The sequence below is a fragment of the Pseudarthrobacter sp. lyk4-40-TYG-27 genome (assembly GCF_030209295.1).
In the GTDB taxonomy this organism is placed as follows: domain Bacteria; phylum Actinomycetota; class Actinomycetes; order Actinomycetales; family Micrococcaceae; genus Arthrobacter.
Map to the genome: position 1 here is coordinate 1 of NZ_JARVSH010000002.1, position 57,671 is coordinate 57,671.

A 57,671-nucleotide genomic window follows, 5' to 3' on the forward strand; every position below is an offset into this window, starting at 1 on the left:
AGGCCCCAACCAACACGGTTGGGGCCTCCCACATTTAAAAACACCACCACCCACCACACGACCACGCCCGCTCACACCCGACACGTAACCCCGCAACCCCCGCTCACACCTTGCAGAAAATCGATCAGCGTCCGCCCACCCCGGCCATCCAAAGATGCAGCCCGCGCTAATACCGATCGATAACGATCGGGTGCCCGCGGGTAGAGTTGTTGCCCATGAGCAGCATCTTCAGCCATGCCCAGGACCCCTTCGAGGCGGATGGAAAGCCCGGTGCCGATTCCCTGGACCCGGTGGTCAATGCGGTGGTGGTGCCCGGACCCGTCGCCCGGGCATTCGCCGGTTTCACAGACCACACCCACCTCTGGTGGCCGCTGGAGCCGTACGGAGTCTACGGGGCAGGGTCCTATGTCGAATTCGAAGAGAACCTGATTCTCGAGACGTCAGACGACGGACGGACCAGCATCTGGGGAACCCTTGATGACTGGCAGTCGCCGCTCTCCTTCCACGCCACATGGCACCCCGGTACCACTGCAATGTGGTCCACCGAGCTTCTGGTGGCCTTCCGCGCGGTTGACGGGGGCACGGAGGTCCGGGTCGTCCATGACGGCTGGGAGGGCGCTGAGGACCCTGCTGCCGTCAGGGGACATTACCTGCAGGCCTGGCCCGTAATCCTCGACAAGTACGCCCGCTTCATGGGCGCCGCAGACCCAGCAAACTAGTTCAGGGCTGGCGGTACCGCCGTGCTGGTTCGGATCAGGAACTCGGTCGGGTACTCCTGGTCCTGGACCGGTGAAGGCGGCTGGCCGCCGTCGGAATCCTTGCCTGCGTTCAGCAACGCCAGGGCGGTTGTGGCCGCCAGGTTACCTTGCCCGCGCGGATCCTGCTTGATGGTGGTGAGTCCAAACGTCTCGCTGAGTTCGTGACCGTCCATACCCACGACCGAGAGATCTTGCGGGATCTGCAGGCCGAAGTCGCGCGCCGCAAGCATAATCCCGATGGCCATCTCGTCGGACGCGGCGAACACAGCGGTGGGTCGTTCCGCCGCTGTCCCCAGGAGCCGGCGTCCCACGGCGTACGCGCCCTGGATGGTGAAGTCCGCATTGACCACCCACTCGTCCCGGACAGGCAGGCGTGCCCCGGCCATGGCTGCGGCAAAGCCTTTCTGCCGGAGTTTGGGAAGCTTGAAGTCCCGGTTCAGCCCCGCGTCCCCGGTGATGTGCGCAATCCGGGTATGGCCAAGCCGGATCAGGTGGCCGGCCGCGTCCCTGGCAAGGCCTTCGTCGTCGATGCGGATGGTGGAGGCGCCCCGCAAGACGCCGCCGATGCCCACAATGGGACGATGCACCGCCAGCAGCTGGCCTATTTCATCCTCGCGAAGGACCAACGCCACTGCGATGACGGCGTCCAGGCGCTTGCGGAGCAGGAAGTCGTTCAGGATGCTGCTGCGTCGCTCAGGTTGCTCCCCCACGTTGTACAGGGTGAGGTCGTACCCGGCGTCCAGCAGGGTCTCCGAAACCCCTTCCAGCACGGAAGAGAAATACCAGCGCTGTACGTTGGGCACCACCAGGCCAATATTGCGGTTGCGGCCCGACGCCAGGCTTGATGCGTGGTACGACGGAACGAACCCCAGCTCCTTGGCCGCCTCCTGCGCCAGCCGGCGGCTCCTTGAGGACACATTGGACTTGCCACTCAGCGCCCTCGAAACGGTGGCCACGGACAGGCCGGCACGGCTGGCAACTTCTTTGATGCCTGCCAACGTCAGTCTGCCGTGGTGGCAGGTCCAAGCTGCAACCAGGCAGTCTCGCCGGATGCGAGGGCATGGCCCGTGGACCCCGGCAGGCTGCGAAGGAGGACGTGGCCGGACGGCATCTCCAGCGGCTCATGGTTCAGGTTCATAAGCACCAGCGTAGTGCCGTTCACATAGCCGAGGGAGGATCCGGTGCACCAGTCTTCCGCCCAGGACAGGGATCCCCGGCCCATGTCGAGCTCCCGGCGCCGCGCCAGGGCTTCACGGTACAGGGCCAGGTGCGACGACGGTGACTCCGCCTGCACGTCACGGGCAAGTTCCGCGAAGGACGACGGAATCGGCAGCCAGGGATCGCTCCCGGAGCCGAATCCCAGGTGCCGGTCTTCGGCCCGCCAGGGCAGCGGAACGCGGCAGCCGTCGCGGCCAAGGCGCTGGCCGTTGGTCCGGGCGAAGGTCGGATCCTGCCGCAGATGGCCGGGGATGTCGATGCCGTCAGGCAGCCCCAACTCTTCTCCCTGGTAGAGGTAGGCGGCCCCGGGAAGCCCCAGCATGAAGAGTGAAGCGGCCGCTGCTCGACGCCGTCCGAGGTCCTCGTCCGGCTGGGGATCGCCGGTACCGATGCCGTCGCCGTCGCGCGGGCCGTGGCCGTTGTAGCCAAACCGGCTGGCATGCCGGACTACGTCGTGGTTTGAGAGGACCCACGTGCTCGGGGCGCCGACGCCGTCCAGGACGGTCAGTGAGTCCGTGATAACCGACCGCAGCCGGTAGACATCCAGTCCGGCGTGGAGGTAGGGAAAGTTGAACGCCTGGTGCATCTCGTCCGGCCGGACCCAGTGGGCCAGCCGGTGGAGGTCAACACTCGCCTCGGCGCACAGAATCCGGTCCGGGCCGTATTGGTCCAGGATCTGCCGCCATCTCCGGTAGATGTCGTGGACGGCGGGTTGACCGAACATGGGTGCCTCATGGCCCGGGTAGCCGTCGCTGCTGCCGCCGTCGGCACGTCCGCCCCATGCCGGCAGGCCCGGTGCTTTGACCAGCGCGTGGGCCACGTCCACCCGGAAGCCGGAGACGCCGCGGTCCAGCCAGAACCGGAGCACCCGTTCGAATTCTGCATGGACCGCCGGGTTGTCCCAGTTGAAGTCCGGCTGGGAGGAGTCGAAGAGGTGCAGGTACCACTGGCCGGGCTCGCCGTCAGGTTCCACCACGCGCGTCCAGGCCGAACCGCCGAAGTGGGACTGCCAGTTGTTCGGAGGCTCCTGGCCTTCCGGGCCGGTCCCGTCCCGGAAGATGAACATGTCCCGCTCGGGGCTTCCGGCCGGCGCTGCAAGGGCTGCCTGGAAAGCCGGGTGCTGGTCCGAGCAGTGGTTGGGTACCAGGTCAACGATGACCCGCAGCCCGAGCCGGTGCGATTCTGCCATCATGACGTCGAAGTCGCCCAGGGTGCCGAAGATCGGGTCCACGTCGCAGTAGTCGCTGACGTCGTAGCCAGCATCGCGCTGCGGTGACCGGTAGAAGGGCGAGAGCCAGACGGCGTCCACGCCCAGGCTTGCCAGATGCGGCAGTTCCTCGGTGATCCCGGCCAGGTCGCCCACGCCGTCGCCGTTCAAGTCACGGAACGAACGGGGATAGACCTGGTAGATCACGGCGGACCGCCACCAGCCGGGAATGGCGTCAGCGGCGTGGATAAGCGTCAATGGACCGGCAACGCTTGCAGTGTCCTGGGTCACAGTTTCGACAGACATGACAGTCAGCATAACGGCTGGAAGCGATTTAAATGAAAACGCTTCCATAACGTCCAGGCGCGCAGTTTAGGGGCTGAAGAGCGCGTAACACGCCATAGTCTGGAAGCGATTTCAAAGCCCGGAATACCGGACCGGTCCGGCGGACGGCGCCTAGACTTGGTGGATGTGTCCGACGACGGGTGGAGGGTTTGTGGGAAGCATTGTTGAGGATCTGGAAGCCGTCTTGGCGCCCGGGCAGCTGGATCGCGGCGAGGCTGCGCTCCACCGCTACGCCATTGACCAGGCACCGGTCTTGGACTTCCAGCTACCCCTGGCCGTCGTGTTCCCCGAGTCAGTGGCCGATGTCCAGGCGGTAGTGCGGGCGTGCGCGGCCGGGGGAGTGGCGATCGTACCGCGCGGTGCCGGTACAGGAGTGTCCGGCGGGGCGCACGCCACCAGGAACTGCATTGTCCTCTCGCTGGAGCGGATGAACCGGATCCTTGCCCTGAGCCCGGACGACGAAACGGCCGTGGTGGAGCCCGGCGTCGTAAATGCCGTCCTCAACGAGGCCGCCGCGGTGCACGGCCTCATGTACGCCCCGGACCCCGCAAGTTTCCGCAGCTCCACCATTGGCGGCAACGTAGCCACCAATGCCGGCGGCCTTCGCTGCGCCAAGTACGGGGTCACCAGGGACTCGGTCCTGGCCTTGGACGTCGTGCTGGCTGACGGCTCCCTGATCCACACCGGCCACCAGACCTTCAAGGGCGTGGCGGGCTACGACCTCACAGGCCTCTTCGTGGGGTCCGAAGGAACACTTGGCATCGTCGTCGGTGTCACGGTGCGATTGAAGTACCTGCCCCGGGAAGTCCACACCGTTGCTGCGTTCTACCCGGACTTCCGGCTTGCCGCCGCAGGGGTCCTGGCCGTGGGCAAGGCGCGCGTCCAGCCCGCCATCATGGAATTGCTCGACGGCGGCACCCTGGCCCAGCTCGATGACATCCACGGATCGGACCTCACGGCACGCGGAAAGTCCCTGCTCCTGGTTCAGACAGACGGGTTTGGAGCTGCCGCCGAAGCAGACGTTGTGCGCCAGGTCCTTAAGGCAGGCGGTGCCACGGTCACCACCGAGGCCAGCGCCGAAGCGGAACGGCTGGTGGAGCTCCGGCGTCACAGCCGGGGCACCGAGGTGGACGATGAATTCCGGGTGGGTGAAGACGTTGCCGTGCCGCGGTCCCGGCTGGTGGACTACGTGGCGGCGCTCGAGGCCCTCGCAGCCACCCAGCGGGTGCACCTCAAAGTGGTGGCGCATGCCGGTGACGGCAACCTGCACCCCACCTTCTGGATCGACCGGCAGGGGGACACTGTTGACGCCGATGCGATGAAACGCCTCCAGGCTGCCTTGGATGAGTCGATCACGGCGGCGTTGGCCATGGGCGGCACCATCACCGGGGAGCATGGCATAGGCCAGTACAAGCTGCGCTGGCTGGGCCAGGAGCAGCCCGAGCCGGTCCGGGAACTGCAGCGCCGGATCAAGGACTTGTTCGATCCTGCGGGAATCCTCAATCCGGGGAAGGCGATCTAGGGTCAGTCGTCCGAGTCCGGGTATTCCTCGTCGGACTCATCGGCGCCGTACCGGGATTCCTCGCTTTCCACCTCAAGGATCTTCAACATCTCGGTGTCGGGGTTCAGCATGATGGCGGCCTCGTCCCGCCGGTGCCGGAGGATCGAGTCGATGTAGGACTGTACGGCCTCGGCCAGCGGGATGTGGCGTTCCTGCTTTTCCGACATGTACCAGCGGTGTTCCAGTACTTCGTGGACCACCTCGGCGTGCTCCAGCTTGCCGGAAAGATCGCGCGGGATGGAGCGGACAATGGGCTCGAAGATCTGGCTCACCCACAGGTGGGCGCTGTATTCCTCGTCCATCTCCGGATTGTTGTCCGCCCGGAAGGAATCCATGTCGTTGAGGAGCCGGCGGGCCTGGTTTTCCTGCGCGTCCAGGCCGGTAAGCCGCAACAGCCGGCGCTGGTGATGCCCGGCATCAACCACCTTGGGCTGCAGTTGGATGGTCGAGCCGTTCTGCGTGGTCTTGATGGCGTATTCCTCGACGTCGAAGCCGAGTTCGTTCAGGCGCCGGATCCGGGCTCCCACCCGCCAGCGTTCGCCGAGTTCGAAGGATTCCTTCTCCGTCAGTTCCGCCCACAGCCGCCGGTAGCTGTCCATGATCAGCTCACTGGTGGCGACCGGGTCCACTTTCTCCTCGATCAACCCGCCATCGAGCAGGTCCATGAGCTCACCAGCGATGTTCACCCGGGCAATCTCAAGGTCGTATTCGCGCTGGCCCGTGGACAGGTCCGGGTAGAGCTCGCCCGTTTCAGCGTCCACCAGGTAGGCGGCGAAAGCGCCGGCGTCACGGCGGAACAGGGTATTGGAAAGGGAGACATCGCCCCAATAGAAGCCGATGAGGTGCAGCCGGACCAGCAGGAGGGCCTGGGCGTCGATGAGGCGGGTCAGTGTGTCCTTGCGCAGCATCTGGGAAAACAGTGCCCGGTAGGGCATGGAGAACTTCAAGTGACGGGTCACCAGCACCGGATTGAGCGGGCGCCCGTCCGGGGTGGTGCGACCGGTGATCACGGCCACGGGCTCCACGCAGGGGACATCCAGCCGGGCCAGCTTGCGGAGCATGTGGTACTCGTGGCGGGCCACGTGCTCGGATGTTTCCTTAATGGCGATGACCGAGCCGCCCAGGTGGGCGAACCGCACGATATGCCTGGAAATACCGCGGGGGAGTGCAGCCAGGTACTGCGCGGGCCACTCCTCCAGGGCAATGTGCCACGGCAGGTCCAGCAGTTCCGGATCGGCCGCTGCGGCCGTGATGTTCAGCGACGACGCTACCGAGGACACTTTGTTGTCGTCGGCACTGGCCGCCACGAACCGCGGCAGCTTGCCGATCTGCGCGTAGTCGGTGGGTTCGTCGTGCCACTGGGCGCTGTTTTCCTCGGTCATGGGTCAATTCTTCCGTACGCAGGGCAGGGACGATAAATCTTCGTTAAAGGCCGACGGCGGCCCGCACCTTGATGAAAGGGTGCGGGCCGCCGTCGGTTCCGTGGCTAAGGCCGCTGAGTGCCGGTGGGTGGGCCCACGCCGGCAGGGTTCCCTGGCCGAAGCGAAGCTAAGGCCGGTGGGTGGGCCCACGCCGGCAGGGTTCCCTGGCCGAAGCGAAGCGAGGCTAGGGTGCCGGTGGGGACTAGTCGCCCAGGCGCAGGCCGGTCTTGGTGTCGAACAGGTGCACGTGGCCGGACTGCGGACGGACGTAGATGACCTCGCCCTTCATCGGAGGACGGCGGCCGTCGACGCGTGCCACGATGTCGTGGTCCTTGCCGTCGAGCGTGGTGTGTCCGTAGACGTAGGCGTCGGCGCCGAGTTCTTCGACGACGTCGACCTCAACCTTCAGGCCCTCACCCTGCGGAGCGGTTTCAAGGTCTTCGGGACGGGAGCCCAAGGTGACCGTGGAGCCGTGCGCCTCTTCGAGGACGTCGCGCGGCACGGGGTACACGGTGCCGCCGAACTGCACGCCGCCGTCGACGACCGGGAGTTCCAGCAGGTTCATGGCGGGGGAGCCGATGAAGCCGGCAACGAAGACGTTCTTGGGACGGTCGTAGAGGTTGCGCGGGGTGTCAACCTGCTGCAGCAGGCCGTCCTTCAGCACTGCCACGCGGTCGCCCATGGTCATGGCCTCGACCTGGTCGTGGGTCACGTAGACGGTGGTGACGCCCAGGCGGCGGGTCAGCGATGCGATCTGGGTACGGGTCTGGACGCGGAGCTTCGCATCCAGGTTGGACAGCGGCTCATCCATGAGGAAGACCTGCGGGTTACGGACGATTGCGCGGCCCATGGCAACGCGCTGGCGCTGGCCACCGGAGAGGGCCTTCGGCTTGCGGTCCAGGTACTGCTCAAGGTCGAGGAGCTTGGCGGCTTCACGGACTCGCTCAGCGCGCTCTTCCTTGGAGACGCCGGCGATCTTGAGGGCGAAGCCCATGTTGTCCGCAACAGTCATGTGCGGGTACAGGGCGTAGTTCTGGAAGACCATGGCGATGTCGCGGTCCTTCGGCGGCACATCGGTGACGTCGCGGTCACCAATGAGAATGCGGCCTGCGTTGACGTCCTCAAGGCCTGCGAGCATGCGCAGCGAGGTGGACTTACCGCAACCGGAGGGTCCAACGAGGACCAGGAATTCGCCATCGGCGATGTCGATGTTGAGCTTGTCGACGGCGGGCTTATCTGTGCCCGGGTACAGACGCGTAGCGTTATCAAAAGTAACTGTAGCCACAGTTATCAATCCCTTCACCGGCAGGTACGTGCCGGACGATCCGTTGTGAATGGTTCATGTTTATTCAGTTGTGTTCCAGCAAAGTGCTCCGGGTCATTGCCCGGAGCACCCAATGACGCCGCACGGTGTTTGTGCGCCACATCACATCAAAGAGTATGCCAGAGTGGGCCGTCTTTTGCGTAAATGTTACGAACGTCACATGCGGCGTTGGTCACTGCCCTAGCCGGAGGCGGCTTCGGGGTCTTCTTCAGCCACGGCGATGCTCCGCTCCTGCAGCAGCACCTCCAGCAGTTCGGCGATGTGCACAGGTGCTTCCACCCGGTACTGGGCCTGGGTGAAATCAAGGCCCACCTTGACCCCCACGTCGCCCGGCTCCAACCGGCCGAAAGCGTCCTCGTCCGTCACGTCGTCGCCGGCGAACAGGACGGCTGTGGCCCCGGTGGCCTGCCGAAGGAAGGCGACGCCTTCGCCCTTGGATGCGTTCACCACCGAGGTTTCCAGGACACGCTTGCCCTCCTTCAGGAACACCCCCTTGCGGTCCTGCAGCGACGCCCGGGCGGCCGCAACGGCGTCCTCGGCGACGTCGTCGTCAGCCTGGCGGGTGTGCAGGACGACGCCGGCGGGCTTGTCCTCCAGGGACGTTCCGGGAGCCTCTGCCACGATCTCGGCCAGCACCGAGCGGACGTCGGCGAGAAGCGCTTTCTGGTCCTCCTCCAGCGCCAGCTCGGTGGAACCGGGTCCCAGCCACGCTTCGGCGCCGTGGCTTCCGATGAGGAGGGTGTCCACCGGCGGCGACGCAACCTGCCGCAGGCTGGCGAGGGCACGGCCCGAGATGAGTGCCGTCGTCGTCCGTGGAAGCACCGCAAGGCCGGCGAAGGCTGCTGCCGAGCGTGGCAGCGGCCGCGCGTCCTGAGCGCTGTCCACGATGGGCGCCATGGTGCCGTCGAAATCCATGGCCACCAGCAGGTGCGCGGTTCCGGCGATCCGACGCAACGCGTCCCTCAACTCGGGGGTCAATGCCAGCTGCCGTTTGGTGGGGCGGCCTTCAGGAGTCATCGCGAACCACCTTTTCGTTCAGCGCGCGCAGGAAGTCCGCGGACCAGTGGTCGACGTCGTGGTCCAGGATCTGGCGGCGCATGGACCGCATGCGGCGCGAGGCTTCCCGGGGCGTCAGTTCCACCGCGTTCATGATCGTGTTCTTGAGCCCTGCGATATCGTGCGGGTTGACCAGGAGTGCCTGCTTGAGCTGGTCCGCTGCACCCGCGAATTCGCTGAGGACCAGGGCGCCGTCGTTATTGTTCCGGGCGGTGACGTACTCCTTGGCCACCAAGTTCATCCCGTCCCGGAGGGCGGTGACGAGCATGACGTCCGCGGCCAGGTAGAGGGCCACCATTTCCTCCACCGGGTAGCTGTGGTGCAGGTAGCGGACCGCGGTGTTCTCAAGGGTGTCGTAGGTGCCGTTGATGTGGCCCACGGTCCCTTCCACCTCCTCGCGGAGCAGCCGGTACTGTTCCACCCGCTCCCGGCTGGGCGATGCCACCTGGATCAGTGTGGCCTCGCCAACGGTGAGCCGGCCGTCCGCCAGGAGCTCTTCGAAGGCCTTAAGCCGGTGGCGGATGCCCTTGGTGTAGTCCAACCGGTCCACACCCAGCAGGATCGTTTTCGGGTTGCCCAGGTCCTGCCGGATCTGCCGGGCCCGTTCGATGATTTCTGGCCTGGCGGCGAGCTCGGTGATCTGCTTGACGTCGATGGAGATCGGGAAGGCCTGCGCCCGCGCAATGTGCGTGATCAGGCCATCCTGGCCCTTGACGTGCACCTGCTGCTGCTTGACGCTGGCACCGAGGAACCGGCGGGCGGACCGCATGAAGTTTCCGGCGTCGCTGACGCGCTGGAAGCCCACCAGGTCGGCACCGAGCAGGCCGTCGATGATGGCCTGCCGCCACGGGAGCTGGGCAAAGATTTCCGGCGGCGGGAACGGGATGTGGTTGAAGAACCCGATCCGGAGATCGGGCCGCGCTTCGCGGAGCATCCGCGGAACCAGCTGCAACTGGTAGTCCTGGACCCAGACGGTGGCGCCGTGGTCCGCGTACCGCACCACGGCGTCGGCGAACCGGCGGTTGACCTTGCGGTAGGCATCCCACCAGGCCCGGTGGAATTCCGGCGGAGCGATGACGTCGTGGTAGAGCGGCCAGAGGGTGGCGTTGGAGAAGCCTTCGTAATACAGCTCCACGTCGTCCGTGCTGAGCTGTACCGGGACGAGGTCCATACCGCCATGGCTGAACGGCTTGACGGTTTCGTCAGGTGCTCCGTGCCAGCCAACCCATGCGCCGTCCGTCTTGGTCATCATCGGTGCGAGGGCAGTCACCAGTCCGCCGGGGGACCGCCGCCAGCCGGATCCGTCGTCACCCCCGTCGGCGGGCGCCACTCGGTCAACCGGCAGCCGGTTCGAGACCACCATGAAGTCGTACTTCGTGTGCGCGGCATGGCTGGAATCCGTACCTGCGGCCTGTGCCGTGCCGGCGGGTTTTTCCTGGACGGGTGTTTGCATTGCGGCCCCCTGGGGTTGCTTGTGCCTCTAAGCCACACTAGCCGGACGGAATCATCGGGGCTATTCGTCCGTTGGTCAACCCGGAGGAATGGTTGAAACCGCAAGCTCCCAGATTTCTCCCCTAAAATGTGGGGGTGCCACCTAGTGGTCCCCCTTCGTCGACCGACCCAAGGAATTCATGAGCCCCGCAAACGAAGTACGTAAGTCCAAGGCTGAGCGAACCGCGGAGGCGCGGGAAAAGGCGCGCCTGATCCGTGAAGCACAGGCAAAAAAGGACAAGCGCAACAAGCTGCTGATCGGCTGGGGCATTGTCGCGGCTGTGGTGGCCATCCTGGTAGTGGTGGCCCTGGTGGTCACCAGCAGTTTGAAGCAGAATGCCCCGATTGCGGATCAGGGGCCCACACCGGCCAACGCCAACATCCATGGCGGCGTGACCCTGCTTGCCAACTCGGATGTGGCCAAGAGCGACCCGGCAACGGTGGACGCCAATTCCGTGGGGGATGCACCGAAGACTCCGCCGGCGGAAGTAGTTGCACCCGGCGCGGAAGCGGAGGCCGGCAAGCCGGTCAAGGTGGTCCTCTACGTCGACTTCATCTGCCCCATCTGCAAGAACTTCGAAACGCAGTACAACGACCAGCTCACGTCCTTGCGCAACGACGGCAAGATCACCGTGGAGTACCGGCCGCTCGGCTTCCTGGACAGCCGGTCCACCACCAACTACTCATCACGTGCGGCGAATGCGGCGGCCTGCGTTGCCAACACGGCTCCGCAGAAGTACGCCGACTACTTCAGTGCCTTGTACGCCCAGCAACCGGCTGAAGGCAGTGCCGGCCTCTCGGACAACGACCTCAAGAAGATGGCCTCAGACATGGGCGTGGACATCGGTTCCTGCGTAGATGACAAGACCTACCGCCCTTACGTGAAGTACGCGACGAAGGAGGCCTCGGCCATCGGTGTCACGGGGACGCCGACCGTCTTCGTTGACGGCAAGCAGTGGGGCAAGGGAGACAGCGCCCAGACGCCGTTCCCGGACTTCCTGCAGGCAGCCATCGCCGCCAAGGGCTAAACGCCGGGAATCCTCGCAAGGGCCCGCTTCGGAACGCATCCGGGGCGGGCCCTTTCGCTGTCCGCTGCCGGTGTGGCGGCGTTTTTACCCCCGGCGGGAGTTGGGCTAACCTTATCTAGCGCCTTGACGGCGCAGGCCCCCAGGGCCACGCCTCCTTAGCTCAGTTGGCCAGAGCACCGCTCTTGTAAAGCGGGGGTCGTCGGTTCGAATCCGACAGGGGGCTCCGGTGCGACGGCCCCGGTTCGAGGTTCCAGGAACTTCGGCCGGGGCCTTGTCTTTCCCGGGGATTATGCTGGACCCATCCCAATAATCAGCCTGCTGACTAAAGGAGGATGGGTGCCATGCCCAAGACCGGAAAGAATGACCACGCCCGCAAGGAAGAACTCCCTTCGACCCTGCAGCGGTCCGGGCGAAAAGCCCAGGACACGTTCGCCAAGACCTACGATTCGGCCCTCGAGTCCTACGACCATGACGAGGAACGGGCAGCCCGCACGGCGTACGCGGCAGTGAAACACAGTTACGAAAAGGTGGGCGACCACTGGGAGCCCAAGGAAAAACGCGGTCCGTCGGACAAGCACGCCGAGGAGGGCCTGCGCTCAACCGAACCCACAGCCGGAGGCGTTGATGCCAACGCGTCCAAGGAACACCTCTACAAACTGGCCAGGGAGCTGAACGTCAAGGGCCGCTCGACGATGGACAAGGCCCAACTGGTGGAGGCACTCCAAAAGGCGAACACCAAGGCAACCCGCAAAGCCCGCAGCAAATAGTCTCTGCTCTTGCCGTCCCGCCGCCCAAGGTGTCGAATCAGAGGATACGTCCAGTCCGGCCGGCAATGATGCCAGGAGGTTCCCATGTCGGTGAAGAGCACCAAGGAGTCAGTGCGGGCGGCCGGCGGCAAAAGCGGCCCCGATGCACGCCGGGCAGATCAAAACGCCGGCATTGCCGCCTCGGACCCCGGCCGGATCCGCAACGTGGCCCTGGTGGGGCACTCCGGCGCCGGAAAGACGATGCTTATCGAGGCCTTGCTCGCCGCAAACGGCATGATCACCCGCAAGGGCTCCATCGTGGACGGAACAACCGTCAGCGACTCCGACCCGGCGGCTGTGCACCAGCAGCGCTCGGTCACGCTGTCCTTGGTGCCGCTGATGGTGGAGGACGTCAAAGTGAACCTGATGGATACCCCGGGCTACCCGGATTTCATCGGGGAGCTGCGGGCCGGGTTGCGTGCCTCCGATGCTGCACTGTTCGTGGTCTCCGCGGTGGACGGAATTGATGCCACCACCACCGCGCTGTGGGGCGAGTGCGAACACGTGAGGCTCCCGCGCGCCGTCGTCATCACCCGGATGGACCATCCGCGCGCAGACTACGGGCGGACCCTGGCCGCCTGCCAACAAGCCTTCGGCGACGGCGTTTTGCCGCTGTGCGTGCCAGTGCAGGGGGAGGGGGCGGATGCCGGTTTGCTGGGCCTGCTGTCCCGCGAGGTCACCGATTACTCGTCGGGTGACGCATCGCCCGCAACCCGCCCGGCTGACCCTGCCGAGCTCGAGGCAGCAGGGCCGGCCCGCGGAACCCTGATCGAGGGAATCATCGCCGAAAGTGAAGACGAGACTCTCATGGACCGCTACCTGGACGGTGAGGACGTCGACCAGGCAGCGCTCGCAAACGACCTGGAAACCGCCGTCGCCCGCGGCTCATTCTTCCCGGTGCTGCCTACCTCCGCCGTCACCGGGCTGGGCACCGCCGAACTGCTGGAACTGCTGGTCCGTGCTTTCCCGCCGCCGGGGGAGCGCAGCCTGCCTGACCTGACCGACCTCGCGGGAGAGCCGGCCGGAACCCTGTCCTGTGACCCGTCCGGTCCTCTGGCCGCGGAGGTGGTACGGACATCCAATGATCCCTTCCTGGGCCGCATCTGCCTGGTGCGGGTCTTCTCCGGGACCCTGCGTGAAGATTCGCCCGTGCACGTGGGCGGCCACGGACTGGCCGACCGGGGCCACCAGGACCACGACACCGACGAACGCGTAACCCACATCTACTCGCCGTTGGGGGCCAGCCTGCGGCCTGTGCCCTACTGCGTGGCGGGGGACCTGTGCGCCCTTGCCAAGCTGGGGAGCGCCGAAACAGGGGACACCATTTCGGCGCGGGACACGCCGCTGCTGCTGGCCACCTGGGAAATGCCCGAGCCGCTGCTGCCGGTTGCCGTGGAAGCGGACTCCCGGAGTGACGAGGACGCGCTGGCCCGCAGCCTGGGCAGGATTGCGGCGGGCGATCCCACCCTGAGGGTGGACCGGAACGCCGAAACGCACCAGCTGGTGCTGTGGTGCATGGGTGAGGCGCATGCGGAGGTAGTGCTCGACAGGTTGCGCGAGCAAGGCGTGAAACTCCACACCGTTGACGTGGTGACGCCGCTGCGGGAAACCTTCGCCGCGCCCGCCACAGGCCATGGCCGCCACGTCAAACAATCCGGCGGCCACGGCCAGTACGCCGTCTGCGACATCGAAGTGGAACCCCTGGACCGGGGTGCTGGGTTCGAATTCGTGGATAAGACCGTGGGTGGCGTCATCCCGGGAACGTTCATCCCGTCGATCGAGAAGGGCGTCCGGGCGCAGATGGAGCGGGGTGTCTCCGCAGGCTTCCCCGTGGTGGACCTGCGCGTGACCGTAGTTGGCGGCAAGGCCCACAGCGTGGATTCATCCGACGCCGCCTTCCAGTCGGCGGGGGCCCTGGCGCTCCGCGAGGCTGCGGCCGCGGGAAAGATCCAGCTCCTCGAACCGGTGTCCGCGGTGGCCATCACGGTGTCGGATGAGCACGTGGGGACGGTCATGAGCGACTTGTCCGGCCGGCGCGGCCGCCTGACCGGCACCACTTCCTCCGGCCAGGGCCTCACCGAAATCAGTGCCGAAGTTCCGGACCAGGAACTCCTGAGGTACGCGGTGGAACTGCGTGCCTTGACCGCCGGCACCGGCAGGTTCCGCCGGCACTACCTGCGCCACGAACCGGTGCCATCGAATTTCAGCCCCTCCTGATCCCGCCCGGGCAGGAACATCGCCAAGGAACGCCGGCCACCCGTGAACGCCGCTGCACGAAAAATCCAGAACATCTACCTGACGTTGACGCTGGGCAACACCCTCGCGGCGTCCTTTATCTGGGGCATCAACACACTGTTCCTGCTCGATGCGGGCTTGAACAACTTTGAGGCCTTCGCCGCGAACGCCTTCTTCACGGCAGGCATGGTGCTCTTCGAAGTACCCACCGGGGTGGTCGCGGACAGTTGGGGGCGGCGGGTGTCGTTCCTGCTGGGCACTGTCACCCTGGCCGGGTCCACCTTCCTTTACTACCTGCTCTGGCAGTTGCACGCGCCGTTCTGGTGGTGGGCGGCCGTTTCGGCGCTGCTGGGGCTCGGTTTTACCTTCTTCTCCGGCGCGGTGGAGGCCTGGCTGGTGGATGCCCTGCACTTCACCGGCTACGAGGGCACCCTCGAAGCGGTCCTGGGCCGCGGCCAGATGGTTTCCGGCATCGCCATGCTGGGCGGTTCGGTGGCAGGCGGGGTGATTGCGCAGGCCACCAACCTGGGGGTGCCGTTCCTGCTGCGCGTCGCGGTCCTGGTGGCCATGTTTGCCGTTGCGTTCTTTCTCATGCACGACGTCGGCTTCACGCCCGAGCGCTCGGCCCACCCGTTGCAAGCCACCCGGGCAGTCCTCCGGGCTTCGCTCGACGGCGGGCTAAGGAATCCGCCCGTGAGGTACATGATGCTGGCCGCGCCCTTTACCGAAGGCGTGGGCTTTTACGTCTTCTATGCCCTCCAGCCCTACCTGCTGCAACTGTTCGGCGATCCGAGGGCCTACGCCATTGCGGGCCTGGCCGCAGCCATTGTGGCCGGGGCCGACATTGTGGGCGGCTGGCTGGCGCCGCAGGTCCGGAAGCTGGTGCACCGGCGCACCACCGTGCTGATCGGCTCCAACATCATCAGCTCGGTGGTTTTGGTGGTGCTGCTGGCAACCAACGTCTTTTGGCTGGCGCTGGTGCTTCTGGCCCTCTGGGCAGTGGTGGCTTCCGCCGGCACCCCGGTCCGCCAGGCCTACCTCAATGACATGATCGCCTCCCAGCAGCGGGCCACCGTCCTCAGCTTCGCTTCGCTCATGGGCTCAAGTGGCGGGGTGGTGGTGCAACCGCTGCTTGGCAGGGCGGCGGACCTTTACGGCTACCCTGCATCCTTGGCCATGAGTGGCGTTGTGCAGTTGCTGGCGGCACCATTCATCCTGCTGAGCCGGCGGCGGCGCTCGCCGGCCGATGCCGGGGCGGGCCTGCCGGCCGCGCCCTGACCAGGTTGGGAGGCACTCACCGGACGACATGCAGCGAAGGCCCCTGGCCGCGGACGGTATGCGTCCGGGGCCAGGGGCCTTCGAAGAACTGCCTGCCGGTGGCAGAAGCCGGTATTACTTGACGACTGCCTCCACCGGTTCGCTGGCCACCGGCGCCAGTTTTTCCGCGGTGGGCGGAGGAGTGGTCTTCAGCCTGAACCGTCTTCCAAGGTCGCTGCCGCCGCCGCTGCGGTTCTTGTTGAAGATGTCGAAACCGACGGCGATCAAGAGCACCAGGCCCTTGATCAGCTGCTGGTAGTCCGTGCCCAGGCCCAGGATGGACATGCCGTTATTGAGCACACCCATGATGAGTCCGCCGATCATGGCCCCGGCAACGGTGCCGATGCCGCCGGTGACGGCCGCACCGCCAATGAACGCCGCCGCGATCGAATCGAGTTCGAATCCGGTTCCGCCTGCCGGTTGGGCCGAGTTGAGCCGGGCCGTGAAGACCAGGCCCGCCAAAGCTGCGAGGACGCCCATGTTCACGAAGAGGCGGAACGTCACGGCCTTGGTCTTGATTCCGGACAGCTCAGCTGCATGCAGGTTGCCGCCGATTGCATAGGTGTGCCGGCCAAACACGCTGTTGTTCATCAGTGCCGTGTAGGCGATCACCAGGAATGCCAGGACCACCAGGACGATCGGCGTGCCCCGGTAGGACGCCAGCAGGAAGGTGATGATGAGCATCAGCAACGCGGTGAAAGCGGTTTTGATGACGAACCAGACCAGAGGCTCGCTTTCGAGATCGAACTTCTTGCGGATGCGGCGTTCCTTTAGGGCCTGGATCAGGAGTGCCACGGTGGCGCCCACGCCAAGGATGACCGTGAGCCATTCCAGTACTGACGTGCCGCCGGAGATGTCCGGGAGGAAGCCTCCGCCCAGGGCCCGCAGCTCCGCAGGGAACGGCGTGATCTGCTGGTTCTTCAGGGTGATGAGCGTCAGGCCACGGAAGATCAGCATGCCTGCGAGCGTGACGATGAAGGCCGGGATTCCCACGTATGCGATCCAGTACCCTTGCCAGGCCCCGACGAGCGCGCCGACCAGCAGGCACGCAGGGATTGCGGCCCACCATGGCCAGCCCCAGTGCACGATCATGACGCCGGCGACGGCACCGATGAATCCCGCCACGGAGCCGACGGACAGGTCGATGTGGCCTGCGATGATCACCATCACCATGCCGATGGCCAGGATGAGGATGTAACTGTTTTGGACCACCAGGTTGGTGACATTCTGCGGCTCGAGCAGGATCCCGCCGGTGAGTCCTTGGAACAGGAGGACGATCAGGATCAGGGCGACGAAGATGCCAACTTGGCGGAGGCGGCTTGTGAGGAATCCGAGCGACTCTCTTAGGGCTGACATTTCGCTATTCCTTCTCTTTGGTCATGTAATGCATCAGTGATTCCTGGGTGGCCTCGGCGATGGGCACTTCACCGGTGACATGGCCGGCGGCGAGGGTGTAGATGCGGTCGCAGATACCCAGAAGCTCGGGAAGTTCCGAGGAAATGACGATGACGGCCTTTCCTTCGGCCGCGAGCCTGGCAATGATCGTGTAGATCTCATACTTGGCGCCGACGTCGATCCCTCGGGTGGGTTCATCAAGGATGAGGACGTCCGGGTCGGAGAACATCCACTTGCTCAGGACCACCTTCTGCTGGTTGCCGCCGGAGAGCTTCCCGGTGATGGCGGCGACGGAGGGTGCCTTGATGTTCATGCTGGTGCGGTAGCCGTTAGCTACCACGGTCTCCTGGTTTTTGTCGACGAATCCGCGCTTCGCGAGCTTGCGCAGCGATGCCAGCGAGATATTACGCTTGATGTCCTCGATCAGGTTCAGGCCGTAGTGCTTGCGGTCCTCCGTGGCGTAGGCAATGCCGTGCCTGATCGCGTCCGAGACGGTGGACGTATTGATCTCCTCGCCGTACTTGTAAACCTTGCCTGAGGTGGCCGTGCCGTAAGTGCGGCCAAACACGCTCATGGCCAGTTCCGTCCGGCCGGCGCCCATGAGCCCGGCAAGGCCCACGACTTCGCCCTTCCTGACGTGCAGGTTGGCGTTGCTGACTACCATGCGGGCGTGGTCCTGCGGGTGGCGGACGGACCAGTCTTCGATCCGGAGGACTTCCGCGCCGATGTTCGGCTCGCGTTCCGGGTAGAGGCTCTCAAGGTCACGGCCCACCATGCCACGGATGATCCGCTCCTGGGTGATCTGGCCTTCATCGAGCCGAAGGGTCTCAATGGTCTTGCCATCGCGGATGATGGTGACAGCGTCTGCCACCTTGCGGATCTCGTTGAGCTTATGGCTGATGATGATGCTGGTGACGCCTTGGCCCTTCAAGTGGAGGATCAGGTCCAGCAGGTGGCCGGAGTCCTCATCGTTGAGGGCGGCCGTGGGCTCGTCCAGGATGAGCAGCTTCACTTCCTTGGACAGCGCTTTGGCGATTTCCACGAGTTGCTGCTTGCCCACGCTGATGTGCTGTACCGGGGTGACGGGGTTTTCATCGAGTCCCACGCGGGCCAGCAGTTTTGCTGCCTCCAGGTTGGTCTTCCGCCAGTCCACCCATCCCTTGGTGGCCTGTTCGTTGCCGAGGTAGATGTTCTCGGCGATGGAAAGGTACGGGCTCAGGGCGAGTTCCTGGTGGATGATCACGATGCCCCGCTTCTCGCTGTCCGAGATGCTGGCGAAATTGCAGGGTTCGTTTTCGAACAGGATTTCCCCGTCGAACGTGTTGTGCGCGTATACGCCGGACAACACCTTCATGAGCGTTGATTTGCCGGCGCCGTTCTCACCGCAGATGGCATGGACTTCTCCACGGTTCACATCAAGGGTGACATCCTGCAGCGCCTTCACGCCCGGGAACGTCTTGGTGATTCCTCGCATTTGAAGAATGGGTGTGTTCATCGTCAATTCCCACTGACTGGTCGAATCTTGGCCTTCCTGCTGCTGCAGGAGGTTGCGGGAGGGCTGCGGCCGGACGGCCGGCCGCAGCCCCCGGCTGTCTACTTGACGTCGGCGTCGGTGTAGTAACCCGAGTCGATCAGTTCCTTCTTGTAGTTGTCCTTGGTGATGATCACGGACTTCAGCAGGTAAGCCGGGACAACCTTGACCTTGTTGTTGTAGGTCTTGGTGTCATTGGTTTCCGGTTCCTGGCCCTTGAGGACGGCGTCCACCATCTTGACCGCCTGGGCGCCGAGCTGCCGGGTGTCCTTGAAGATGGTGGAGTACTGCTCGCCGGCAACGATGGACTTCACGGAGCCCTTCTCGGCATCCTGGCCCGTGACGACCGGCAGGCTTCCCTTGGCGTAGCCGCCGGTGCTGGTGAGGGCCGAGATGATGCCGATGGACAGTCCGTCATAGGGGGACAGGACGCCGTTCAGCTTGGTACCTGAGCTGTAGGCGGACGTGAGGATATCCTCCATGCGCTTCTGCGCCACGGGTGCTTGCCAGCGGAGGATCGCGGCCTGTTCAAACTTGGTCTGGCCGCTGGGGACCTTCAAGGTGCCGGCATCCATGTACGGCTTGAGGGTGTCCATGGCGCCGGTCCAGAAGAAGTTGGCGTTGTTGTCGTCAGGGCTTCCGGCGAAGAGTTCGACGTTGAACGGACCCTTGCCGTCCACTTTCTTGCCACTGGCGTCAAGGAGTCCCAAGCCGGTCAGCAGCGAGGTGGCCTGCTGGACGCCGACCGTGTAGTTGTCGAACGTGGTGTAGTAGTCCACGTTCGGGGTGCCGTTGATGAGGCGGTCGTACGCGATCACTTTGACGTTCTGCTCCTTGGCCTTGGCCAGGACATCGGTCAGGGTGGTGCCGTCAATGGCGGCGATGATCAGCGCTTTGGCGCCCTTGGTCAGCATGTTTTCGATCTGCGAGACCTGGGTTGGGATGTCGTCATTGGCGAACTGGAGGTCTGTCTTGTAGCCAAGGTCCTTGAGCGACTTCTCGACGTTGGCGCCATCGGCAATCCAACGCTCGGATGTCTGCGTGGGCATCGAGATCCCAACCAGCGAGTCGGCGGGCTTCGCCGCGCCGCTGGATTCGGTTGCCGCGCCACGTGAGCCGCAACCGGTGGCGCCCACCGTCAGCGCGAGGACAAGGGCCACCGCGCCCACGATTTTTTTGATTCTCACCATTTTCTCCTTCCGCGGCAGCACTGCCGCGAAGTGTTATTGGACGAGGCAGCAGCGATGCTCCCTGGTCCTGGCCACATTGTTGATGTGTCGGTTCAATATAGACTGATTTGTGAACGCTAACAAGAGGCGGCTATCAAGTGCATGAACCTGCTTCAATTTCATTGACTTCTGCTTTGTTAGCGTTCACACTTGCTGCAGCGCTTAGCTCGACCGTGACCCCTAGACAACCCCGGCAATGAGGCCCCTGCCTCCCGGGCGGAGGCAACCGAATGCCAGATACATCCTTCAGTTCCAACCCTGACCTCTGCGTCGTCGGCGTGGATTACGGAACCCTTTCCGGCCGTGCCGTGGTGGTGCGTGTCCGCGACGGCAAGGAACTTGGGAGTGCGGTCCATGCGTATCCGCACGCGGTGGTCACCGACGTCCTGCCACGTGACACAGCGGGCGACGACGGCGCGCGGCTTCCCGGGGAGTGGGCGCTCCAGGTGCCCAACGACTACCGGGAGGTGCTTCGCACTGCCGTCCCGGCAGCGGTGGCTGACGCCGGGATCGACCCGGCGGCCGTCGTCGGTATTGCCACGGACTTCACCGCCTGCACCATGGTGCCTGTCATGGCCGACGGCACCCCGCTGAACGAACTGCCGGGCTATGCCAACCGGCCGCACGCGTACGTGAAGCTGTGGCGCCACCACGCGGCGCAGGGGCAGGCCGACCGGATCAACCGGCTCGCCGCCGAACGGGGCGAGGACTGGCTTCCCAGGTATGGGGGGCTGATTTCCTCGGAGTGGGAATTCGCCAAGGGGCTGCAGCTTCTGGAAGAGGACCCCGAGGCCTACGCCGCAATGGACCGCTGGGTGGAGGCGGCGGACTGGATCGTCTGGCAGCTGTGCGGCAGGTATGTCCGCAATGCCTGCACGGCCGGCTACAAGGGCATCTACCAGGACGGGCGCTACCCCTCGGAGGATTTCCTGGCTGCCTTGAACCCGGAGTTCAAGGACTTCGTCAGCTCCAAACTCGAGCACACCATCGGTCGGCTGGGTGACGCCGCCGGCACACTGACCGCGGAGGCCGCAGCCTGGACCGGGTTGCCGGAGGGCATCGCCGTGGCGGTGGGAAACGTTGACGCCCATGTGACGGCCCCGGCAGCGAAGGCGGTGGAACCCGGCCAGCTGGTGGCCATCATGGGCACCTCCACCTGCCACGTCATGAACGGCACGGAACTGCGTGAAGTACCGGGAATGTGCGGGGCCGTTGACGGCGGCATCGTTCCCGGCCTGTGGGGCTACGAGGCGGGCCAGTCGGGCGTGGGAGACATCTTCGGCTGGTTCACGAAATACGGAGTCCCGCCCGAATACCACCAGGCGGCCGAAGCTGCCGGTCTGGGGATCCACGAATACCTCACCGAACTGGCCTCGCGGCAGGCCATCGGGGAGCACGGGCTGATAGCCCTGGATTGGCATTCCGGCAACCGCTCGGTCCTGGTGGACCACGAGCTCTCCGGCATCGTGGTGGGCCAGACGCTCGCGACCAGGCCCGAGGACACCTACCGCGCCCTTCTGGAAGCCACAGCCTTTGGAACGCGCACCATCGTGGACGCCTTCCGCGACGCCGGGGTTCCGGTCAAGGAATTCATCGTGGCCGGCGGCCTGCTCAAGAACAGGCTCCTGATGCAGATCTACGCCGATGCCACCGGCCTGCAGCTTTCCACTATCGGCTCGGAACAGGGCCCGGCCCTGGGGTCGGCGATTCACGCCGCCGTCGCGGCCGGCCACTATGCGGATATCCGCCAGGCCGCAGCGGCCATGGGCGCCGAACCCGGGGAGGTCTACACTCCAATCCCGGAAAACGTGGCCGCATACGAGGAACTCTTCCAGGAGTACAAAACCCTCCATGACTACTTTGGCCGGGGCAGCAACGACGTGATGCACCGGCTTAAGGCCATCCAGCGACGGGCCGCCAGTACGGTGCTGCCCGGTACCGGGTCCGCCGTCCACTCTGTCGTGGAGGTGTCCGCATGAGCGTCCGGCAGGGAACCGAAGCCGCAATCCTGGAAACCATCGCCCGGATCCGGGAAGACGTATGCGCCCTGCACGCAGAGCTAACCCGCTATGAACTGGTGGTGTGGACTGCGGGCAACGTCTCGGCCCGGGTGCCCGGCACCGACCTCATGGTCATCAAGCCGTCCGGCGTCAGCTACCAGGACCTGACCCCGGAGCAAATGGTCGTGACCGACCTGCACGGCACGCCGGTGAGGGGCACCAATGTGGGTGGCGGCGGCACGGTCGATTGGGGCAACCCGGCCCTGTCGCCGTCCTCGGATACTGCCGCGCACGCCTATGTGTACCGGCACATGCCCGAGGTGGGCGGGGTGGTGCACACGCACTCGACGTATGCCACCGCGTGGGCTGCGCGGGGTGAGGCCATCCCCTGTGTGCTCACCATGATGGGGGATGAGTTCGGCGGTTCCATCCCGGTGGGCCCGTTCGCGCTGATCGGCGACGATTCGATCGGCCACGGCATTGTGGAGACGCTGAAAAACTCGAACTCACCGGCGGTCCTGATGCAGAACCACGGCCCTTTCACCATCGGCAAGGACGCCCGTTCTGCCGTGAAGGCCGCCGTGATGTGCGAGGAAGTGGCCCGCACTGTCCATATCTCTCGGCAGCTCGGTGAACCCCTCCCGATCGACGCAGGCCATATCGACTCGCTCTACGCCCGCTACCAAAACGTCTACGGGCAGTAATCCCCAAACCTTTAACAGGAGTACGCATGAACACCGCAGCAAACACCACCCTGGACGGCTACGAGGTCTGGTTCCTCACCGGCAGCCAGCACCTCTACGGGGAGGAAGTCCTCAAACAGGTTGCCGCCCAGTCCCAGGAGATCGCCAACCAGCTGAACGCCAATTCCGCCGTCCCGGTGCGGATCGTCTGGAAGCCGGTCCTGACCGACTCGGATGCCATCCGCCGGACCGCGCTGGAAGCGAACGCCGATGACTCAGTCATCGGCGTGACGGCCTGGATGCACACCTTCAGCCCGGCCAAGATGTGGATCTCCGGCCTGGACCTCCTGCGCAAGCCACTGCTGCACCTGCACACCCAGGCCAACCGCGACCTGCCCTGGGCGGACATCGACTTCGACTTCATGAACCTGAACCAAGCCGCGCACGGCGACCGGGAGTTCGGGTACATCCAGTCCCGCCTTGGCATCGCCCGGAAGACCGTCGTCGGGCACGTCTCCAACCCCGAGGTGGCACGCCAGGTGGGTTCCTGGCAGCGCGCGGCCGCCGGCTGGGCCGCCGTCCGGACCCTGAAGCTGACCCGCTTCGGCGACAACATGCGCAACGTCGCCGTCACCGAAGGCGACAAGACCGAGGCCGAGCTGCGCTTCGGCGTCGCGGTGAACACGTGGTCCGTCAATGAGCTCGCGGACGCCGTGCACGGCGCGGCGGAGGCCGACGTCGACGCCCTGGTGGCCGAGTACGAGGACCTGTACGACGTGGTGCCGGAGCTCCGCGCAGGCGCGGCCAGGCATGAATCGCTGCGGTACGGCGCCCGGATCGAGCTGGGCCTGCGCAGCTTCCTCGAAGCCAATGGCTCCGCCGCGTTTACCACCTCCTTCGAAGACCTGGGGGCCCTCCGCCAACTGCCCGGCCTCGCCGTGCAGCGGCTCATGGCCGCCGGGTACGGCTTTGGCGCCGAAGGCGACTGGAAGACCGCCATCCTGGTGCGCGCCGCGAAGGTGATGGGTGCCGGCCTGCCCGGCGGCGCCTCCCTGATGGAGGACTACACGTACCACCTGGAACCGGGCGCGGAGAAGATCCTGGGCGCCCACATGCTGGAGGTCTGCCCCTCGCTCACGGCGTCGAAGCCGCGCCTGGAAATCCACCCGCTGGGCATCGGCGGCAAAGAGGACCCGGTCCGGCTGGTGTTCGACGCCGATGCCTCCCCGGGCGTCGTCGTCGCCCTGTCCGACATGCGGGACCGCTTCCGCCTGGTGGCCAACGCCGTCGACGTGGTTCCCCTGGACCAGCCGCTGCCCAACCTCCCCGTGGCCCGCGCGCTCTGGCAGCCGAAGCCGGACTTCGCCACGTCCGCCGCCGCCTGGCTCACCGCCGGCGCCGCCCACCACACCGTGCTCTCCACCCAGGTGGGCATGGAGGTGTTCGAGGACTTCGCCGAGATCGCCAAGACCGAACTCCTGACCATCGACGAGGGCACCACCATCCGCCAGTTCAAGAAGGACCTGAACTGGAACGCCGCCTACTACAAACTCGCCGGCGGGATCTGATTCCGTGGCGCAGCCCGGCTACCGGCCCCGGCGGCGGCTGCCAAGGCTTGAGGACGTGGCGGGGCTGGCCGGGGTCTCGCACCAAACCGTCTCGCGGGTGGTCAACAAGCACCCCAACGTCAGCAAGGAGACCCGGCACAAGGTGGAAGCGGCGATTGCCGAACTCGGCTACCGCCGCAATACAGCAGCACGCAGCCTGGTCACCCGGCGCTCGCAGACCATCGGCGTCCTGGGCAGCGAGTTGTCGCAGTACGGCCCGGCCAACACCTTGCTGGGAGTTGAACGGGCCGCCCGGGACGCGGGATATTTTGTCAGCGTCGCTGCGCTGCGGGAAGTCGCCAGGGACACCATCCTGGACGCGGTCAGGCACTTCCTGGACCAAGCGGTGGACGGGATCGTCGTGATTGTTCCGCACCTGGCCACGTTGGCGGCCTTGGCGGAACTCGCTATCGGAGTGCCGGTAGTGGCCGTGGGGTCCGACGGGAATGACGCCGTTGGCGGTGTCCGGGTGGACCAGCGCAAGGGAGCCGAACTGGCCGTCCGGCACCTCATAGCGCAGGGCCACCGCCGGATCGGGCATGTCGCCGGGCCGCAGGACTGGATTGACGCCGTGGCGCGGTCCGACGGCTGGCGTTCCGCCCTGGAAGCCGCCGGGCTCGAGGCGGATCTCCTGGTCGAGGGAGACTGGAGTGCGGGCAGCGGCTACGCCATTGGCCGTCGGCTGGCTGCTGACCGGCGCGCCACGGCCCTCTTCGTGGGCAACGACCAGATGGCATTGGGGATCCTGCGCGCCCTGAACGAAGCAGGCTTGGAGGTGCCGACGGACGTTTCCCTGGTGGGCTTCGACGACCAGCCCGAATCGGCATACTTCAGCCCTCCGCTGACCGTGGTCCGGCAGGACTTCGAAGAACTGGGCCGGCGCTGCATGGACATGATGCTCGGGGTACTCGGCGGTGCGGAAGGGCCCAGGACGCTGGTGGTGGAACCTGAGCTCATCCTGCGCAGCAGCACGGCCCCGCCCTGCTGAAGCAGCAGGAAGGCTGGAATTAATCCGGGGGAGACCGCCGCGAAACGTGGCCACAACAATTGCTGCGTAGGTTTCAGGCATGACGGCTACCTTGCTCACCCGGCTCCGCGACTGGGCCATTGCTACCTTTACCTGCGAATCAGAGTCCGAGGCCGCCGGCGCCATGGCCGATGCCACCCGGTGGGGGTGGCTTCCCGCCTTGAGTGGAGTCTCCGTCGGCGCCGACCATGCCCGCTCCGAACACCTGGGAAGGGTGTCCGGCGGCAACTGAATGTCTGCTTGGCCACACTATTGCGCCGGGGCCCGGATGATGCCCTAAACTGCTTCACTGAGGTGCCTGAAATGGCGCTGTGCAGCAACGAAAGTGAACATGCTAATGGCTACCGATTACGATGCTCCACGCAAGCAGGAAGAGGAGTCTCCCGCTGACTCCCTGGAGGCCCTCCAGGCGTCCCGGAGCGGCAACGCGCAGACCGCAGTCATCGATGTCGACGAGAATGACACCGCTGAAGGCATCGACCTCCCCGGCGCCGATCTGTCCAACGAGGAACTCACCGTCATTGTGGTTCCCGAGCAGTCCGACGAGTTCACCTGCTCGTCCTGCTTCCTGGTCCGCCACCGGTCACAGGTGGCCCGCGAAAAGGACGGCCTGAAGTACTGCCGCGACTGCGAAGGCTGAGCCCCACCCCTTCTTCCCGGCGCCGGTTGCCCCTCCGGGGCGGCCGGCGCTGCTGTGTCTCCGGCCGCCGTCGTTACCAAAATACCCCTCCGTGACAACGGAAAGGTGCCGTGCCCGGTTGGGGGCACGGCACCTTTTCGTGAACGCTTCGCCCTATTCCGGGACTACCAGGGCGGGCGTATCCTTCTTGAGCGTTTCGCCGCGGAAGAAGCCCGGGTGCGTGCGGGACATGACCAGCATGACGACGGCGCCCAGGGCCAGGATGCCTACGCCCAGGATGAACACAAGGCCCACGCCGAAGACCTCGGAACCGCTGCCGAACTCGGGCGCCAGGCTGTCCACGGCGGTCTGGACGAAGACCACGAACAACCCCACGCCGCCCACCACCGGGCAGACCAGCCTGAACACGAAGTGGCGCACGCTGTTGAACAGGCTGTGCCGGAAATACCAGGTGCAGGCCAGTGCGGTGAGGCCGTAGTAGAAGCAAATCATCAGGCCCAGCGCCAGGATGGTGTCGTTCAGGACGTTGTCGCTGACCACATGCATCACCGCGTAGAACCCGGCGGAGACGACGCCGGCAGCAATGGTGGCGAAGCCCGGCGTTGCGAACTTCCGGCTGATCCGGCTGAAGGGTTCCGGCAGGGCGCCGTAGTGGGCCATCGCCAGCAGGCTGCGGGACGGTGACATGAACGTGGACTGCAGGGAAGCGGCCGAGCTGGAGAGCACCGCCAGGGACATCAGGATGGCGAACGGGCCCATGATGGGAGAGGCCAGCGCCGTGAAGATGTTCTCGTGGTTCTCGGCGTTGTTCAAGCCGTTGCCGGTATCTCCCACGCCGGCGAACATCATGGTGGCGATGCTGACCAGGAGGTAGATGGCCAGGACGATGACCGCGGTGAGGGTGCCTGCCACGCCGGCGGTCTTTTTGCCGTTGGCGGTTTCCTCATTGACCGTCAGGCAGACGTCCCAGCCCCAGTACACGAAGATCGACAGGGAGATGCCGGCGGCAACCTGGCCGAAGGTCTCGATTTTGGTGACGTCGAACCAGTCCCAGCTGAACGGGATGGCGGTCTCCGAGGTGGACCAGTTGGCGAATGCCATGGCGACGAAGAGGCCCAGCACCAGCAGCTGGAATCCCACCAGGCTGTACTGCACCATTTTGGTGGTGTGCATGCCGCGGTAGCTGACCCAGACGGCCAGTGCCACGAACACGAAGCACGTGATGACGTTGAGCGCCTTGTTGTCCGCCAGGTCTGCCAGCTCGGCGGAGCCTGTGACCTGGGACAGGAAGAGATAGAAGAAGTCGACGGCGACGCCGGCCAGGTTGGACAGCACGATGATGTTGGCGGCCAGCAGGCCCCAGCCACCCATCCAGCCGATCCAGGGGCCGAACGCTTTGGTGACCCAGGTAAAGGTGGTGCCGCTGTCCGGGGAATCGGCGTTGAGTTCCCGGTAGGCGAGCGAGACCAGGATCATGGGGATGAAACCGATCAGGAAGATGACTGGCAGTTGGAGCCCGGCTTCGTTGACGGTGGGTCCAAGTGCGCTGGTAAGCGTGTAGGCGGGGGCAATGGTTGAGATGCCCAGGACGACGACGGCCAGCAGGCCGAGCTGCCCGCCCTTGAGTCCCTTGGCGCTGACGCCGCCCGTGGACGGTGCGTGGGCGTGGGGGCCGGATTTGGAGGTACTGGTGCGGATTGTCTCTGTCATGGCACCACTTTCTGAAAGGCTGTGAGACGGAGGTCACTATATGAATGGCGTTCATTTAGTATGAGGGTGCCGGCCCTGTGATGCAAGACGCAATATGAACCACGTTCGTTTATGACTGATTTCCACAATTAGTAAGCTCACTGAGAAATTTCCGGATTGCCGGCCGCGGGGCAGCCCACGGCTGGTAGCGTCAGCCATATTGGACCACTTGAGGAGGATGCATGAAAGCTTCACCGACACTGACCAACAACCTGCAGGCAGTCCTGGCCGACCTGATCGAACTCCACATCCAGGGCAAGCAGGCGCACTGGAACATCGTGGGCACCAACTTCCGCGACCTGCACCTGCAGCTCGATGAGATTGTTGACGCTGCCCGCCAGTTCGCCGACGATACTGCCGAGCGGATGCGCGCCCTGCACGCCCTCCCGGACGGCCGCAGCTCCACCGTTGCCGAAACCACCAGCCTGGCCCAGTTCCCTGACGGGCTGATCAGCACTGCGGACGCCATTGAGCGGATCGTTGCCGCCGTGGAAGCCGCCGTTGGCACCATGCGCAAGGTCCACGACGAGGTGGATGAGGAAGATCCCACCTCCGCGGACCTTTTGCACGAGTTCATCGCCCGGCTCGAGCAGTTTGCCTGGATGGTGCAGGCTGAAAACATGAAGCCAACCGCCAAGGTGACCACTGCCGACTCCAAGTAGGCCGAGCGTCCCGCACGTGGGCGCCCGGTACCGGAACTCATCCGGCACCGGGCGCCCTTTGCGGTCCCCGTGCGGTCAGGTGGCCTTGGGTACCTTCCGCAGCACGACGGCGGCGAGGACTGCCGCCGTCGCCATCAGTACCAGCCCAATTGCCGCCGTGATGTGCACGCCGGAATCGAACGCCGCCGCCGCAGCGTCGCGGACCGCGTCCGCCAGCGGGCCGGGCAGGGCGGCGGCCGCCTCCATGGCGCCGGCCAGCGTTTCCCCGGCGTTGTGCAGCGAGGCGCCCGGGAGCATGCCATCCAATCCGGCCGGGAGGCGCAGGTTGTGCTGGTAGGAGGCCGTCAGGATGGAGCCAAGGACGGCCGTCCCCAGCAGTGAGCCCACCTCGTAGCCGGTTTCGGAGATCGCCGCGGCGGCCCCTGACTTTTCCGGCGGCGCGGAGCCGAGGATGAGGTCATTCGAAATGGTTTCCGCCGTGCCCACGCCCAGCGCCAGGACCAGGAGCGCTGCCAGCAGCAGCGCGGGTCCGCCGTCGTGGTTTCCAAACGCCACCAGGGTGTATCCCGTGGCGCTGAACGCCAGCCCCGCCGCCACCACGTAGCCAGGGCGGACCTTGCGAACCAGCGGCACCACCACCAAGCCGGCCACCACCGTGGCTGCCAGCGCCGGAATCATCGCCACGCCCGCGGCTGACGGGCTCAGGCCCTCAAGGAGCTGGAGGTGCTGGGCAAGGAACAGGATGAAGCCGTTGAAGGAAAACAGGGCCAGGATGTTGGCGCTGATGGCCATGCTGAACACCCGGTTCCGGAACAACGACATATCCAGCAGGGGGTGTTCCAAGCGGTGCTGGCGCCGCACGAACACCACGCCCATCGCCACGCCGAACGCCATGCTGCCAAGGCCCGCCAGGCCCGGACCTTCGGTGGCAACATCCTTGATGCCGTAGACCATGGGGACCATCACCAGCATGGACAACAGGATGCTCGGGACGTCCACTCTTCCCGGCGACGGGTCCTTGGATTCCGGGATCAAAGTGCGGCCCAGTGCCAGCAGGGGAACCATCAGGGGCACCGCCACCAGGAACACGGCGCCCCACCAGAAATGCTCCACCAGCCAGCCGCCGAAGATCGGCCCCAAGGCTGCGCCGCCGGAGAATCCGGCAGCCCAGATGGCGACGGCCATCCGCCGGCGGTTGGGCTCCGGGAAGATGTTGCGGATCAGCGACAAGGTGGAGGGCATCAGCATCGCCCCGAAGAACCCCAGTGCGGCCCGTCCGGCGATCAGCCACTCCGCGGAGGGCGCAAAAGCCGTTGCGGCGGACAATCCGGCAAAGCCCGTGCTGCCGATAATGAGCAACCGGCGCCGCCCAATCCTGTCGCCAAGGCTTCCCATCGATACCAGGAGACCGGCCAATACCAGTGGATAAGCGTCAATAATCCACAACACGTGCACACCGGAGGGTTCCAGGGCGCGGGTGATGGCGGGCAGGGCGAATGTCAGGGCGGTATTGTCCACGGCGACGAGCAGCACCGGGAACATCAGCAGCCCCAGTGCGAGCCAGTCGGGCCGCGGGGGCCGCCCGGCCGCTCCGCCGCTGCGTGCAGGCGCCGAGGTCGAAGGGGAAGTCGTCATAAAATAAATATACCGTCCAGACGGTACAGTTTAAAACCTTGCCGTTTCCCTTTTCGACGCCGGCGGAGGGCATGATGGGAAGCATGCCCCGAAAGCCTGTAGCCCGTGATGCGGTCCTTGACGCCTTCGAAACCCTCTTGATCGACGTGGGGGAGCGGGCGGCCACGCTCGACGCGGTGGCCAAAAAGGCAGGCGTGTCCAAGGGGGGACTGCTGTACCACTTCCCCAACAAGGAAGCGCTCATCGAAGTGCTGCTGGACCGCCTGGACGGGCTGGCCAAAGAGGACGCCGACGCCATGGCCGCGGCCGCCGAGGGGGCGGCGGCCTACTTCATCCGCTCCTCCGTCTGGGCGGACACTCCGCTGGACCGGGCCATCGTTGCCGCCACCAGGCTGGCGGAAGTGGCGCACCAGGAAACGCGGCGCCGTTTCGCGGCCATCCAGCAGCGGTGGCTGGACGAGATCGCGGCCGACGTGGGGCCGGGGCTGGCCAAAGCGGTCTTGTATATGGGGGACGGGCTGTATTTCAACGCCATGTTGTCCGTGGGCCCGGCGCCGCAAGGGGGAGCGGCGGCTGACGTGGAGGAACTCCTGGCGGCCCTTGAGCGGCTTCGCAGGTAGCCTCCGCCATTTGCCGGGAAGGGTTGCGGCATAGGACAATGGAATGTTGTGAGGGCTGTCACCGGCCCGCATGATCCAGCACATGGCTGGTTTACAAGTGAATAGCCTTTGATCTGCGGCGGGAGAGTTCTGCCGGTGTACAGGCAGGCGCCGTAGGAGCAAATCCTCCCCAGGAATCTCGCAGGCCCCCGTACCGCCGCGGCGAGGCGCCTCTGGAAAGCAGCAGGCGGTTCCCATGACCCCCAATCGGGGATTCGGAGCCGGTGTGCTCACCGACGGTGCAAGCGGGTCCTGCCAGGCAGGCACCGCGGAAACTCTCAGGTCCAATACAGAGCGGGGAGGAACCCGAATCGCTGTGGCGTACCCTGCGCCGCCTGAGTAAATGGAGTTCCTTCGTGCCGGTTAGCCCAGCCTCCACCACTTTCGTCGACCGCCATATCGGTGCGCGCCGCCAGGCCGACGTCGATACCATGCTCAAAGCCGTTGGCTACGACACTGTCGACTCACTGGTTGACACCGCCGTCCCCAAGGTCATCCGTCAGGAATCTGCCCTTCGCCTGCAGGACGCCCTCAGCGAGGTTGAAGTCCTCACGGAACTGCGGAAGCTTGCCGCCAAGAACAAGACGGCAGTCCAGATGATCGGCCAAGGCTACTACGACACCGTGACGCCGCCGGTGATCCGCCGCAACATCCTGGAATCCCCGGCCTGGTACACCGCCTACACCCCGTACCAGCCGGAAATCTCGCAGGGCCGGCTCGAGGCACTGCTGAACTTCCAGACCATGGTGCAGGACCTGGTGGGACTGCCCATCGCCAACGCCTCGCTGCTGGATGAAGCCACCGCCGTGGCCGAGGCCGTGCTCCTGATGCGCCGCGCCAACAAGTCCGCGGCAGCGAAGGACGGCAAGACGGTCCTGGACATCGACGTTCTTCCGCAGACCATCGCCATCGTGCAGGGTCGCGCCGAGGCGCTGGGCTTCGAGGTGGAGGTCGCGGACCTGTCCAAGGGCCTGCCGGAGGGTGCCATCAATGGCGTCGTGCTGCAGCAGCCCGGCGCCTCCGGCCGGGTGTGGGACCAGTCCGCCGTCATTACCGCTGCCAAGGACCGCGGCGCGCTGGTTACGGTGGCTGCGGACCTGCTGGCCCTGACACTGATCACACCTCCGGGCGAGCAGGGCGCGGACATTGCCGTTGGCTCGGCCCAGCGCTTTGGTGTGCCGTTGTTCTTTGGGGGGCCGCACGCCGCCTACATGGCTGTCCGCAAGGGCCTGGAACGTTCCCTGCCCGGCCGCCTGGTTGGGGTGTCCAAGGACGACGCCGGCGTTCCCGCTTACCGCCTGGCTTTGCAGACCCGCGAGCAGCACATCCGCCGCGAGAAGGCCACGTCCAACATCTGCACCGCCCAGGCGCTGCTGGCCATCGTTGCGTCCATGTACGCGGTGTACCACGGCCCGGACGGGCTGAAGGCGATCGCGGAAACGACGCATGGCCACGCCCGTACCCTCGCCGCGGCGCTCAAGGCCGCCGGCCTGGATGTCCTGCACACTTCCTTCTTCGACACCCTGACGGTCCGTGTTGCCGGCCGTGCGTCAGCAGTGATTTCCGACGCCGAGGCCCGCGGCATCAACCTGCGGCCCATCGACGCCGACACCGTAGGCATCTCCCTCGACGAAACCACGACGCCGGCCATCGTCGCGCAGGTCGCCGACGTCTTCGGCGCCCCGGTTGCCGAGGGACACAGCGAGGGCCAGGGCTTTGGGCTGGAGGCCGGCGTCGAGCGTTCTTCCGACTACCTGCAGCATCCGGTGTTCAATACGCACCGGTCTGAAACCCAGTTGCTGCGTTACATTCGGAAGCTCTCGGACCGTGACCTGGCGCTGGACCGGACGATGATTCCGTTGGGTTCGTGCACCATGAAGCTGAACGCGACGGCTGAGATGGAGGCCATTTCCTGGCCGGAGTTCGCCTCGATCCACCCGTTCGCCCCGGACTCCCAGACCGAGGGCTGGCGCGAACTCATCGCCGGCCTGGAAGCGGACCTGGCCACGATCACCGGGTATGACCAGGTGTCCATCCAGCCCAACGCGGGCTCGCAGGGCGAGCTCGCAGGGTTGCTCGCGATCCGCGGCTACCACCACTCCCGGGGCGAGCAGCAGCGCACCGTGTGCCTGATCCCGGCCTCGGCGCACGGCACCAACGCCGCCTCCGCCGTCCTGGCCGGGATGAAGGTGGTGGTGGTGGCCACCGCCGCTGACGGGACGATCGACCACGAGGACCTGACGGCCAAGATCGAGGCGAACCGGGATGTCCTGTCGGCCATCATGATCACCTACCCCTCCACCCACGGCGTGTTCGACGGGGACGTCCGCGAAGTCTGTGACGCCGTCCACGCCGCCGGCGGCCAGGTCTACATCGACGGGGCCAACCTGAACGCCCTGGTGGGGCTGGCCCAGCCGGGCCGGTTCGGCGGGGACGTCTCGCACCTGAACCTGCATAAGACCTTCTGCATCCCGCACGGCGGCGGGGGACCCGGCGTCGGGCCCGTTGCCGCGAAGGCGCACCTGGCACCGTTCATGCCGGGCGATGCGAACAAGGCCGCCCATGAAGAGGGCCACGGGGTGGCGATCTCCGCGTCCCGGTTCGGTTCGGCCGGTGTGCTGCCGATCTCGTGGGCGTACGTGAAGCTGATGGGCGGTGAGGGCCTGACCGAGGCCACCAAGTCCGCGCTGCTGGCGGCCAACTACGTCGCGTCCCGCCTGAACGAGTACTTCCCGGTCCTCTACACCGGTGAAGGCGGGCTGGTGGCGCACGAGTGCATCCTGGACCTGCGCGAACTCACGGCGAAGACGGGAGTCACGGCCGAGGACGTGGCCAAGCGGCTGATCGACTTCGGTTTCCACGCCCCCACCCTTTCGTTCCCTGTCGCGGGCACGCTGATGGTGGAGCCCACCGAGTCCGAGGACCTGGCCGAGATCGACCGCTTCATCGAGGCCATGATCACCATCCGCAAGGAAAATGACCAGGTGGCCAACGGCGACTTCGCCGTCACCGACTCACCGCTGCGGCACGCACCCCACACGGCCGCCGCCGTCGTCTCCTCTGACTGGGACCGCGCCTACCCACGGGAGCAGGCAGCGTTCCCGGCCCACCACAAGCAGGACAAGTACTTCCCGCCCGTCGGCCGGATCGACGGCGCCGCCGGCGACCGCAACCTCATCTGCTCTTGCCCGCCCCTCGAAGCGTTCGAGGACAGCACAGCCGAGTTCGAGAAGTAGACCGCTCCGGTGGTTGAGCCGGCCGGCACCCGGTTTCGACCAGCTCAACCATCGCTCCCAAAGGACTTTCAATGACTGAGAAGTACACCGCGCTCTACGACGAGCATAAAAAGCTCGGCGCCTCCTTTACGGACTTTGGCGGCTGGCAGATGCCGCTGAAGTACAGCTCCGAACTGGCCGAACACCACGCGGTCCGCAAGGCCGCCGGGCTGTTCGACCTCTCCCACATGGGAGAAGTCTGGGTGACCGGCCCCGAGGCCGCCGCGTTCCTGGACTACGCCCTGGTGGGCAAGATCTCCGCCATGGCCGTGGGCAAGGCAAAGTACTCGCTGATCTGCAACGAAGACGGCGGCATCATCGACGACCTCATTACCTACCGCCGGCCGGCAGCGCCGGACGGCACCGACGTCTTCCTGGTGGTCCCCAACGCAGGAAACGCAGACACCGTCGCGGCAGCATTGCAGGAACGTGCCGCCCGGTTCGACGTGAAGGTGGAGGACGCCTCAGCCCGCACGTCACTGATCGCCGTCCAAGGCCCGGCAGCAGAATCGATCCTGCTGCGGCTGGTTCCGGCAGCCCGGCATTCCCTGGTGACAGGGCTGAAGTACTACGCCGCCGTCGAGGTCCCCTTCCTGGTGGGCGGTGCGGGCCTGGACCTGCTGCTGGCCCGGACCGGGTACACCGGCGAGGACGGCTTCGAGATCTTCGTGGACAACGGGGACGCCCCGGGCCTCTGGCAGGCGCTGATCGCCATTGCCGACGAGGGCCAGCTCACCCCCGCAGGGCTCGCTTCCCGCGACTCCCTCCGCCTCGAAGCAGGAATGCCGCTCTACGGCAACGAACTCTCGCTGGACGGCGACCCGTTCGCCGCCGGCCTGGGCGCCGTCGTCGCGCTGTCCAAAGAAGGCGACTTTGTCGGGAAGGCCGCGCTGGCAGCCAAGAAGGAAGCCGGTGCAGGCAGCACCTCCGGCCGCCGCCTCGTGGGGCTCAAGGGCCGGGGACGCCGGGCCGGCCGCGCCCACTACCCGGTCCTGAAAGACGGCGCCACCGTCGGTGAGGTCACCTCCGGCCAGCCTTCGCCCACTCTGGGCTACCCCATCGCCATGGCCTACGTCGACGTGGAGCATTCGGCGCCGGGAACTTCCCTCGAAGTCGACCTTCGCGGTAAGGCCGAACCCTTCGAAGTCGTCGGCCTCCCGTTCTACAAGCGCCAAAAATAGCGCCGGACAGCCGGGAGTTTCGCTTGACGAAACCCCGCCCCACCACCCGTTTTAGTTAGGAACCAATCGCATGGCTGTTGGCGTTTTTGATCTATTTTCGATCGGGATCGGGCCTTCGTCGTCTCATACTGTGGGGCCGATGCGGGCTGCCGCCGTTTTTGCGGAGGAACTCAAGGCCTCGGGGGTGCTGGCTCACGTGGCGTCGTTGCGGGTGGATTTGTATGGCTCGTTGGCGGCCACCGGTCATGGGCACGGGACGATGACCGCGATCCTGCTGGGCTTGGAGGGGTTTCATCCGGAGTTGATCCTCCCGGCGGAGGTGGAGGAGCGGCTGGCCGGCATTGCCGGGACCGGGACCTTGAACCTCGCCGGCGCCGTCCCGCTGCCCTATGGGGTGAAGGACATGGTGTTGCGGCCGTTAACCGTCCTGCCGCGGCACACGAACGGGATGACGTTCACCGTCACGGACGCTGACGGTGCCGTGGTGCATACCGCGACGTTCTTCTCGGTCGGTGGCGGGTTCATCGTCCGGGAGGGTGAGGAAGACGCGGCCCGGCAGGAACTGGAGGAATCCAAGAAGGAGCTTCCGCTGCCGTTCCGGACCGCCGCCGAACTGCTGGAGCACTGCGCAGCGACCGGGCTGGGAATCGCCGATGTGATGCTGGTGAACGAACAAGCCTCCCGCGGGGAGGAGGAGATCCGGGCCGGGTTGCTGCACATCTGGTCCGTGATGGAAGCCTGCGTCGCGGCCTCGTTGAAGCGTGAGGGCGTGTTGCCGGGCGGCTTGAAGGTCCGCCGCCGCGCCCCTGACTGGTTTGAGCGGTTGAAGAAGGAATGCGCCGACGGGCAGGACACGGACCAGGACGCCGCGTGGGACGCGGGCCCGTTCGATCCCCGGTATTGGCAGGAGTGGGTTAACTTGGTGGCGTTGGCCGTGAACGAGGAAAACGCGTCCGGCGGCCGGGTGGTCACCGCCCCGACGAACGGGGCAGCCGGGATCATCCCTGCGGTGTTGTTCTACGCCCTGCACTTCGCTCCCGGCATGGACAAAGCCACCGGCGCTGACCGCGACGACGTCGTGGTCAAATTCCTGCTCGCCGCCGCCGCCGTGGGAGTCCTCTACAAGGAACAAGCCTCGATTTCCGGGGCCGAGGTCGGCTGCCAGGGCGAGGTGGGGTCCGCCTCCTCGATGGCCGCCGCTGGCCTGGCCGATGTCATGGGGGGCACCCCGGCGCAGGTGGAGAACGCCGCTGAGATCGCAATGGAACACAACCTGGGCCTGACCTGCGACCCGATCGGCGGGCTGGTGCAGGTGCCCTGCATCGAACGGAACGCGATCGCTGCCGCGAAAGCGATCAACGCCGCGAAAATGGCGCTCTGGGGCGACGGGACCCACCGGGTCTCCCTGGACGAAGTCATCATCACCATGCGCGAAACCGGCAAGGACATGTCCCACAAATACAAGGAAACCGCCATGGGCGGCCTCGCCGTCAACGTCGTCGAATGCTGACCACAGGCGCCTCTTCCCGGAACCCGGCGCCCACTCCCTAGTTGTAGGCGGCGGCCCACCAGTTCAAGGAGGCGGCAAACACCAGCCAGGAAATGTACGGCAGCAGGAGTAACCCGGCGGTCCGGCTGATGGGACCAAAATAGAGAACGGTGACTCCGACGGCGGCAATGAGCGCCAGGATGATGCCAAGCCCAAACCACAGTGCCGCGGTTCCAAGGACGGGGTAGAGGGCAAAGAACGCGGGGGTCCAGGCAAGGTTAAGGAGCAACTGGATCCCGTAGGCGGTGAGGGCGCTCCGGGTCCGCTCCGTCCGTTTGCGCCACACCAGCCAGCCGGCAACAGCCATCGCCGTGTAGAGGATTCCCCACACCGGGCCAAACACGCCGTTGGGCGGAGACCATGGCGCCTTGTCCGCCGTTGCATACCAGCCGTTGACGTTGCTGGCCGACGCCAATCCGCCCAGCGCCGCCACCAGCAAGGACGCCACCAGGAAGGCGGCGAGCCCGGCGATTTGGATCCCGGCGCCATAGGGCCGTCCGCGCTCCGCGGAAGTGCTGCTCTGGTCCCGGTCCGGCCTCATCCTCCAACCCTTGCGGACCCGGGGCAGCCCCGTCAAGGCGCCGCCCCGTGGACGGTCGGCGCCATGCCAGGCATCGCCGGGAGAAAGGCTCCAGCGGCTGAGGCTTTAGACTTGATGCTGCATGTCCGCACGCATCCAGACCCACCGAAACCGCGCACAAACCCGATTGGACACGGCCCCCTTGCGAGAATTCACCGCACGTTTTGCCACAGCCGAGGAAATTGAGAACTGGGACAAGCACGTCACGGCCAACCCCAACGGCGGCAACATGCTGCAGTCCGCCGCCTACGCATCGGTCAAGAACGGGTCCGGCTGGAAAGTCCGCTTCCTTGTCCTGGAAGCCCCGGGAAACTCCAGTTACAACCTGGTCCTGGAAAAGTCATTTCCGGTCCTGGGTCGGCTCTGGTATCTCATCAAAGGCCCTGACGTTGCCGCCGCCGCGGACCTGAAAGCCGCCCTCGAAGCCTGCGCGGCCTTTGCCCGCAGCCGGAAACTGAACGTCTTTACCATCAAGGTGGAACCGGACATCATCGACACCGCCGAGGCGCAGCGGGACATCCAGGCCGCGGGCCTTGTCAAAGCCCCCAATATCCAGTCCAACGACTCCACCGCGCTGCTGGATATTTCCGGCAGCAGCGAGGACGTGTTCAAAGCGATCTCCTCGCGCGCCCGGAACGCCATCCGGCGCGCCGAACGCGAAGGCTGCCAGGTGGTACGGCAGGAACAAGGCCCGGAAACCTACCGCGCCCTCTACGACCTGATGGCAGACACCGTCAACGCCAAGGGCTCCATGCCCCTGCGCAGCTACGACTACTACGCCAAGTTCTGGGACGAATTCTGCAACCGTGGCCAAGGCAACTTCTTCTTCGTCTATGAGGATGGAAGGCCCAGCGTCGGAGCCTTCGTGATCAACTACGGTGCCAAGGCAACCTACAAGGACGGCGGGTCCACCCAAAACCGCAAACAGTACGGCGACTCGCATTTGGTGCAGTGGGAAGCCATCCGCCGCATGCAGGAACTCGGCTGTACCGAATACGACTTTTGCGGCACCCCGCCTGCGGCCCGGATCAAGGACAAAACCCACAACCTGTACGGGATGGGAATGTTCAAGACCAGCTTCACCAAGACCGTCACCGACTTTGTGGGCTGCTACGACTACGTCCTTTCCCCGCTGCGCCACAAGCTCTGGACCAGTGGCGGCGAAAAGGTGCTCCGCCGGATTGAAACCGCCCGGACCGGCCAGCAGTTCTACTGACCGGCATCCCGTGGGATGCACCCACCGCAGCCCACGGCCGGACCGTACGTCCCGTGCAGCCCGCCCCGAACACCGTCCGCCCAGCGCGTGCCCACCAGGCCGCGAAGAGTCCCGAAGAAGGTCACCCCTTGAATCCTGTTTCCGCCGCTACCGGACTTGAATATGCCACGCTCAGCGACGCCGAGTTTGAGGCCTTCGCCGTAAAGCACCCGCAAAACAGCTTCCTGCAGTCCATCGACTTTGCCCGTTTCCAGCGCGCCCGGGGCCAGCAGGTGGAGCTCTTCGGCGTCCGGCGCGGCGGCGAACTCGTCGCCGCCGGCAAGCTCAACTACTCGACCACCAGGCTTGGCTACACCATCTGCGAATGCGCCAAGGGCCCCCTCATGGACTACGAGGACCGCAACCTGGTGAGTGGCGTCGTCGAACTCCTCCGCAAGCACGCCGCCGGCCGCAAAGCCGCTGAACTGCGGATCTCCCCGAACATCAGGTACATCGCACGGGACGCCGACGGCGCCGAGCACCCGGACGTCGAGGACAACCGTCCGCTCGTGGCGGACCTGGAGCGGCTCGGGTTCCGGCACCAGGGCCTGGACATGAACTTCGTTAACGTGAACTGGATGTTCATCAAGAGCCTCGTGGGAATCCAGGACGCCGAAGAACTCATCATGGGCACCAGTTACCGGACCCGGAAGGCCATCCGCAAGGCCGAAAAGAACGGCGTCTTCCTGGAACAGGCCACGCTGGAAACCCTGGACGACTTCTACGGGGCGTTGAGCCGGGCCGGGGACGAAAAGGGATTCACCTACCGCGAGCGCGCCTACTACGAGCACCTGCTCAGGACCACCTCGGCGGAATTCACCAAGCTCATGATGGCCAAGATCGACATCCCCGCGTACCGGAAATCCATCACCGAGCGCCTGGCAGCTGAGTCTGCCACCGCCGCGGAGCTCCGGCGTGAAGTGGAAGAAACGGGCAGCAAGAAGAAAGCCAACCGGCTCAAAGTGGTCCAGGACCTGGTGGACAGCTACGAGCGGAGCCTCAAGGACATCGAGAGGTTCCCGGATTCGGTCGGGACCGCCACCGTGGCAGCCATCCACTTCGTCTGCTACGGCGATGAGGTGGTGTGCGTGATCGGCGGCACCGTCCAGGACTACATCTACTTCAACGGCGCCACCTCACTGTACTGGGGCATGATGCTGCACGCCCTGGAGAAGGAATACCCGCGGTACAACTTCTACGGCACGTTCGGCATCTCCGGACAGGACGAGGAGGGGCACGGCGGCTACGAATTCAAGAAGGGATTCGGCGGCGAAGTGGTCCAGCTGGTGGGCGACTTCACCATGCCCGTACGGCCCGCGGCCTTCCATGCCAACCGGCTGGCCAGATCAGCCGCCGCCGCTGCCCGTACCCTGCTTGGCAAGCTGCCGCTGAAGCGCGCAGCCTGACCGTCCACACACCGCGCAGAGGGAGGAACCGGGCATGACCGACCGGCACGAACGGCCAGGGTCCAGGCCGAAGACTGACGGCCTGCCCAAGACTGAGCCGCTGACCCCTGCCCAGATGCGGCAGGACGCAGCCGCCCGGAGGATGCTGCGGCGCCTGGTGCAGGGCGAGAACCCGCCCACCGCCCCCTTGAGCATCGTGGACCGCCTGGCGGGCAGCCCCTACGCCAACCCCACCATCCAGGTGGGCGGTGTGGACACATCGGCCCGCAAGACCCTGGACTTCGCGCTCCACCTGGCAGAGACCATGTTCCGCTACGGGGCGGGCGCCCTGGAGGTGGAGACCAGCATCATCGCCGTCACGGCCGCCCTGGGCCTGAAGAATATCGAGGTGGACATCACCAACCAGTCCGTGGGCATCAATTACGCCCCCAAGGACCAGACGCCCATCGCCCTGCTGCGCGTGGTGCGGTCCTGGACCAACAACTACGCCGGCCTTGCCAAGGTCCACCAGCTGGTCACGGATATCGTGGCTGGCGGCGTGGGCCGCGAGGAAGCCATCCGCAGGCTCAACGAGGCCATCACCAGCCCCAAACCGTATCCGCGCTGGATGGTCACCGCCGCATTCGGTGTTTTCGCCGCCGTGTTCGTCGGTGTGCTGGGCGGCGGCGTGGTGTCCTCGGCCATCGCGTTCGTAGCCAACATCGGGATCAGCCTGCTGGCCCGGCAACTGGGCCGCTGGCGGGTCCCGGACTTCTTCACCACGGTCAGCTGCTCGTTCGTCGTCACCATCCTTGCCTTGCTGCTCTGGCAGTTCGGCCTCACCGCGTCACCGTCGATCGTGGTGGTGGGCGGCATCCTGCTGCTGCTGCCCACCGGACGGCTGGTCTCGTCCGTACAGGACGCCATCAACGGCTTCCCGGTCACCGCCGCGGGCCGGTTCCTGTCAACCCTGCTGACCTTCGGTGCGATCGTGGCCGGCATTGCCGTGGCCTTCGTGGTGGGGGAGCTGACAGGGTTGCAGCGGATCGACGTCACGCAGACCTTCCCGCCCGCCTACGATCTGTGGGTCCTTATCCTGTTCGTGGCCGCTGCGGTGATGGCCATCGGCATCACCGAGCAGACCACCTGGCAGCTCCTGCTGCCAACGGCGGGAGTAGGCGTGGCAGGCTACCTGGTGCTGCTCGGCGGCGGCCTGCTGGGGATCGGGGACCGCTTCGCCCCGGCGCTGGCGGCCGTTGTCATCGGCCTCCTGGCACGTGTGGTGGCACTGCGGATGGGCGCGCCGCAGCTGGTGGTGGCTGTGCCCGCGGCGCTGATCCTGCTGCCAGGGCTCACCATCTTCCGGTCCATGTATGTGCTCACGGTCGAGGAATCGGAAATCCTGAACGGCGCGGGCGGCATGCTCAGCGCCGGCGCCATCGTGCTGGGAACAGCCGGCGGGATCGTCCTGGGCGACGTGCTGGCCAGGCCCCTGACCCGCAGCCTGGCGAGCAACGAGCGCCGCCGCGCCCGGCGGCGCTAGATTTGCCCTACCGGCAACTTCTTCTCTGCCTGGAACACGTCTTCCACGCGGCCCTGCGCCCAGTACCCGGACAATGACACCTGGCGCCGCTCCAGGCCACGCTGCTTGAAGAAGACCTCGCGCAGGGACTTCATGTAGCCCCGCTCGCCGTGGGCAAAGACATCCACGGTGCCGGCAGGCCACTCCGCGCCCGCCACGGCATCCACCAGCAACGTGCTCGAGCCCGCCGGGACTTCGCCGCGGACCAGCCACCGGACCTCGAGTCCGGCCGGAGCGTTCAGGGGCTGGATGTCGGCCTCGGCCCCGACTTCCAGGAAGGCCAGCCCCACTGCGGTGGGAGGAAGTGCCTCGATGGACGCGGCAATGGCCGGCAGGGCGGCCTCATCACCGGCGAACAGATACCAGTCAGCCTCGGGATTGGGGTTGTACGCACCGCCCGGGCCGGTAAAGGTGAGCGTCTCGCCGGGCCGGGCGTTGGCCGCCCACGGACCGGCCAGGCCTTCGTCGCCATGGACCACGAAGTCGATGGCGAGCTCCTTGGCCCCGGGATCCACCCAGCGGAGCGTGTAGGTGCGGGTATACGGCCACTGCTCGCGCGGCATGGTTTCCCGGACCGTCCACAGATCCAGGGGGGAGGGATAGTCCACGCCGGGCTGTGGGAACACGATCTTTACATAACGGTCCACGAATGCGTTGTTGACGAAGTCCCTGAATCCGTCCCCACCTGCGATGACCCGGACCATGTGCGGGGACAACTGCTCTTTGCGCAGTACCGTCAGGTTGACCTGGGGGCGGTTGTTTTTCGTAGCGCTGGTGGCGGCGGGGACAGTGCTCATCAGGCAAGCCTAAGCCAGGGGCACCGGCGGGAGCTCCCAGGTTACGTCCGGCGCACCCTGTTCCCGCAGCAGCTCGTTCACGCGGCTGAATGGCCGGGAACCAAAGAAGCCGCGCGAGGCGGATAACGGACTGGGGTGCGCGCTGGCGACGACGGGCGCACCGGCAAGGAGGGGCCTTACCCCCTCCGCCTCCTTGCCCCACAAGACGGCTACCAGGGGCGTCCTGGACCCGTCCGAGGCCCGACGTCCGGCCACTGCCGTGACTGCCGCCGTCGTAATGTCCTCCCAGCCCTTGCCCCGGTGGGAGCCCGCGGACCCCGCCCGGACGGTGAGCACCCGGTTCAGGAGCAGGACTCCCTGATCCGCCCAGGCGGACAGGTCGCCGTGGACGCGCGGGGAAATGCCCAGGTCGGATTCGAGTTCACGGTAGATGTTCGCCAGGCTGCGGGGGAGCGGGCGCGTGCGCGCGTCCACGGAGAAGGAAAGGCCGACGGCGTGCCCCGGCGTGGGGTAGGGGTCCTGCCCCACAATGAGGACTTTCACGCCGGCGAGCGGCTGGCGGAACGCGCGCAGGACGTTCGACGGCGGCGGCAGGATCTGGTGCCCGGCCGCCTCTTCGCCGGCAAGGAAGTCCAGCACCGACCGCAGCTTCGCGTCGACGCCCTGCAGCGCCGCCGCCCAGTCAGGCGCCATGAGCTCCGCCAGGGGCAACTTGGCCAGGTCGCTGAAGCGGGTGGCGTCCGCCGGGTCCTGCTGCAGGTCGAACAACGCATCCGATTCAAACATCGGTCCATTCTTGCAGCAGGAGCCCGCCGGTCGGGAAAGTGCGTCGACGGCGGGCCGAATGACACTCCTGTGATTCGCCCGCTAGCATGGGGGTAAGACATTTACCGTAACCAGCGAAGGAGTGTGCCGTGGCGGAACCGGCCCGGGAACACCTGCCGGAGCAGGATCCACGGAATTCCCTGCTGGCGGATTTTCTGCTCCGTGACTCCTCCCTCACCGAGCGCGAACAGCAGATGCTGGCGCTGGAGCGGCAGTGGTGGAAGTACGCGGGGGCCAAGGAACAGGCCATCCGGGAGCTGTTCGACCTCTCCGCAACCCATTACTACCAGCTCCTCAATGCCCTGATCGACCGCGAGGATGCCCTGGCCCACGATCCCATGCTGGTCAAGAGATTGCGTAGACTACGTACGTCGCGCCACCGTGCACGCACCGCCCGCCGCCTGGGATCCGACGCTTAGCACGCCCCAGGCCGGGACCCTGGCAGCAATCAACAAGGATGTCCTTCCACCATGACCAAATACGCCCGCGATGAATTCGACAAGGTCCCCGAGGCCGCGTCGCGACAAGGTGTCCACCGGACGGCCTCGGCCCCGTCCCGGGTGCGGCTGTGGCCCATCCTCGCCGTGGGCGTCGCGGCGCTGGCGATCGGGCTGGTGTCTTTCCTGATCCTCCCCAAGCTGGGGTTCAACGCCACGGCAACCGAGGCCTCTGCCAGTGTGGAATCCACCGCGTTGGCGGGTACCGGATCCACCCCGTCCACCACGCAGGCACCCACGCCCCCGGCCGCTTCAGAACCTTCGGCCACCGCCGGGCCGTCCCCAAGCGGCAGCCCGGAGCCGACGCAGTCGGCCACCCAGCAGGCCGTCGACCGGACGCAGGCAGTGGCCGTCTACAACGCGGCCGGTACCGCCGGGCTGGCCAGCCGCATTGGCGGAACAGTCCAGGCTGACGGCTGGAAGCTCGGACAGGTAGGCAACTGGTCCGGCGCACCGCAGAAATCCTCCGTGATCTACTACGCCGGTCCCCAGCAACTGGCCAGTGCCCAGGAGCTCGCCGCACTGTTGAACATCCCCACGGTCGTCAGCAGCACCGAGTTCCAGGTGCCGCTCGTGGTGGTCCTGGGCCCCGGGTACCGGTAACCGGCCGGCCTCAGTTACGCCTGCATAACGTTCCCGGCCCGGGGCCTGCCGCAGCCTGCGGCCCGTGGCGGCCTTTGGCTAGAGTGATTCCAGGCCACGGCCCGCGGGGCTGCACGCAACAGCACCGGCCCACCCGGCCGCAACGGAAAAGAGTTGGTCACCATGGCACTGGGAACCGTCAAATGGTTCAACGCTGAAAAAGGCTACGGCTTCATCACCGTTGACGGCTCCAGTGATGACATCTTTGTCCATTGGTCTGCGATCCGGGGCGAAGGCTACCGGGCCCTTGAGGAAGGACAACGGGTGCAGCTGGAGGTCGGCGAGGGCGACAAGGGCCCGCAGGCGGAAAACGTCCGGCCCGCCGAGTGAACCCGAAGCACCGTCCCGCCGTCCGCACTGCCCTGGCCGTTTCCCTGGCAGCCGTTCTCGGCGCCACAGCCTGCTCCGGGACAGGCGGAAACGCCCGGGTGGAATCCGCCGAGGCATCCGGCGACGGCGTCCTCCGGGTGGGCCTGGTCCTGGACAACACCGGCGGCAACGCTTTCCTGAACCAGCCACAGCTCGCCGCCGCCAAGCTGGCCGTCCAGGACATCAACGCAGCCGGGGGACACAAGGGCCGCCCCGTCGAACTGCTGCCCGCACACCCGGAACAGGACACCGCCGGGCAGGCAAAAGCCCTGCTCGCCGCCAAGGCGGACGTGGTCATCGGACCCACCGACTCCAGCCATGCGGAGGCAGCCGTAGGTGTCCTGTCCCGCGCGCACATACCGCTCATCTCCCCGGCCAACACCGCTGCCGGCCTGACCGGAATGGCCAGCGGCGGCTACTACTTCCGCACCGCGGCGGCCGACGTCGCGCAAGGGCCTGTGTTGGCCAAACTCGCCAAGGACGCCGGGGCTGCCACCGTCAGCGTGCTGTACCAGGAAGGCACCTACGGCAAGGACCTGCAGGCCGCCGTCACGGAAGCGGCAAAGCAGTCCGGGCTTACCGTCCTTTCCGGTGCCGGCTTCACGACCGGGGACGCCGCGGCGGCAAGCTCCATCGCCAAAGCCAAGCCGGACGCCGTCGTCCTGATAGCCCGTGAGGGCGCCCAAGGCGCACTGGCCGCGCTGAACGGTACCGGCGTTGGCGGTTCACGCATCATCCTGAGCGACGGCGCTTTCGCCCGCTACGGCTCAGGCCTCGGTTCCAAGGTCTTGGATGGCGCCCGCGCGGTGGTGCCGGGACAGCTGCCTTCCGCCGCCTTCCAGCAAAAACTCCTGGCGGTGGACCCGTCGCTGAAGGACGTCTCCTACGCTGCCGAGACCTACGACGCCGTGACCCTGGCCGCGCTGGCAGCGGCCCGCGCGCAGGACGACGCCGGCCGCTCGATCGCCGCCAACCTGATCCCGGTATCGGGCGGAACAGCGGCACCAGGCGCCGGAACGGCCGCTGCGCCGTGCGTGACCTACAAGGCGTGCCTGGGCGGCCTGGCTGCCGGCCCCGACATCAATTACGACGGCGAGTCGGGCCCCATTGCCTTCGACGCGAACGGGGATATCACCGTGGCGTCCTTCTCCGTCTTTACATACGGGCCGGACAACCTGCCCACTCCGAGCGGCCGGGAGACAGCCGGACATCAGGGCTGATCGCCCTCGGCGAAGCGACCGCCGCCAGCAGCCCCTCCGGTGTGTTTTCGCTTGCACTCTCACCGGGGGAGTGCTAATTATGGAGTTAGCACTCTGACGTACCGACTGCTAAGCAACGCCCGGTTCCGGCCGGCCGAGCAAGGCACCGGTCGAAGAGCGAAAGAAACACCTCACTTCAGTGAGATCCCCAGGCGGAGGCATACAGAGGCCGCTGTCGAAGGATCGTCCGTCGCGGGCACTGCAGCGAAGGTTCATTCTTAACGACTGTCCCGAAAGGACTACTGCCGTTATGGCCAAGATCATTGCATTTGATGAAGAGGCACGCCGCGGCCTTGAGCGTGGCCTGAACACCCTCGCCGACGCCGTTAAGGTCACCCTCGGCCCGCGTGGACGCAACGTCGTCCTCGAAAAGAAGTGGGGCGCCCCCACGATCACCAACGATGGTGTTTCCATCGCCAAGGAGATCGAGCTGGACGACCCGTACGAGAAGATCGGCGCAGAGCTGGTCAAGGAAGTTGCCAAGAAGACGGACGACGTCGCCGGCGACGGTACCACGACTGCGACGGTGCTGGCCCAGGCGCTGGTCAAGGAAGGCCTGCGCAACGTTGCTGCCGGTGCCGACCCGCTGTCCCTCAAGCGCGGCATCGAGAAGGCCGTTGAAGCTGTCACCCGCGAACTCCTGGCCTCCGCCAAGGAAATCGAAACCAAGGAAGAGATCGCGGCCACCGCCTCCATCTCCGCCGGTGACGACGAAATTGGTGCCCTCATCGCCGAAGCCCTGGACAAGGTCGGCAAGGAAGGCGTCATCACGGTCGAGGAGTCCAACACCTTCGGCCTGGAGCTTGAACTCACCGAAGGCATGCGCTTCGACAAGGGCTACATCTCCGCCTACTTCGTCACCGACGCCGAGCGCCAGGAAACGGTCCTCGAGGATCCGTACATCCTGATCGTCAACTCCAAGATCTCCAACGTCAAGGAACTGGTTGCTGTCCTCGAAAAGGTCATGCAGTCCAACAAGCCGCTGCTGATCATCGCCGAAGACATCGAGGGCGAGGCCCTGGCCACCCTGATCGTCAACAAGATCCGTGGCACCTTCAAGTCCGTTGCCGTCAAGGCCCCGGGCTTCGGCGACCGCCGCAAGGCACAGCTGGCAGACATCGCCGTCCTCACCGGCGGCCAGGTCATCTCCGAGGAAGTCGGCCTCAAGCTCGAGACCGCAGGCCTCGAACTGCTGGGCCAGGCCCGCAAGGTTGTTGTCACCAAGGACGAGACCACCATCGTCGAGGGTGCAGGCGACGCCGACCAGATCGCCGGCCGCGTATCCCAGATCCGCGCCGAGATCGAGAACTCGGACTCCGACTACGACCGCGAGAAGCTGCAGGAACGCCTGGCCAAGCTGGCCGGCGGCGTTGCAGTCATCAAGGCCGGTGCCGCCACCGAGGTTGAGCTCAAGGAACGCAAGCACCGCATCGAGGACGCCGTCCGCAACGCCAAGGCTGCGGTTGAAGAAGGCATCGTCGCCGGTGGCGGTGTTGCCCTCATCCAGGCCGGTGCCAAGGCATTTGCCAACCTGCAGCTCTCCGGCGACGAAGCAACGGGCGCCAACATCGTCCGCGTTGCCATTGACGCCCCGCTGAAGCAGATCGCCTTCAACGCCGGCCTCGAGCCCGGCGTGGTTGTCGACAAGGTCCGCGGCCTGCCCGCAGGCCACGGCCTGAACGCAGCCACCGGCGAGTACGTCGACCTGCTGGCAGCCGGCGTGAACGATCCGGTCAAGGTCACCCGCTCTGCCCTGCAGAACGCGGCGTCCATCGCCGGCCTGTTCCTCACCACCGAAGCCGTGGTGGCAGACAAGCCCGAGAAGGCTTCTGCCCCCGCCGGTGGAGACGACATGGGCGGCATGGGCGGCATGGGCGGCTTCTAAGCCCACTGCCGGGACCTGTCCCGCTGACATGAAATGCGGCCCCCTCCGTTTGGAGGGGGCCGCATTTTTATGGTTCCGAGGGCTACTTCCTGGCGGAAGCCAGCATCCCTTCAACCTCCTTCTTGAAGGCATCCGCGGCTGCCTGCGGGGTCAGGCGGTCGTACAGTACTTCATCCGTGTAGCGCTTGATGACGTTCTGGACGCTGCCCGCACCCACCGGCGGGACCGGTGGCGCGCCCTTGACGTCCGGCGCTATGTCCTTGAGGAAGCCCACCACCGTGGTGTCAGCCGGCTTGAGCGAGGGAGTAATGCCCGCGACGATCGCGCTGTTGGTGGGCACGCCGCGGTCCGTCATCAGGATGCCGCCTGCCTCCGGACTGTTCGTGAGGTAGTCGATGAATTCAGCCGCCTGCTGCGGGTGCTTGGACCGGGACGAAGCCGACCAGAACATGGTGGGCTTGTAGTACATCCCGTTGCTTGCCGATGCGCCACTGATGCTCGGTGCCCGCAGCATCTTGATGCTGCTGCCCGTGGTGGACTCCAGGGACCCCAGCTGGTTGGTCCACCACCAGGCCATGGCCACCCGGTTGGTGCCGAACAGGCTCTCCTCCAGCCCCGCGCCGGCGTCCTCGGTGGCGACGGTGGCAGGAGGACTGGCCTTTGAGTTGCGCTGGTCCTTGAGCCGTTCCCAGAAAGACGCGGCGGTCGCCGTCTCGAAACCGAGGCCCCCGTCACCCGTGTACAGGTCTTGTCCGTGCTGGCGCAGCCAGATGATCAGGTCTGCTTCGTTGCTGCCGTAGGCGGCGCCGTAGCTCTTCCCGCCACCAGCGGCGCTGATCTTGGCTGCGGTGTCCGTGAAGTCTTTCCACGTCCACGTCCTGTCGTCCGGCAGCGGAATGCCTGCGGCGTCGAACACCTTGGTGTTGGCCATGATGACGTAGGCATTCTGGCCGGTGCTGAGACCATACTGGGCGCCACCGTGCTGGCCGGAGGCCAAGGCCTCCTTGTCCAGCTTCGAGGTGTCGATGCCGCTTTGCTTCGACAGGTCCATAAGCGCCCCGCGCCCGCCGTATTCGGCAATGTACTTCTGGTCCATCTGGATGACGTCCGGTGCATCATTGGCAGCGGTCTTCGTGGCCAGCTTGTCCCAGTAGCTGGCCCATTCGCCCGGCTCCGCCTTGATCTTGATATTCGGGTGCGACGCCTCGAACGCGGCGATGACCTTCTGGGTCTGTGCGTTCAGGTACTCGTTGCCCCACCATGCGAACCGCAGGGTCACCTGCCCGTTGTCCCCGGAACTGCCGGGAGCTCCGCAGCCTGTCGCCAGCAGGGAAAAGGCCAAGGCGGCGGCGCCGAGCTGGAAACTGCGCCGGCTGAAGACTGGACTCGTCATTGATGTTCCTTCCGTATTTTGTCGCCGCTGGGTCGATCCCACGTCGTTGCGGGTGCCCGACTCTGCGGGAAAGCGCTTTCTCGCTGTGATTCTGTGATTGTTTCGTGAGCGGAAGGGTTGCGTCAAGAGTTTCGGTAAACGTTTTCTGGGATGGCTTTCGGGCCGGCTGACCCGGCGCTTGCGGGACCAGTACTTCGTGCGGCGTACCGCCGGGTGGGCTTTGAGCCGCTGAGGCGGCGGCCCGTTGTCGTTGGCTTCTGGCAGGATGGACCGGTGACGATTACTGCAGCGGCTGACGGTTCGGCCTTGGGAAACCCGGGGCCGGCCGGCTGGGCCTGGTACGTGGATGACAACTGTTGGCGGGCCGGTGGCTGGCCCCACGGCACCAATAACCAAGGGGAGCTGATGGCTGTCCTGGATCTGCTGCGGGCCACCGCGCATCTTCCGGGGGAGGACCTTCGCATCCTCTGTGACAGCCAGTACGTCATCAACTCCATTACCAAATGGATGCCCGGGTGGAAGCGCAAGGGATGGCGCAAAGCTGACGGGAAGCCGGTCCTGAACGTTGAACTGCTGAAGGAACTGGACCGCGAACTGGCAGGCCGGACGTACACCTTCGAATGGGTCAAGGGCCATGCCGGCCACAGCCTGAACGAGGCCGCCGATGAACGCGCCCGGGCCGCGGCAACCGCCTACCAGCAGGGCGTGGCCGCCCGGTCTGGTCCGGGATTTCCGGGGGCGCACCATCCGGGCGCCTCCGGGCACAGCTTTGAGGCGCAGCCTCAGGCCGGCAGTGGCCTCCAGCCGGCCACCCTCGACATCCCCGCCCCTGCACCCGCCCGCCCGGCCGCCGCCGGCCGCCCGGAGGCAGGCCCCACCCGTGCGGACACCCGCCCGGCAGCGGCCGGCCAAAGAGGTCCTGCAGCGGGAAACGGCAAACAGCGGGCCATGCCCCAGCCGGTATCGGCTTATGACGAGCTTGACCTGTTCAGCGAATTGGACACGGAAGCCCAGGAGGATGCGGAGGCAGCGCAGCAGGCCGGTGCGGTCGCGCCGGAGGCCCTGGTGGAGCAACTCGAACGTGAACTGCTGGGCCCGCTGGTGCGCGGCGACATTGGCCGGACCGCAGTCCTCCTCCACCCGGACTTCATGGAATTCGGCAGCTCGGGAAGGGTGTGGACCCGGGACGCCATGATGATGGCCCTCGAAGAGGACCCCGGAGAAAGGACCGACATCGAGGTTCTGGGCGCTGAGCGCATTGGCCCCGGTGCTGTCCTGCTGACGTATCGGAGCTTTGCCCGCGCCGGCACCACACTGCGAAGCTCGTTGTGGGTCCTCGACGGCGAACGGTGGCGGCTGCGGTTCCATCAAGGAACCCCGGAAGCCTGACCTGTCAGCTGAACCGCTGCGCGTTGCCCTGCTCGGCCTGGGCATACGTGGCCGCGGCGGAGGCCAGCGCCGCGTTGATGGAGGCCAGCGACGCTTCCACCCGGCCCTGGGTGATGGTCCACTCGGTGACCAGCGCCTGGAAGTTGCTGGCCGCCGCACCGCGCCACGAGCCTTGCAGCTCGTCCAGCCCACGCTTCATGGCCTGGACGTCAGCGCTGATCCTGTCCACGGTTGACTGTACGTTTGCGGACTTCAGCTGCAGTAGCTCGGTGTCGACGGAAATGATGCTCATGGCTATGCCTTTCGGTACGGCGGGAGGCGTCTCATCAGCCCGGCGGTTCCGGGCTGATGAGACGAGCCTAGGAAGCCGCGCGGGGCGGAGTCATGGCCTGAGCTCTATATGTGGATAACCGAGCTGCCGCTGCCCGCGCCACGCTGGGCGGCGCCGCCCTCCGCCGCTTCCTCCCCACCCGCTGCGTCATCTGCGGGTGCTTCGTCACGGTGCGGCAGGCTGACCACCAGCGTGGCCCCGCCGCCGTCGGTCTTCTCCACCCGCACTGAACCGCCGTGCGAACCCACGATGGCGGCCACGATGGCCAGGCCCAGGCCGCTGCCGCCCGTCTCCCGGGTGCGGGACGTGTCGGCACGGTAGAACCGTTCAAAAACCTTGGCCGCGTCCTCTTCCGAAATGCCGGGCCCGTGGTCCCGTACCTCGATGATGGAACGGGCCTCACCATTAGTGCTGCGGACTCCCACGGCGAGTTCAATGGGGCTGCCGTCCGGGGTGTACCGCAGCGCGTTGCCCACGAGGTTGCCCACCACCTGGCGCAGCTTGGCTTCGTCCCCAAGCACCGGGGCAGGCGTGGCCGGGCCGCCGTTGAGGCCCGCCAGCGAGATGGTCCTGGAGCGGTCGCTGGCCTGGGTGTCCACCACGGCGTCGTGGGCGATCAGCTGCAGGTCCACGGGCTTTTGCTGCAACGGCCGCTGCTCGTCCAGGCGGGCCAGCAGGAGCAGGTCCTCGACCATGGAACCCATGCGCTTGGCTTCGCTTTCGATCCGGCCCATCGCGGTGGCCACGTCATCGTCCGTGGACAGGGCGCCATGGCGGTAAAGCTCGGAGAAACCGCGGATGGTCACCAGCGGTGTGCGGAGTTCATGGGAGGCGTCCGCGGCGAAGCGGCGCATCCTGGCCTCGGACGCGGTCCGGGCCGCAAATGCGGTCTCAATGTGGGCCAGCATGGCGTTCAGTGAGCTGCTCAGCCGGCCCAGCTCAGTGGCAGGATTCTCCACCTCAACGCGGCGGGAGAGGTCACCGGCGGCGATGGCTGCGGCGGTCTTCTCCACCCGTGCCAGCGGCCGGAACGCGCGCGATACTGTCCAGCTCGCGATGAGGGAGGCCAGCAGCAGCGTTAGCAGGCCCACCCCGGTCACCACCAGGGTGGCGTGCTTGAGGACGTCGTCCACGCTCGCCAGGGGCAGCCCGATGACCACCACGGCAGTTGTTTGGCCGTTTTGGACGGTCACCGCCACCACGCGCCAGCTTTGCCCGTCCGTCCCGCGGACCTGGAACGGGGCAAGTTGCCGGGCCTGGGCCTGCTCGACAGTGATGGACGAGATGTCCGGATGGTCGTCGGGGTCGCCGCCGAACGTGTACGGCTGCTCGCCGGGGGCGAAGAGCATCAGCGAATAGTCGGTGGGAATGGGGCTGGGCGCCTGCAACTGCGTGAACGAGCGCTGTTGCCGGGCAGAGTCGACGGCGGCGTTAAGTTTGTCGTCCACCTGGCCCTGGAGGTAGCTGTGCAGCAACGTGAGGGTGACGGCGCCGGTGACCGTCAGGGCCACGATGAGCAGGGCCATGATCATGGCCACCAGCTGCGACCTGAGCGAGGCCGACTTCCACCGCTTCAACAAGGTCAGCGCTTTTCAGCCGTCCGCAGCACATAGCCCACGCCGCGCTTGGTCTGGATCAGGGCCGGGGCTTCGGGATCGATGTCCACCTTCCGCCGGAGGTAGGAAATGTAGGACTCCACGATGGAGGCATCGCCGTTGAAGTTGTACTCCCACACGTGGTCCAGGATCTGGGACTTGGACAGGACCCGGTTGGGGTTGAGCATGAGGTAGCGCAGCAGCTTGAACTCGGTGGGGGAAAGTTCAATGACCGTGCCGCCGCGGCGGACCTCGTGGGCGTCGTCGTCGAGCTCAAGGTCGTCAACCCGGATGATCGCGTCGTCATCCAGCAGGGGCTGGGTCCGGCGCAGCACCGCGCGGATCCTGGCCACCACCTCATCGAGGCTGAACGGCTTGGTGACGTAGTCGTCGCCGCCAACGGTCAGGCCGGTCACCTTGTCTTCCGTGTCGTCCTTCGCTGTCAGGAAAAGGACAGGGAAGTGCTTTCCGGCGGCGCGCAGGCGGCGGGTAACGGTGAACCCGTCCATATCCGGGAGCATGACGTCCAATACGGCCAGGTCAGGCGCCTGGGTGTCCGCGGCGGCGAGCGCGTCGCGCCCGTTGGCTGCGGAGACAACTTCAAAGCCTGCGAACCGGAGGGACGTGGAGAGAAGCTCACGGATGTTGGGTTCGTCATCGACGACGAGCAGCCTGGCTTCGGGACCGTTCTTGTTCATGCTCCCATCATGCTCCCAGTCTCTGGGAGTTGTCTGGATATTCGTTGTGAGCATGATGGTGGTGCGCTTGTGTTCACCAGCCCATCGTTCCCGGCTCCCCTTTGAAGGGGCCTACGATCCGCTGGGTGATCCAGCCGCCGTAAAAGCGGCCTGGCTGCGGAAGCACGCGTTCACCGTCCACCTCGCAGTAATCCATCCTGCCCGCGTAGACGGCCACCCGGCCTGCCAGGGCCTCGAATCCGGACGACGGTTCCGGATAGGACCAGGCGGCCCCCTCGGCTTCCTCCCCGCCGCCGCGCACGGTCAGGTACTCGGCGGACCCCTTGAACTCACAAAAACTGCTGCCTGCCGCCGGTTCCAGCGAGCCAGGCACGAACGCCGACCGCGGCAGGTAGTAGACCGGCGGATGGCTGGTCTCGAGGACGCGCAGCGACTCGGTGGTGTCGGCGATCAGTTCGCCGCCCAGGAAGATCCTGATGTGTTCGGTACTGCGTTCGATCCGGGGCGGGCGGGGGTAGTCCCAGACCGATTCCTGGCCTGGCCCGGGGACGGCGGGAATGATGCGCATGCTCATACATCCAGTGTCCCCCGGATCCGTGGCGTGCGGCACACTCCGGCGGGAACCGAAATCAGGGTGAGAACGTTCAGCGCCCGATCTCTTCCGCCGTCAGGGGCTCGGGAATACAGTGTTGATTCCAGGGTTCCATCGCTCCTGACCCATGTGAAGGGATTGACCATCATGACTGATCTGAGCGCATCTGAAAACACCACATCCACGGACCGCAGCATCCGCGACTGGGCGGACCTGGCGGAGGAAATGTGGTCGTATCTCACCGGCAAGGGTGCTGCCATCAACTACCAGTTCGTGGACATGACCATCGAGGTGCCCCGCGACATTGGTCCTGACGCGCCGCGGGCCACCTGGAAGCTCAACGGCAGCCTGCGGGTCACCACCAGCGACAAGGATGCCGCCGGATCCGATCTGAACCGCGGCTGACAGACATGGCTGAGTACCGGTTGGATGTGGACCTTGACTTCTCCTTCTCGGACGAGTCCGGGGCGGTCACCCGGGGAAGCGCCAAGGCCGCCGGCACGGAGCTGACGGTATCCCTCGCGGACCTGGCCCCGTTGTCGGGAGGCGGGCTCCCGTCCCTGGACGAAGTGAAGCCCCTGGCCGAGGTACTGGCCAGGAAAGGCATCAGCGTCCACATCTCCGGTCCGCAGGGCAACCTCATCAGCCTGGGAGCCGTGGAGAGTCCTGCATCGCAGCGGCTCGTCACCAGGTCCCCGCATATCAAGCTTGGGAAACTCGGAACCCTCCTGCCGCTCCTCCGGCAGGGACGGCGCCGGCCAAACGGCATTTCCCTTCTTCCGCCGGCGACGCCGTTGCCATTGCTCCCCACGGTGCGGCGGCGTATTCCCCGCCGCATCACCACCACCCACTACACGCGGGGGAGCGGCCGGCCACGGCTCATCTTTGTCCAGGACGCAACCACCTGGACCGGCCAGATCCCGCGTGAAGTGGCGTTGGCGGGCGAGGTCACCACGATCGGCAGCAGCCCGGAGTCCGATATCAGGCTTGAGGGCTTGGAGGGGCTGCACGCACAGATCAGGCACGACGAGCAGGATGAGTATGTCCTGGTGCCGCATGGCCCCGTCAGCGGAAGCGTTGCCACCTCCGGTCCTTCCCTGCTCAGGACCGGCGCCCGGATGCAGATGGGACAATGGTGCCTTGCGTTCTTCCGTGAAGAATTCGCAGACCACGGCCGCCCTTACGGCGGCCGCAGCGGCGGCGAACTGGCCTACGAGCGTCCGCAGTTCGATCCGCGCACGGGAACCATGGAGCGCGACAGCTCCTACGGCGTGAGCTGACGGTGTGCAGGCTGCCGGACCCTATCCGGCAGCCTCCACGTCCTTGGCGTCCATGATCCGGTAGGCATACCCCTGTTCGGCCAGGAACCGCTGGCGCTTCGCGGCGAACTCCTGGTCCAGGGTGTCGCGGGCCACCAGCGAGTAGAACCTGGCAGCCCGGCCGTCCTTTTTGGGCCGCAGCAGGCGCCCGAGCCGCTGAGCCTCCTCTTGCCGGGACCCAAAGGAGCCCGATACCTGGATGGCCACCGAGGCTTCGGGCAGGTCGATCGAGAAGTTGGCCACCTTGGACACCACCAGGGTTTGCAGCTCACCGGCGCGGAAGGCGTCAAAGAGCTTCTGGCGCACCTTCACCGAGGTGTCGCCCTTGATCACCGGTGCCTGCAGGCGCTCGCCGAGTTCGTCCAGCTGGTCGATGTACTGCCCGATCACGAGCAGCTGCTCGCCGCTGTGGCGTGCCACCAACTGCTCCACCACCTGCGTCTTGGACTCGGAGGTGGCGCACAGCCGGTACTTGTCGGCGTCATCGGCCATGGCGTAGGCAACCCGCTCGTCCTGCGGCAGGTCGACGCGAACCTCGACGCAGTCCGCCGGCGCAATGTAGCCCTGCGCCTCGATGTCCTTCCAGGGCGCGTCGTAGCGCTTGGGTCCGATCAGGCTGAAGACCTCGCCTTCTCGCCCGTCCTCCCGGACCAGGGTGGCCGTCAGCCCTAGGCGGCGGCGGGCCTGGAGGTCGGCCGTCATCCTGAAGATCGGTGCCGGCAGGAGGTGGACCTCGTCGTAGATGATCAGCCCCCAGTCGTGGCCGTCCACCAGTTCCAGGTGCGGATAGATGCCGCCGCGCTTGGTGGTGAGCACCTGGTAGGTGGCAATGGTGACCGGACGGACCTCTTTCATGGCGCCCGAGTATTCGCCCACTTCCTCTTCCGTGAGCGACGTGCGCCTGATCAGCTCGTCCTTCCATTGCCGCGCGGCAACGGTGTTGGTGACCAGGATGAGCGTGGTGGTGGAACCTGTGGCCATGGCCGCGGCCCCCACGAGCGTCTTCCCGGCACCGCAGGGCAATACCACCACCCCGCTGCCGCCCGCCCAAAAGTTTTCGCTGGCCAGTCGTTGGTAGGGGCGCAGCTTCCAGCCGTCCTCGTGGAGCGAAATCAGGTGCGGGGTTCCGTCCACGTAGCCGGCCAGGTCCTCGGCCGGCCAGCCGATCTTCAGCAGCAGCTGCTTGAGCTGGCCGCGCTGGGATGCGTGCACCACCACGGTTTCGCCGTCGATCCGAGGCCCCAGCAGCGGCGCGATCTTCTTGGCCCTGATGACTTCCTCGAGCACGGGGTAGTCGTCGGTCCGCATTACCAGACCGTGGCGCGGGTCTTTCTCCAGGCGCAGCCGGCCGTACCGGGACATGGTTTCCGCGACGTCGACCAGCAGTGAATGGGGAACCGGAAAACGCGAGTATTTCAGCAGGGCATCCAGTACCTTTTCCGCATCCAGCCCGGCGGCGCGTGCGTTCCACAGTCCCAACGGGGTCAGCCGGTAGCTGTGCATGTGTTCCGGAGCCCGTTCCAGTTCGGCGAAGGGCGCGATGGCGTGCCGCGCTTCGGTGGCCAGCTCGTGGTCCACTTCGAGGAGGATGGTTTTGTCGCTTTGGACGATCAAGGGTCCGTCGGTCACGCGGGGAAGTCCTTTACTGCCGCAGTTCCTCGGCGGCTTCGATATCGATGATGCGGTGGACGGACAGGACCCGTTCAGTTTCCTTGGCGGGATCGAACACACGGACCCGTCCTCCGCTGACAGACAGCGGAACAACCACTTCCATGCTGGCATTCCCCAGGCTGTCCACCACGTTCATGTGGATCCGCTGCTTCAGCCGGATGGCCCGCTGCAGCGCCTCCAGCCCCAGCTGCGTGGCGGCTTCGCTGCCCGCGGCAGGTCCCGGGGAGTGTCCGACGGCGTCACGCGACTGCCGCAGCAGGTGCAGCTGGGCATCCACGTCCTCCGCCGCAGGCGCCAGCCGCGGAGCGGTATAGACAGGGCGGAGGCTTTCCTGCGCGGAGGCAGCGCGGCGGAGGTGGCCGGCTGGCTCGGTGCCGTCCACCGAGGGGGACAGGCCCAGGCTGCGGAGCGCGGCGGCAACGTCGCGTTGCGGGGCGGAGGACGACACGACGGTGGGGGCAAGCCGGACCAGTCCAAGCTGCGCCGCTTTCGGGCCGGCCAGCAGTCCGGCGAGCATCGCCTCATCGTCGCTCTGGATGAAGCTCGCTGCCTGGCCCACACGCAGCCTGCCGTGCCGGGAGGCGGTGTCCTCCACCAGGTACTCCAACGGTTGCGGCACTGCGGTGGCCGAGTGCTCACGCAGGAAGCTCAGCAGGGCGGGGGCGTCGTAGCCGTCGTCGAGCGCCCGTTTGATGGACTCGGCGGAGAACCGGTAGATGGTAGCCGGGCCCTGCCCTTCGGCATCGGCCATGACCAGCAGTTTTTCCGTGAGTGCGGGGGCCAGGTAGCCCGGCGCGACGGCGGTAAGGTCCGCCTGCAGCAGCACGTGGTTCAGCGCTGCCGGGAGGTGCTCGCCAAGGATGGCAAGGGCGGCGTCGGGATTGTCTTCGGCGAAAGCGCTTCCGAGCTGGCTCAGCGCGCCGGATCCCACGAGGCCCAGCAGTTCGGCCTCTGCCAGGACGCCGCGGATCAGGGAACTGAACCGCCTTGCCATCCGCGGCTGTGACCATTCCGCCCG

At 66.0% G+C, this 57,671-nt stretch carries 49 protein-coding genes, 1 tRNA gene and 1 riboswitch (1 of these 51 running past the window's edge); of the genes, 29 read left to right on the top strand and 21 right to left on the bottom strand.

All coding sequences use genetic code 11. The features are described from left to right. Window positions 1-215: 215 nt before the first annotated feature. Entirely contained in the window at window positions 216-719 is a 504-nt protein-coding gene (locus QRM96_RS03460) for an SRPBCC family protein (protein ID WP_285318372.1), read from the top strand. Here the strand turns inward: QRM96_RS03460 and QRM96_RS03465 are convergent. Further along, window positions 716-1,756, bottom strand: a complete 1,041-nt coding sequence (locus tag QRM96_RS03465; RefSeq protein WP_285318373.1) for a LacI family DNA-binding transcriptional regulator — start codon at window positions 1,754-1,756, stop codon at window positions 716-718. The genes QRM96_RS03460 and QRM96_RS03465 overlap by 4 nt on opposite strands. A gap of 2 nt (window positions 1,757-1,758) precedes the next feature. Further along, window positions 1,759-3,501, bottom strand: coding sequence for a glycoside hydrolase family 13 protein (locus QRM96_RS03470; protein WP_285318374.1), 1,743 nt, complete (start codon window positions 3,499-3,501; stop codon window positions 1,759-1,761). Between the two features lie 151 nt (window positions 3,502-3,652). Here QRM96_RS03470 and QRM96_RS03475 point away from each other — a divergent pair, with 151 nt between their 5' ends. Further along, window positions 3,653-5,050, top strand: coding sequence for an FAD-binding oxidoreductase (locus QRM96_RS03475; RefSeq protein ID WP_502934873.1), 1,398 nt, complete (start codon window positions 3,653-3,655; stop codon window positions 5,048-5,050). A 2-nt stretch (window positions 5,051-5,052) separates the two neighbouring features. Here QRM96_RS03475 and QRM96_RS03480 read toward each other — a convergent pair whose 3' ends face one another. From QRM96_RS03480 to QRM96_RS03495, 4 genes are all read right to left on the bottom strand, one after another. Next, window positions 5,053-6,471, bottom strand: a complete 1,419-nt coding sequence (locus QRM96_RS03480) for a DUF4032 domain-containing protein (RefSeq protein ID WP_285318377.1) — start codon at window positions 6,469-6,471, stop codon at window positions 5,053-5,055. A 241-nt stretch (window positions 6,472-6,712) separates the two neighbouring features. Further along, a complete protein-coding gene (locus tag QRM96_RS03485) occupies window positions 6,713-7,795 on the bottom strand; it encodes an ABC transporter ATP-binding protein (RefSeq protein ID WP_018762103.1) in 1,083 nt (360 codons plus the stop codon). Between the two features lie 219 nt (window positions 7,796-8,014). Continuing rightward, entirely contained in the window at window positions 8,015-8,851 is an 837-nt protein-coding gene (otsB, locus tag QRM96_RS03490; protein WP_285318378.1) for a trehalose-phosphatase, read from the bottom strand. Next, window positions 8,841-10,343, bottom strand: a complete 1,503-nt coding sequence (locus QRM96_RS03495) for an alpha,alpha-trehalose-phosphate synthase (UDP-forming) (RefSeq protein WP_018762105.1) — start codon at window positions 10,341-10,343, stop codon at window positions 8,841-8,843. The genes otsB and QRM96_RS03495 overlap by 11 nt, the downstream gene beginning before the upstream one ends. A 178-nt stretch (window positions 10,344-10,521) precedes the next feature. Here QRM96_RS03495 and QRM96_RS03500 point away from each other — a divergent pair, with 178 nt between their 5' ends. From QRM96_RS03500 to QRM96_RS03520, 5 genes are all read left to right on the top strand, one after another. Continuing rightward, window positions 10,522-11,409 (top strand): DsbA family protein, encoded by an 888-nt coding sequence (locus tag QRM96_RS03500; RefSeq protein WP_109863919.1) that lies wholly within the window; start codon window positions 10,522-10,524, stop codon window positions 11,407-11,409. Between the two features lie 149 nt (window positions 11,410-11,558). Continuing rightward, window positions 11,559-11,632, top strand: a tRNA-Thr gene (locus QRM96_RS03505). Window positions 11,633-11,750: 118 nt separating this feature from the next. Then, window positions 11,751-12,176 (top strand): ChaB family protein, encoded by a 426-nt coding sequence (locus tag QRM96_RS03510; protein WP_285318381.1) that lies wholly within the window; start codon window positions 11,751-11,753, stop codon window positions 12,174-12,176. Window positions 12,177-12,260: 84 nt separating this feature from the next. Next, a complete protein-coding gene (locus QRM96_RS03515) occupies window positions 12,261-14,432 on the top strand; it encodes an elongation factor G-like protein EF-G2 (RefSeq protein ID WP_285318383.1) in 2,172 nt (723 codons plus the stop codon). 42 nt (window positions 14,433-14,474) lie between these two features. Then, entirely contained in the window at window positions 14,475-15,728 is a 1,254-nt protein-coding gene (locus tag QRM96_RS03520; protein ID WP_285318384.1) for an MFS transporter, read from the top strand. A 114-nt stretch (window positions 15,729-15,842) separates the two neighbouring features. On the opposite strand, the gene mmsB is transcribed toward QRM96_RS03520, so the two are convergent. The 3 genes from mmsB to chvE all read right to left on the bottom strand — a co-directional run bounded on the left by mmsB (window position 15,843) and on the right by chvE (window position 19,883). Continuing rightward, the gene (gene mmsB / locus QRM96_RS03525; RefSeq protein WP_285318385.1) at window positions 15,843-17,123 is read right to left on the bottom strand and encodes a multiple monosaccharide ABC transporter permease; all 1,281 of its coding nucleotides are present in this window, start codon (window positions 17,121-17,123) and stop codon (window positions 15,843-15,845) included. A gap of 4 nt (window positions 17,124-17,127) precedes the next feature. Beyond that, a complete protein-coding gene (gene mmsA, locus QRM96_RS03530; protein WP_018762111.1) occupies window positions 17,128-18,657 on the bottom strand; it encodes a multiple monosaccharide ABC transporter ATP-binding protein in 1,530 nt (509 codons plus the stop codon). A 98-nt stretch (window positions 18,658-18,755) separates the two neighbouring features. Next, window positions 18,756-19,883, bottom strand: a complete 1,128-nt coding sequence (gene chvE / locus QRM96_RS03535; protein WP_206073960.1) for a multiple monosaccharide ABC transporter substrate-binding protein — start codon at window positions 19,881-19,883, stop codon at window positions 18,756-18,758. A gap of 269 nt (window positions 19,884-20,152) precedes the next feature. Here chvE and araB point away from each other — a divergent pair, with 269 nt between their 5' ends. The 6 genes from araB to QRM96_RS03565 all read left to right on the top strand — a co-directional run bounded on the left by araB (window position 20,153) and on the right by QRM96_RS03565 (window position 25,879). Further along, window positions 20,153-21,901: a ribulokinase gene (gene araB / locus QRM96_RS03540; RefSeq protein WP_285318388.1), complete on the top strand. Its 1,749-nt coding sequence runs from the start codon at window positions 20,153-20,155 to the stop codon at window positions 21,899-21,901. Next, window positions 21,898-22,626, top strand: a complete 729-nt coding sequence (locus QRM96_RS03545) for an L-ribulose-5-phosphate 4-epimerase (protein WP_018762114.1) — start codon at window positions 21,898-21,900, stop codon at window positions 22,624-22,626. Before araB ends, QRM96_RS03545 begins: the two co-directional genes overlap by 4 nt. Before the next feature lie 26 nt (window positions 22,627-22,652). After that, window positions 22,653-24,173 carry an L-arabinose isomerase gene (araA, locus tag QRM96_RS03550; protein WP_285318389.1) on the top strand — a complete coding sequence of 507 codons (1,521 nt, stop codon included), beginning with the start codon at window positions 22,653-22,655 and terminating at the stop codon, window positions 24,171-24,173. Between the two features lie 4 nt (window positions 24,174-24,177). Beyond that, entirely contained in the window at window positions 24,178-25,200 is a 1,023-nt protein-coding gene (locus QRM96_RS03555) for a LacI family DNA-binding transcriptional regulator (protein WP_285318391.1), read from the top strand. Window positions 25,201-25,279: 79 nt separating this feature from the next. Continuing rightward, a complete protein-coding gene (locus tag QRM96_RS03560; protein ID WP_109863891.1) occupies window positions 25,280-25,471 on the top strand; it encodes a hypothetical protein in 192 nt (63 codons plus the stop codon). 105 nt (window positions 25,472-25,576) lie between these two features. Next, a complete protein-coding gene (locus QRM96_RS03565; RefSeq protein WP_018762118.1) occupies window positions 25,577-25,879 on the top strand; it encodes a DUF4193 domain-containing protein in 303 nt (100 codons plus the stop codon). Window positions 25,880-26,032: 153 nt separating this feature from the next. Here the strand turns inward: QRM96_RS03565 and QRM96_RS03570 are convergent, their stop codons facing one another. Continuing rightward, on the bottom strand, window positions 26,033-27,589 hold the full coding sequence (locus QRM96_RS03570) for an APC family permease (RefSeq protein WP_285318392.1): 1,557 nt from the start codon (window positions 27,587-27,589) through the stop codon (window positions 26,033-26,035). 221 nt (window positions 27,590-27,810) lie between these two features. On the opposite strand from QRM96_RS03570, the gene QRM96_RS03575 reads away from it, so the two are divergent. Further along, window positions 27,811-28,290 carry a Dps family protein gene (locus tag QRM96_RS03575; RefSeq protein WP_285318393.1) on the top strand — a complete coding sequence of 160 codons (480 nt, stop codon included), beginning with the start codon at window positions 27,811-27,813 and terminating at the stop codon, window positions 28,288-28,290. 75 nt (window positions 28,291-28,365) lie between these two features. On the opposite strand, the gene QRM96_RS03580 is transcribed toward QRM96_RS03575, so the two are convergent. Further along, window positions 28,366-29,925 (bottom strand): MFS transporter, encoded by a 1,560-nt coding sequence (locus tag QRM96_RS03580; protein WP_285318394.1) that lies wholly within the window; start codon window positions 29,923-29,925, stop codon window positions 28,366-28,368. Between the two features lie 83 nt (window positions 29,926-30,008). Between QRM96_RS03580 and QRM96_RS03585 the strand changes: the two genes are divergently transcribed. The 4 genes from QRM96_RS03585 to QRM96_RS03600 all read left to right on the top strand — a co-directional run bounded on the left by QRM96_RS03585 (window position 30,009) and on the right by QRM96_RS03600 (window position 36,550). After that, complete coding sequence (locus QRM96_RS03585; protein WP_109863889.1) at window positions 30,009-30,545, top strand: TetR/AcrR family transcriptional regulator; 537 nt, start codon at window positions 30,009-30,011, stop codon at window positions 30,543-30,545. A 109-nt stretch (window positions 30,546-30,654) separates the two neighbouring features. Next, a riboswitch (glycine riboswitch) is annotated at window positions 30,655-30,751 on the top strand. Window positions 30,752-30,940: 189 nt separating this feature from the next. Beyond that, window positions 30,941-33,820, top strand: coding sequence for an aminomethyl-transferring glycine dehydrogenase (gene gcvP, locus QRM96_RS03590; protein ID WP_285318396.1), 2,880 nt, complete (start codon window positions 30,941-30,943; stop codon window positions 33,818-33,820). A 71-nt stretch (window positions 33,821-33,891) separates the two neighbouring features. Then, on the top strand, window positions 33,892-35,040 hold the full coding sequence (gcvT, locus tag QRM96_RS03595; protein WP_285318397.1) for a glycine cleavage system aminomethyltransferase GcvT: 1,149 nt from the start codon (window positions 33,892-33,894) through the stop codon (window positions 35,038-35,040). Window positions 35,041-35,110: 70 nt separating this feature from the next. Further along, a complete protein-coding gene (locus QRM96_RS03600; RefSeq protein WP_285318398.1) occupies window positions 35,111-36,550 on the top strand; it encodes an L-serine ammonia-lyase in 1,440 nt (479 codons plus the stop codon). 37 nt (window positions 36,551-36,587) lie between these two features. Here the strand turns inward: QRM96_RS03600 and QRM96_RS03605 are convergent, their stop codons facing one another. Beyond that, window positions 36,588-37,130 (bottom strand): TspO/MBR family protein, encoded by a 543-nt coding sequence (locus QRM96_RS03605; protein ID WP_109863873.1) that lies wholly within the window; start codon window positions 37,128-37,130, stop codon window positions 36,588-36,590. Between the two features lie 121 nt (window positions 37,131-37,251). On the opposite strand from QRM96_RS03605, the gene QRM96_RS03610 reads away from it, so the two are divergent. The 3 genes from QRM96_RS03610 to QRM96_RS03620 all read left to right on the top strand — a co-directional run bounded on the left by QRM96_RS03610 (window position 37,252) and on the right by QRM96_RS03620 (window position 41,352). Beyond that, complete coding sequence (locus tag QRM96_RS03610; RefSeq protein WP_285318401.1) at window positions 37,252-38,385, top strand: lipid II:glycine glycyltransferase FemX; 1,134 nt, start codon at window positions 37,252-37,254, stop codon at window positions 38,383-38,385. A 128-nt stretch (window positions 38,386-38,513) separates the two neighbouring features. Beyond that, the gene (locus QRM96_RS03615) at window positions 38,514-39,830 is read left to right on the top strand and encodes a peptidoglycan bridge formation glycyltransferase FemA/FemB family protein (protein ID WP_018762128.1); all 1,317 of its coding nucleotides are present in this window, start codon (window positions 38,514-38,516) and stop codon (window positions 39,828-39,830) included. Between the two features lie 34 nt (window positions 39,831-39,864). Beyond that, complete coding sequence (locus QRM96_RS03620; RefSeq protein ID WP_285318403.1) at window positions 39,865-41,352, top strand: threonine/serine exporter family protein; 1,488 nt, start codon at window positions 39,865-39,867, stop codon at window positions 41,350-41,352. On the opposite strand, the gene QRM96_RS03625 is transcribed toward QRM96_RS03620, so the two are convergent. Both QRM96_RS03625 and QRM96_RS03630 read right to left on the bottom strand, forming a co-directional pair. Then, complete coding sequence (locus QRM96_RS03625; RefSeq protein ID WP_018762130.1) at window positions 41,349-42,188, bottom strand: siderophore-interacting protein; 840 nt, start codon at window positions 42,186-42,188, stop codon at window positions 41,349-41,351. The genes QRM96_RS03620 and QRM96_RS03625 overlap by 4 nt on opposite strands. 9 nt (window positions 42,189-42,197) lie before the next feature. Beyond that, window positions 42,198-42,974: a uracil-DNA glycosylase gene (locus tag QRM96_RS03630; RefSeq protein ID WP_285318406.1), complete on the bottom strand. Its 777-nt coding sequence runs from the start codon at window positions 42,972-42,974 to the stop codon at window positions 42,198-42,200. A gap of 128 nt (window positions 42,975-43,102) precedes the next feature. On the opposite strand from QRM96_RS03630, the gene QRM96_RS03635 reads away from it, so the two are divergent. From QRM96_RS03635 to groL, 5 genes are all read left to right on the top strand, one after another. Then, window positions 43,103-43,432, top strand: coding sequence for a DUF3263 domain-containing protein (locus QRM96_RS03635; RefSeq protein WP_018762132.1), 330 nt, complete (start codon window positions 43,103-43,105; stop codon window positions 43,430-43,432). Between the two features lie 51 nt (window positions 43,433-43,483). Further along, the gene (locus tag QRM96_RS03640) at window positions 43,484-44,113 is read left to right on the top strand and encodes a LytR C-terminal domain-containing protein (RefSeq protein ID WP_285318408.1); all 630 of its coding nucleotides are present in this window, start codon (window positions 43,484-43,486) and stop codon (window positions 44,111-44,113) included. Window positions 44,114-44,275: 162 nt separating this feature from the next. Continuing rightward, window positions 44,276-44,482 carry a cold-shock protein gene (locus QRM96_RS03645; RefSeq protein ID WP_123059240.1) on the top strand — a complete coding sequence of 69 codons (207 nt, stop codon included), beginning with the start codon at window positions 44,276-44,278 and terminating at the stop codon, window positions 44,480-44,482. Then, complete coding sequence (locus QRM96_RS03650; protein WP_285318410.1) at window positions 44,479-45,741, top strand: ABC transporter substrate-binding protein; 1,263 nt, start codon at window positions 44,479-44,481, stop codon at window positions 45,739-45,741. The genes QRM96_RS03645 and QRM96_RS03650 overlap by 4 nt, the downstream gene beginning before the upstream one ends. A 289-nt stretch (window positions 45,742-46,030) precedes the next feature. Then, on the top strand, window positions 46,031-47,665 hold the full coding sequence (gene groL, locus QRM96_RS03655) for a chaperonin GroEL (protein ID WP_018762136.1): 1,635 nt from the start codon (window positions 46,031-46,033) through the stop codon (window positions 47,663-47,665). Window positions 47,666-47,747: 82 nt separating this feature from the next. Here groL and QRM96_RS03660 read toward each other — a convergent pair whose 3' ends face one another. After that, window positions 47,748-49,058, bottom strand: a complete 1,311-nt coding sequence (locus tag QRM96_RS03660) for an ABC transporter substrate-binding protein (RefSeq protein ID WP_285318411.1) — start codon at window positions 49,056-49,058, stop codon at window positions 47,748-47,750. Between the two features lie 273 nt (window positions 49,059-49,331). Between QRM96_RS03660 and QRM96_RS03665 the strand changes: the two genes are divergently transcribed. After that, window positions 49,332-50,447, top strand: a complete 1,116-nt coding sequence (locus QRM96_RS03665) for a ribonuclease HI family protein (protein ID WP_285318412.1) — start codon at window positions 49,332-49,334, stop codon at window positions 50,445-50,447. A gap of 4 nt (window positions 50,448-50,451) precedes the next feature. Here the strand turns inward: QRM96_RS03665 and QRM96_RS03670 are convergent, their stop codons facing one another. The 4 genes from QRM96_RS03670 to QRM96_RS03685 all read right to left on the bottom strand — a co-directional run bounded on the left by QRM96_RS03670 (window position 50,452) and on the right by QRM96_RS03685 (window position 53,645). Continuing rightward, entirely contained in the window at window positions 50,452-50,739 is a 288-nt protein-coding gene (locus QRM96_RS03670; RefSeq protein ID WP_018762139.1) for a WXG100 family type VII secretion target, read from the bottom strand. A gap of 104 nt (window positions 50,740-50,843) precedes the next feature. Further along, window positions 50,844-52,358: a sensor histidine kinase gene (locus QRM96_RS03675; RefSeq protein ID WP_285318414.1), complete on the bottom strand. Its 1,515-nt coding sequence runs from the start codon at window positions 52,356-52,358 to the stop codon at window positions 50,844-50,846. A 2-nt stretch (window positions 52,359-52,360) separates the two neighbouring features. Next, a complete protein-coding gene (locus tag QRM96_RS03680) occupies window positions 52,361-53,071 on the bottom strand; it encodes a response regulator transcription factor (RefSeq protein ID WP_018762141.1) in 711 nt (236 codons plus the stop codon). 73 nt (window positions 53,072-53,144) lie between these two features. Then, the gene (locus QRM96_RS03685; protein WP_018762142.1) at window positions 53,145-53,645 is read right to left on the bottom strand and encodes a DUF427 domain-containing protein; all 501 of its coding nucleotides are present in this window, start codon (window positions 53,643-53,645) and stop codon (window positions 53,145-53,147) included. Window positions 53,646-53,810: 165 nt separating this feature from the next. On the opposite strand from QRM96_RS03685, the gene QRM96_RS03690 reads away from it, so the two are divergent. Together QRM96_RS03690 and QRM96_RS03695 are read left to right on the top strand one after the other, a co-directional pair. After that, window positions 53,811-54,068, top strand: a complete 258-nt coding sequence (locus tag QRM96_RS03690; RefSeq protein WP_026264693.1) for a hypothetical protein — start codon at window positions 53,811-53,813, stop codon at window positions 54,066-54,068. Window positions 54,069-54,073: 5 nt separating this feature from the next. Beyond that, entirely contained in the window at window positions 54,074-54,943 is an 870-nt protein-coding gene (locus QRM96_RS03695) for an FHA domain-containing protein (RefSeq protein ID WP_285318417.1), read from the top strand. A 21-nt stretch (window positions 54,944-54,964) separates the two neighbouring features. Here QRM96_RS03695 and QRM96_RS03700 read toward each other — a convergent pair whose 3' ends face one another. Together QRM96_RS03700 and QRM96_RS03705 are read right to left on the bottom strand one after the other, a co-directional pair. Continuing rightward, window positions 54,965-56,611 (bottom strand): DNA repair helicase XPB, encoded by a 1,647-nt coding sequence (locus QRM96_RS03700; RefSeq protein WP_018762145.1) that lies wholly within the window; start codon window positions 56,609-56,611, stop codon window positions 54,965-54,967. A 13-nt stretch (window positions 56,612-56,624) separates the two neighbouring features. Continuing rightward, window positions 56,625-57,671, bottom strand: partial view of a helicase-associated domain-containing protein gene (locus tag QRM96_RS03705; RefSeq protein ID WP_285318419.1) — the final stretch only. 1,431 nt of this gene lie beyond the right edge of the window; only the last 1,047 of its 2,478 coding nucleotides appear in the window; its start codon lies beyond the right edge, outside the window; it ends in the stop codon at window positions 56,625-56,627.

Coding starts and splice junctions, on each gene's coding strand:
- QRM96_RS03600 (WP_285318398.1), top strand. CDS start 35,111: ATGGCTGTTGGCGTTTTTGATCTATTTTCGATCGGGATCGGGCCTTCG.
- gcvT (WP_285318397.1), top strand. CDS start 33,892: ATGACTGAGAAGTACACCGCGCTCTACGACGAGCATAAAAAGCTCGGC.
- QRM96_RS03685 (WP_018762142.1), bottom strand. CDS start 53,645: ATGAGCATGCGCATCATTCCCGCCGTCCCCGGGCCAGGCCAGGAATCG.
- QRM96_RS03515 (WP_285318383.1), top strand. CDS start 12,261: ATGTCGGTGAAGAGCACCAAGGAGTCAGTGCGGGCGGCCGGCGGCAAA.
- QRM96_RS03645 (WP_123059240.1), top strand. CDS start 44,276: ATGGCACTGGGAACCGTCAAATGGTTCAACGCTGAAAAAGGCTACGGC.
- QRM96_RS03670 (WP_018762139.1), bottom strand. CDS start 50,739: ATGAGCATCATTTCCGTCGACACCGAGCTACTGCAGCTGAAGTCCGCA.
- QRM96_RS03610 (WP_285318401.1), top strand. CDS start 37,252: ATGTCCGCACGCATCCAGACCCACCGAAACCGCGCACAAACCCGATTG.
- QRM96_RS03585 (WP_109863889.1), top strand. CDS start 30,009: ATGCCCCGAAAGCCTGTAGCCCGTGATGCGGTCCTTGACGCCTTCGAA.
- QRM96_RS03560 (WP_109863891.1), top strand. CDS start 25,280: ATGACGGCTACCTTGCTCACCCGGCTCCGCGACTGGGCCATTGCTACC.
- QRM96_RS03545 (WP_018762114.1), top strand. CDS start 21,898: ATGAGCGTCCGGCAGGGAACCGAAGCCGCAATCCTGGAAACCATCGCC.
- QRM96_RS03500 (WP_109863919.1), top strand. CDS start 10,522: ATGAGCCCCGCAAACGAAGTACGTAAGTCCAAGGCTGAGCGAACCGCG.
- QRM96_RS03620 (WP_285318403.1), top strand. CDS start 39,865: ATGACCGACCGGCACGAACGGCCAGGGTCCAGGCCGAAGACTGACGGC.
- mmsA (WP_018762111.1), bottom strand. CDS start 18,657: ATGAACACACCCATTCTTCAAATGCGAGGAATCACCAAGACGTTCCCG.
- QRM96_RS03625 (WP_018762130.1), bottom strand. CDS start 42,188: ATGAGCACTGTCCCCGCCGCCACCAGCGCTACGAAAAACAACCGCCCC.
- QRM96_RS03470 (WP_285318374.1), bottom strand. CDS start 3,501: ATGCTGACTGTCATGTCTGTCGAAACTGTGACCCAGGACACTGCAAGC.
- QRM96_RS03580 (WP_285318394.1), bottom strand. CDS start 29,925: ATGACGACTTCCCCTTCGACCTCGGCGCCTGCACGCAGCGGCGGAGCG.
- QRM96_RS03460 (WP_285318372.1), top strand. CDS start 216: ATGAGCAGCATCTTCAGCCATGCCCAGGACCCCTTCGAGGCGGATGGA.
- QRM96_RS03680 (WP_018762141.1), bottom strand. CDS start 53,071: ATGAACAAGAACGGTCCCGAAGCCAGGCTGCTCGTCGTCGATGACGAA.
- QRM96_RS03690 (WP_026264693.1), top strand. CDS start 53,811: ATGACTGATCTGAGCGCATCTGAAAACACCACATCCACGGACCGCAGC.
- QRM96_RS03570 (WP_285318392.1), bottom strand. CDS start 27,589: ATGACAGAGACAATCCGCACCAGTACCTCCAAATCCGGCCCCCACGCC.
- araB (WP_285318388.1), top strand. CDS start 20,153: ATGCCAGATACATCCTTCAGTTCCAACCCTGACCTCTGCGTCGTCGGC.
- mmsB (WP_285318385.1), bottom strand. CDS start 17,123: ATGTCAGCCCTAAGAGAGTCGCTCGGATTCCTCACAAGCCGCCTCCGC.
- QRM96_RS03510 (WP_285318381.1), top strand. CDS start 11,751: ATGCCCAAGACCGGAAAGAATGACCACGCCCGCAAGGAAGAACTCCCT.
- QRM96_RS03695 (WP_285318417.1), top strand. CDS start 54,074: ATGGCTGAGTACCGGTTGGATGTGGACCTTGACTTCTCCTTCTCGGAC.
- otsB (WP_285318378.1), bottom strand. CDS start 8,851: ATGACTCCTGAAGGCCGCCCCACCAAACGGCAGCTGGCATTGACCCCC.
- QRM96_RS03480 (WP_285318377.1), bottom strand. CDS start 6,471: ATGACCGAGGAAAACAGCGCCCAGTGGCACGACGAACCCACCGACTAC.
- QRM96_RS03640 (WP_285318408.1), top strand. CDS start 43,484: ATGACCAAATACGCCCGCGATGAATTCGACAAGGTCCCCGAGGCCGCG.
- QRM96_RS03575 (WP_285318393.1), top strand. CDS start 27,811: ATGAAAGCTTCACCGACACTGACCAACAACCTGCAGGCAGTCCTGGCC.
- QRM96_RS03660 (WP_285318411.1), bottom strand. CDS start 49,058: ATGACGAGTCCAGTCTTCAGCCGGCGCAGTTTCCAGCTCGGCGCCGCC.
- QRM96_RS03630 (WP_285318406.1), bottom strand. CDS start 42,974: ATGTTTGAATCGGATGCGTTGTTCGACCTGCAGCAGGACCCGGCGGAC.
- QRM96_RS03475 (WP_502934873.1), top strand. CDS start 3,653: ATGTGTCCGACGACGGGTGGAGGGTTTGTGGGAAGCATTGTTGAGGAT.
- QRM96_RS03565 (WP_018762118.1), top strand. CDS start 25,577: ATGGCTACCGATTACGATGCTCCACGCAAGCAGGAAGAGGAGTCTCCC.
- araA (WP_285318389.1), top strand. CDS start 22,653: ATGAACACCGCAGCAAACACCACCCTGGACGGCTACGAGGTCTGGTTC.
- chvE (WP_206073960.1), bottom strand. CDS start 19,883: ATGGTGAGAATCAAAAAAATCGTGGGCGCGGTGGCCCTTGTCCTCGCG.
- QRM96_RS03605 (WP_109863873.1), bottom strand. CDS start 37,130: ATGAGGCCGGACCGGGACCAGAGCAGCACTTCCGCGGAGCGCGGACGG.
- groL (WP_018762136.1), top strand. CDS start 46,031: ATGGCCAAGATCATTGCATTTGATGAAGAGGCACGCCGCGGCCTTGAG.
- QRM96_RS03495 (WP_018762105.1), bottom strand. CDS start 10,343: ATGCAAACACCCGTCCAGGAAAAACCCGCCGGCACGGCACAGGCCGCA.